Here is a 54,495-nt window from a genome sequence, read left to right as displayed (position 1 = left end):
TGACCCCGAAGCTGGCCAGCTTCTGCGGGTCGAGCACGACCTGGTACTGACGCACCATGCCGCCGATCGCCGAGACCTCGGCCACGCCCGGCAGGGTCTTCAGCTCATAGCGCAGGAACCAGTCCTGCAGGGATCGCAGTTGGCTGAGGTCGTGGCCGCCGGTTCGGTCGACCAGGGCGTACTCATAGACCCAGCCGACGCCGGTGGCGTCGGGGCCAAGGGCCGGGCGGGCGCTTTCGGGCAGGCGGGCCTGGACCTGGTTGAGATATTCCAGCACCCGCGAGCGGGCCCAGTAGAGGTCGGTTTTGTCGTCGAAGATCACGTAGACGAAGCTGTCGCCGAAGAACGAGTAGCCGCGCACGGTCTTGGCCCCCGGCACCGACAGCATCGTGGTGGCCAGGGGATAGGTCACCTGGTTCTCGACCAGTTGCGGGGCCTGGCCCGGATAGCTGGTGCGGATGATCACCTGGGTGTCGGAGAGGTCCGGCAAAGCGTCGATCGAGGTCGAGCGGACGGCCAGGCCGCCGGCCACGATCAGCGCCAGGGCGCCCAGCAGCACGAAGAAGCGGTTGGCGACCGACCAGCGGATCAGGGCGGCGATCATGCGCCACCGCCGATCTTGGCGATGCGCCGGATGATCGGGTCGGCCGGCGGCGGGTCGAAGGCGAAGCGGACCTGGTCGCCGGCCTTCACGCCCTTCAGCAGCCTCGGGTCGGCGCGGAAGGTCATGGTCATGGCCGGCCAGCCGATGGCCGGCACGGGGCCGTGCGAGAGGGTGACGCCGTCCGGGGTCACCTGCTCGACGCGGCCGGTGGTTTCGGCCAGGGCCGGCTTGGCCGGGGCCATCGGCTTGGCCATGGGCGTGTCGCCTGGGGGTGTTTGAGGGCCCAAGGCCGGAAGCGGCCGGACCTGCAGGCCCGCCAGGCTGGCCTCGGAATCGACCAGGAACTGGCCCGAGGCGATGACCTTCTGGCCGGAAGACAGGCCGGCCAGGATCTCCGTCCGGCCTCCGGCTTCGCGCCCGGTCCGGACCTCGACGGCCTGGTAGCGGCCGCCGTCGGCGGCCAGCATCACCACGTCGCGCGCCCCGGTGCGGATCACCGCCTCGGACGGGATCAGCAGGGCGGTCCGCGTCGCCGCGTCGAAGGCGATGGTGGCGAACAGGCCAGGCTTGAGGCGGCCGTCGCGGTTGGCCAGTTCGATCCGCGCCTGCAAGGTGCGGCTGTCGCCCTGGGCCTGCGGGAGCACGGCCTGGACCGTCCCGCGCAGGGTCTCGCCCGGATAGGCCGCCAGGGTGACGCCAACGCCCTGGCCCGGACGCAGCTGCCCGGCCTGCGCCTCGGGCACGGCGGCCGTGACCCAGACCCTCGAGAGGCCGTTGATCTCGGCCAGGGTCTGGCCCGCGCCCACGGTCATGCCGGCGCGCACGTCGAGCTTGGAAACGACCCCGCCGAGCGGCGCGGTGACGGTGATCGTCGTGCGCGGCCGCCCGTCTCGGTCGAGACCGGCGACCACGCCGTCGGGCATGCCCAAGAGGCGCAGGCGCTGGCGGGCGGCGGCGCTCAGGGCCGCGTCTCCGGTGCGCCGGACCGCCAGATATTCGGCCTGGGCGCCGCCCCATTCGGGAACCAACAGGTCGGCCAGCGGCGCGCCGGCGGCGATCACGTCGCCCGGCGCGCGGCCATAAACCCGCTGCACGAAACCGCCGCTGCGGGCCTGGACGACGGCGACGTCACGCTGGTTGAAGTCGACGATCCCGGTGGCGGTCAGGCCGCTGGAAAGCGCGCCTTCCTCCACGGTCGCCAGCCGGAAGCCGAGGTTCTGGGCGGCCGAGGGGTCGATCCGCACCCCCGCCGCCGGACCACTGGTTTCGGCCTCGCCGGCGTATTTGGGCGTCAGCGGCATGTCCATGAACGGCGACTTGCCCGGCTTGTCGAAGTGCTGGGCCGGGACCATCGGGTCGTACCAGTAGAGCACCTTGCGGCTGTCGGCCGAGGTCGCCGGCATCGGCGGCTTGGCGGTCAGGCGGGCCAGGCCATAGCCGCCGGCCCCGGCCAGCACGACCAGGGCGGCGCCGGCGCCGAGCAGGGCCTTCATCGAGGGGGAGGGGGTCATTGATCGTCGCTTCCGTAGGTGAGGGTCAGGCGGGCGGCGTCGATGGCGACGGCGGCCTCGCGATCTAGGGTGGTGAGCTGGGCCTCGGCCAGGCTCGAGAAGGCGATCAGCACGTCGGGCAAACCGGCCGCGCCGGAGCCATAGGCGGCGGTCTCCAGCTGGGCCCGCTGCTTGGCCAGCGGCAGCAGCGTGTCGCGGGCCCGCAGCCATTGCTCGTGATGCATGACGTGGTCGGCCAGATCGGCCTCGAGCTGGGCGCTCAGCGCTCGGCGGGCGTCCTCGCGCTGGGCGTCGGCGCGGCCGGCGCTGGCGGTGCGCGCGGCGATCATCGGATCCTGGCGGCTCTTGCCCCACAGCGGCAGGCTGATGCTGACCCCGGCCGAGACCATGTCGCCGAACATCGGGTCGCGGCGCTGGTAGGCCACTTCCCAGCTCCAGTCGGGCTGCTTGTCGGCCTTGGCCAGGGCGACGTCGGCCTGGGCTTGGCGGGCGGCGGCGTCCTTGGCCAGCACGGCGGGATGGCGGTCGATCGCGGCCCGAAGACTGGCGGGGGGGAGATCGAGGTCGGGCGCCGGACCGAGCGCCTCGGGGTCGGGATCTCCGGTCCAGCGGGTCAGGGCCGCACGGGCCCTTCCCAGGGCCGAGACCGCCTCGCTGCGGCGATCCGCCAGGGCCGCGCGCATCTGCGCGGCCTCCAGCGCCTGGGCGGGCCGCGAGCGTCCGGACGCGACGCCGGACGGGGCGGCGCTCCACAGGGGAGCCAGCTGGGCGACCACCCCGTCCAGGGCGGCGAGCTTGCGCTGGGCGTAGAGCAGTTCGATCCAGGCCAGCGCCGTGGCGACCCGGACCTGGCGGGCCTCGACCGCGCCCTCGGCCCCGGCCGCGACGATGTCGGCCTGCGCCCGGCCGATCCGCGCCTGGCGCTTGGCGGCGCTGGGCATGTCCTGGCTGAAGCCGACCTTGCCCATGGTCATCTCGTCGGTTCCGAACCGGCCGGCCGGCGGCCCCGAGACCGGGAAGTTGTCGAGGCCGACGGCGAGCTTGGGATCGGGCAGGGCGCCGGCCGCCTTGGCCGAGGCCTTGGCGGCCTCGACCTGCAGGGCCGCGGCGCGCAGCGCCGGCGCATTGGCCGCGGCCGCGTCGAGGCTCTGGGCGTAGGTCAGGGGCGCGGCGTGGGCGACGCTCGCCAAGCTCAGCCCGGCCAGAAGGGGGAGAATACGCATGGAGACGAAAATCCTGGAGGAAGCCGTGAGGGGCCAGCGCCCCGGCGAAGCGTTTGCAGCCGCTTCGCCGGGGCCGGACGGGACGGGCGAAGACAGGGGATCGGCCCCACCCGTCCCGGCCGAGCTAGCGAGCCAGGCAGGCCGGTTGGGCGGCCCGCAAATAGCCGCAGGCGCGTGGCGTGGCGGCCGAGACGGTCGTCGCGGAAGCTAGGCCGGAGACGAGCGCCAGCGCGGGAAGGCGGGGAGACATGAAGGTCATCCTTGAAGATCGAAAAGCCAGCCGGCGAAAGCGCGGGCGATCACGCGCGCCCGGCAGGACCGGGGCGTGAAACCAGCGATGGCGGGGATCGGCCCTCGGGCCGGTCCTAGGCGATCGTTCGGGGGGGCGGATCTTCGGGGATGAGGCGGTGGGTGCGGCCGCTGGTGTTGGACCAGCGGGTCTCGACGCGATAGCCGACGGCGATCGGGGTCTCCGAGCCCGGGCAGGGGGCCGCAACGGACAGGGCGCAACTGATCGCGCAGGCCTTGGCGCAATCCTTGGCCGACATGGTCTTGCCGTGATCGCAGCAGGGCTCGGCCTGGGCCACGTCGTCGCCGGCGGGGGCCATGGCGATCATGCTCATCGCGTCCATGCCGGCCATGTCGCAATCAGCCCGCGCGGCGTTGACCGCCAGCGGACTGAACGCGAGGGCCACGGCGGCCAGGAAAGCGAGCGCATGCCTTAGCATCGGGCGAGCTTAGCGCGGTCACACGGCCTCGTCATGTCCGGACAATCCCCGAATGCGATTTGCCGCGACGCGCGCGGACTGGCGACGGCTTGGAGGCGGGGCCTGAAAGCCGCCATCTGGTCCAATACGCAGCGGCCTGGACCATCCCTCGACCTTTGGCGCGGTCGCGGTGAATATTTTCAGAGGCGGAACGGGGGCGCCGTTCGCCGGTTGTGGGAGCATCGCAACCCGCTGGAAAACCTCGCCCCGGCGCGTGGTTGCGCCGGGCTCCAGGAGCGGAAAACAGTCATGGCCGAGCACCACGCGCCCAAAGACCATCAACACCACAGGCCCTACCTGCGCCTGGCCGCCATGACCGTGCTGTCGTTCCTGGCCATGTATGTCCTGATGTACGCCATGGTCGACAGGGCCGCGAACATCCATCCAAGCTTCAACCAGGCCTACATGGCCGGCCTGATGACCGCGCCGATGGTCATGCTCGAACTCGTGCTCATGGGCATGATGTATCCGCGCAAGGGCCTCAACCGCGGCTTGGTCGCGTCCAGCCTTGTCATCGGGGTCTTGTGCTTTGCGGCCATTCGCCAGCAGTGGCTGGTCGGCGACCGCGAGTTCCTGCGCTCGATGATCCCGCATCACGCTGGCGCGATCCTGATGTGCGGACGCGCGCCGGTGAAGGATCCTGAGATCCGCAGCCTTTGCGCCACGATCATCAAGGGCCAGCAGCAGGAGATCGACCAGATGAGCGCCATGCTCGCGCCCCTTCGCTGAGCATCGCCCGGTCGCCCCCGCGGCGATGGCGGGGGTCAACGCAACGGCCAGCGGGGGATGAAGGCGGGAACCCGCGCCCTGTAGTCGCGATAGGCGTCGCCGAACTGCGCCAGCGCCGCCTGCTCCTCGTGACGGGCCAGGCGGACGTACATCACCACCAGCACGGGGAACATCGCCAGCGTCAACAGCGTGGGCCACTGCAGCAGGAAGCCTAGCATCACCAGGATGAAGCCGGCGTACTGGGGATGGCGCACCCTGGCGTAGACCCCCGTGGTGGCCAGCTCCCGGTGGCGCTGACGGGCGTGCAGCGCCACCCAGCCGACCGAGATCAGCCAGAACCCGGTCCCGATCAGCACGAAGCTGGCGATATGGAACGGTCCGAAGTGGGGATTGACCCGCCAGCCGAACATCATCTCCAGCAGGTGGCCGGCGTCGTGGCTCCACCAGTCGACACTGGGAAAACGCGACTGCAGCCATCCCGAGAGCAGGAAGATGGTCAGGGGGAAGCCGTACATCTCGGCGAACAGGGCGACGATAAAGGCGCTGAACGCGCCGAAGCTGCGCCAGTCGCGGCCGGTCGCGGGCTTGAAGAAGCTGAACGCGAACAGGATGAAGACGGCGGCGTTGACCAAAGCCAGTCCCCAGAGGCCGTAGCCGTAACCGGGATGGGTCATCGCCGCTGCCTCTCGACCGGTTCGTTGGGATTGGCCGGCGCGTCCGCCGGGATGCGGCCGGGCGCGTCCTCTCGCCCGTGCTGATGGGCGCCATGGCCATGGTGCATGAACAGGTGCATCAGCGGACAGGCCAGTAGGAGCAGATAGGGCAAGACGCCGAGCACATGCGCGGCGTGCTCGGTGGTCAGGAAGAAGCCGGCGATCAGCAGGAACCCGACCAGGACGATCGTTCCGCGCCGACGCAGCTTTTGGTGTTGAACATCCATGGATCGCTCACTTCAGGCCTTGACGCCCTATCATAGGCCCGCGACCCGGGCGCCAAGTATAGGTAGAGGCCGCAGCGGCGGGTGGGGGCGGCGCCCGCGGGTCCCCGGAGGCAGGCGGCGATGTCTGCGGCCTTTGCGTATTGGCCCGCGGCGACCGAGCCTGAAAGGCTGCGCGGCGAGCATCATCACCAGAGGCAAGCCGCCCATGCACAGGAACAGGAAGAAGCAACGGCTCCACGGCAATTTCGGAACGGCCGCCCTTGAACGCGAAGCGCGCATCGACCTTGCCGAGCGGCCGGCCGGCGGCCTTGCCGTGGCCTTCCTCGGCGCGTCGGGCACGGTGACGGGCTCGCGCTACCTGCTGGACGACGGCCAGACCCGGATCGTGGTCGATTCCGGTCTGTTCCAGGGGGCCAAGGACCTGCGCCGCCTCAACTGGGCGCCGCTTGCGCCCGAGGTGGCCGACGTCGAGCAGGTGCTGCTCACCCACGCCCATCTCGACCATTCGGGCGCCCTGCCACGCATGGCCCGCCTGGGATGGGATGGGACCGTCCTCAGCACGCCGGCCACGGCGGCCCTTTGCCAACTGCTGCTCGCCGACAGCGGGCGCATCCAGGAGAAGGACGCGGAGTTCGCCAACCGCCACGGCTTCTCGCGCCACGATCCGGCGCTGCCGCTCTACACGGAGGCCGACGCGCGCCTGGCCCTGCGGCTGTTCGAGACCATCGGGTTTGGCGAATGGCGCTCGCTCGCCGACGGGATCAGGACGCGCTACCATCGCGCCGGCCACATCCTCGGCGCGGCGTCGATCGAGATCGACTGGAAGGGCCGGTCGGTTCTCTTCTCGGGCGATATCGGGCGCTATGACGACGCGGTGATCAAGGACCCCGAACCGCCGGCGCGGGCCGACTACGTCATCGTCGAATCCACCTATGGCGACCGCCGCCATGACCGCGTGGATCCGTCGCGGGCGCTGGGAGACCATATCGAACGGTGCATCCGACGCGGGGGAACCGTGGTGATCCCCGCCTTCGCGGTCGGTCGCGTCCAATCGCTGCTCTATCATCTGTCCCGTCTGCGCGCGGACGGCCGGCTGCGTGATGCGCCGATCTATCTGGACAGCCCGATGGCGATCGACGCCAGCGGGCTGATGTGTGATTTCATGGACGAACACAGGCTGAGCCGCGCGGCATGCGAAGCCGCGTGCGGCGTCGCGCACTATGTGCGCGAAGTCGAGGAATCCAAGGCGCTGACCGCGGACGCCACCCCCAAGGTGATCATCTCGGCCAGCGGCATGGCGACCGGTGGCCGCGTCGTGCACCATCTCAAGCGGTTCGCCCCGGATGAGCGCAACCTCATCCTGTTCTCCGGCTTCCAGGCGGCCGGCACGCGCGGCGCTGCGCTCGTCTCGGGGGCCCGGACGATCAAGATCCACGGCGAACACGTCCCCGTCCACGCCGAGGTGGCGAACCTGACCATGCTGTCGGCCCACGCCGACAGCGACGAGCTCATGCGGTGGCTGGGCGCCATGCAGGCGGCGCCGCGGCATGTCTATGTCACCCATGGCGAGCCGGCCGGCGCGCAGGTCCTGGCCAAGCGCATCGGCGAGGAACACGGCTGGCCTTGCACCGTCCCGACCCTCGGCAGCTGGGGGCGGCTGGCGTGAGCGTCCCAAGGCACGAGCAGGCCGACGCGAGGCCGGCGTCGGCCACGCTGCGCGCGCGTCGCATGGGGCTCACCGCGGCTGGCGGCGACATGATCGCGGTGATGCGGCACGACTGCCCGGTCTGCCGGTCCGAGGGCCTGGGGTCGCGCGCCCAGGTCGTCCTGCGCGCCGGCGGCCGCGAGGCGGTGGTGTCCTTGTTGCACAGCTCGGGCGACACGCCAGACCCCGGCGAGATCGGCCTTTCCGAGACCGCATGGGCCCGGCTCGGGGTCAAGGCGGGCGACCGCGTGGAGGTCGCCCACGCTCCGCCGTTGGCCTCGCTGCGGGCGGTGCGCCGCCGGATCTATGGAGAGCGCCTGAGCCAGGCGGCCTTTTCGGCGATCGTCGCGGATATCGCCGAGCATCGCTATAGCGACGTCCACCTCTCGGCGTTCGTCACCGCCTGTTCGGCGGCGCCGCTCGATCAGGCCGAGACGATCGGACTGACCAAGGCCATGGTCGAGGTCGGCGAGCAGTTGAGCTGGCCTGGGCCGATCGTCGTCGACAAGCACAGCGTCGGCGGCTTGCCGGGCAACCGCACCACGCCGATCATCGTCTCGATCATGGCGGCCGAAGGCCTGGTCATGCCCAAGACCTCCTCGCGCGCGATCACCTCACCGGCCGGCACCGCCGACACCATGGAGGTTCTGGCGCCCGTCGACCTCGACATCGCCGCGATCCGCCGGGTGGTGGCGCGCGAGGGGGGCTGCATCGCCTGGGGCGGGGCGGTTCGGTTGAGCCCGGCCGACGACGTGATCATTGGCGTCGAGCGGGCGCTCGACATCGACGCGGTCGGCCAGCTGGTGGCCTCGGTGCTGTCCAAGAAGATCGCCGCCGGCGCGACCCACCTGGTGATCGACGTTCCTGTGGGACCGACCGCCAAGGTGCGGAGCCTGGAGGCCGCGCGGGATCTCGAGGCGGCGCTCACCTCGGTGGCCGCCGCCTTCGGCCTGCGCACGCGGGTGATGTATGGCCCTGGGGCTGAGCCGATCGGACGCGGCATCGGGCCGGCGCTGGAGGCGCTGGACATACTGGCCGTGCTTCAAGGCGAGCCCGGCGTCGAGGATCTCGCCCATAGGGCCTGTGAACTGGCCGGGGGATTGTTCGAGCTGGCGGGCGTGGCGGCCCCTGGCGCTGGCCTCGCGCGCGCGCGGCAAAGCCTCGAGAGCGGCCGCGCCTGGGCCAAGTTCAAGCGCATCTGCCAGGCCCAAGGCGGCATGCGCTCGCCGCCGGTCGCCCGCTTCCAGCGAGACCTGACCGCGCCCTCCAGCGGCCGGATCGCCAGCATCGACAACCGCAAACTCGCGACCGTCGCCAAGCTCGCGGGCGCGCCGATGGCCAAGGCGGCCGGGGTGGCGGTCCACGCCCGGCTCGGCCAGTCGATCGTCGCGGGGTCGCCCTTGTGCACCCTTCACGCCGAGAGCCCCGGCGAACTGGACTATGCGGCCGCCTTCGCCTTGAGCGACGGGGCGATCTTCGCGATCGCGGCGCCATGACGCCGCCGATCGTCTTCGCCTTGGACGGCGGCGAGCGCCTGGCCCAAGCCCTTGGCCCAGCGCTCGGCGCGGAGGCAGGGGTCCTGCTGCAGCGCCAGTTTCCAGATGGCGAGACCTACCTTCGGATCGACAGCGACGTCACCGAGCGCGATGTCATCCTGGTCTGCGGCCTCGAGCGTCCGGACGCGAAATTGCCGCCGCTGCTCTTCGCGGCGGACACGCTGCGCGAGCTTGGCGCGCGCGGGGTGGGCCTGATCGCGCCCTATCTGGCCTACATGCGCCAGGACACCCGTTTCCATCCGGGCGAGGCGGTCACGTCGCGTATTTTCGCGGCGGTGCTCTCGCGCCACCTCGACTGGCTGGTGACCGTCGATCCCCACCTGCACCGCCATCACGCCCTGGCGGAGATCTACCGAATCCCCAGCCAGCTCGTTCACGCCGCGCCGCTCATGGCGTCGTGGATCAGGCGGAACGTCGCCCGACCGGTGATCGTCGGGCCCGATCTGGAGAGCGAGCAGTGGGTGGCGCAGGTGGCGGCCGGCGCCGACGCGCCGTTCCTGGTCTGCCAAAAGCAGCGGTCCGGGGATCGTGAGGTCGACATCTCGATCCCCAACGCCGGCGCCTTCCTGGGCCGCCAAGCCGTGCTCGTCGACGACATCGCCTCGTCGGGCCGCACGCTCGCCGTCGCGGCCCGCCAGCTCAAGGCCCTGGGTTTTGCGCCGCCGGACTGCGTCGTGGTGCATGCGCTGTTCGCCGGCGACGCCGCCCAGGTCCTGGGCGAACACGTCGCGCGCATCGTCAGCACCAACACGGTCGCCCATGCGTCGAACGCCATCGACATGACGCCGGCGATCGCCCAGGCCGTGCGCGCCCTGCTGTGAACGGCGTTCGCCAATCCTCGGCCAGCCGCCGGGAGGCGAACGGCGAAGCCTCTTGACCCTGGACCCCGGTCCAACCCGCACAAGGCGTCCGCGAAGCGGCGCCGCATTCGCCGCTGCAGCCTGGCGCCCGCTCAGTTCGCCTGAGGAGGCCCATGGGGGACAAGCGTGTCGTTCATATCGTCGACGACGAGGAGACGATCCAGCGGTCGGTCGGCTTCATGCTCCGCGCCACGGGCTTCAGCGTCGAGACCTATCCGTCGGGGACGGCGTTTGTGGCCGTCGCGACGCAGGCCAAGATCGGCTGCGTCATCCTGGACATGCAGATGCCGGGCCTGGGCGGGCTTGAGGTTCAGGTCGCCCTGGCCGATATCGGCGTCGACATGCCGGTCGTCGTGCTGACCGGCAATGGCGATGTCGCCCTGGCGGTCCGGGCGATGCGGGCCGGGGCCGTCGACTTCCTGGCCAAGCCTGTTGAAAAGGCCATGCTGCTCGAAGCGCTCCATCGCGGCTTCGCGCGCATCGACCGGGCCGATGGCCGGGCGGCCGAGGAAGCCGAGGCGCAGGGCCGCGTCGAGGCCCTGTCGCCGCGCGAGCGGGATGTCCTCGAAGGTCTCGCCCAGGGGCGCGCGAACAAGGCCATCGCCTATGATCTCGGGATCTCCTCGCGCACGGTCGAGGTCTGTCGCGCGAGCCTGGTACGCAAGCTCGGCGTCCAGACCTTGGCCCAGACCCTGCGGATCGCCTTCGCGGCGGGGATGGGACGGCCGCCGCGAGCCTAGACGCTCGCCGCGGCGGCCGCCCCGGCGATCGCTAGTCCGCGATCAGATGAAACCGCTCGACCAGCTTGGCGATCTCGGTGCCTTCCAGCGTCTTCAGCAGCAGCTTGCGCAGGATGGCGGGGCCGGGGATCTCGATGCCCTCGCCATCCCGCAGCGGCGCGACGGCGGCCAGCAGAGTGCGAATGTCATAGGTCGAGTTGAACACTTCGGGCACGCCGCGCTCGACATCGAGCAGCGTGTAGACCGCCTCCATCGGCGTGCGGACCGAATACTCCGTGGTGAAGATGCAGTCGCGCTGCTTGGACTCGGCGAACTGGCCGATGAAGGCGAAATTAACGGCCCCCGCCGGGACCACGTCCGGCCGGTCTCCGGCCTGGCGGGGCATGAAGAAGGCGGTGATATAGGGCATCATCACCGGCACGGTCCTGGCGCCGCTCGCCGCGAGATCGGCGATATCCTCGACCGGGACGCCGAGGTGATAGAGCCATTCCTGGGTGATCTCCTCGCCAGTGCAGGCCTGCATCGGCTTTTTCACATAGTCGCCGGGCCGATCGACGAACAGGGCGTAGAACCAGGCCACGAGCTGGTCCTTCGGCTGCTTCTTGAAATGGGGCTGGCGGCTGACCGTCCAACTCAGCAGCCAGCTCGAATCCTTGGCCGTGACGATGCCGGCGGTGACCACCTTGCCGCTGAACGGATCGCGCTTGGCGATCTTGCGGATGTACTGCGGAATACGCGCGTCGAGCGTGGTGATGGTCGCCGACGCCCATTTGGTCTGCGCAATATGGGCCCCGAACACGTCGGGACGTCCGAAGGCCGGGTCCTTGGCCGCGATGCGCCGCCACAGGTCCCAGGCGGGCGCCGGGCCTTGATTCAGCTTGGCCGGGGTCTGATGGTCGCCGCTGTCGGAATTTTCGGTCAGCGACCCGATGGTGATGAACACCAGATCGTCGGGGCCAAGATCGACGCCGCCCTCGGCGCCCTTCTCGATCCAGCCGATCCGCGTCGCCTGCTTGCGTTCGGCGTCGATCGCGAAATCGATGTCGGTGACCTGAACGCCGTAGCGGAACCGGACGCCCTGATCCTGCAGCCACTTGACCAGCGGCAGGACCATCGACTCGTATTGATTGTACCGGTTGAACTTGAGCGACGAGAAGTCGGCGAGCTGGCCGATGTGGTGGATGAAGCGGTGGAGATAGAGTTTCATCTCCAGGGCCGAATGCCACTCCTCGAACGCGAACATCGTACGCCAGAACAGCCAGAAATTGCTCTTCAGGAAATCGGGGCCGAACACCTCGTTGATCCGCTTGTTCTCCATCTCTTCGCGGGTCGCCAGGAAGACGGAGAGGAGCTCTCGTTGGGCCTTGTCGTTCAGCGTCAGCAGCGCCTTGTCGGGCACATCCTGCCCGCGGCTCTGCGTGACCCGCTGCAGCGAGACGTTCGGATCGTCCTTGTTGAGCCGGTAGAATTCGTCGAGGACGCTGGCGTCTTCGATCTCGAGCGAGGGGATCGAGCGGTAGAGATCCCAGAGGCACTCGAAATGCGCCTCCATCTCGCGCCCGCCGCGGATGACGAACCCCTTTTCCGCCACGTCCAGGCCATCAAGGGCGCCGCCGGGAAGCTCCAACTCCTCGAGAAGCGTGATGCGCTCGCCCGCGACGCCGCCGTCCCTGATGAGGAAGGCCGCGCCCGCCAGGCCGGCGAGGCCCGCGCCGACGAACCAGGCCGTCGCCCTGTCGGCCCGCTCCGGCTTGCGGGGACGGACGAACGCTTCATAATTTCCGCGGCTGTAATGCATTGGCGGGCTCCTAGGGGCGGCGAGCGGTTTGGGCGGCGGCTTCGGGACGAGCGCGCATGCTCATATCTTCTGCCGATTGAGCCGCAGCGCGTTGGTGACCACGCTGACCGAGGACAGCGCCATCGCCGCGGCCGCGATGATCGGCGAGAGCAGGATGCCAAACAGCGGATAGAGCACGCCGGCCGCCACGGGCACGCCCGCGACGTTGTAGATGAAGGCGAAGACCAGGTTCTGGCGGATGTTGGACATGGTCGCCTGGCTCAGCCGCCGCGCCTTGACGATGCCGTTGAGGTCGCCCTTGAGGAGGGTGACGCCCGCGCTCTCGATCGCCACATCGGTCCCCGAGCCCATGGCGATGCCGACATCGGCCGCGGCGAGGGCCGGCGCGTCGTTGACGCCGTCTCCGGCCATGGCGACCACGCGCCCCTCGCGCTTGAGACGCGCGACGACGGCGCTCTTCTGGTCGGGCAGGACCTCGGCTTCCACTTCCTCGATGCCCAGACGCCGCGCGACCGCCTCGGCCGTGGTGCGGTTGTCGCCCGTCAGCATCACCACCCGGATGCCTTCGGCCTTGAGGGCGGCCAAGGCTTCGGGCGTGGTCGCCTTGACGGGGTCGGCGATGGCGAAGGCGCCGCCGACCCGGCCGTCGACGCCGATGAAGATCGCCGTGGCCCCGTCGCGGCGAAGGGCGTCGGCCTGCTCCGCCAGGGCCTCGGTCGCGACGCCCTCGTCGGCTAGGAACCGGGCGTTGCCGAGCACGATGCGGCGGCCCTCGACGGTTCCCAGCGCGCCGCGCCCGGTCGGGGAATCGAAATCGCTGACCTCGGCGACCGCGACGCCGCGCGCCTTGGCCGCTTCGACGATGGCCAGCGCCAGCGGATGTTCGGACGCCCGTTCGACGGACGCGGCCAGCCGCAGCAGTTCGACCTCGTCAAACCCCGCCGCGGGCACGACCTGCGTGACCGCCGGGCGGCCCTCCGTCAGCGTGCCGGTCTTGTCGACGACCAGCGTGTCGACCTTCTCCATATGCTCGAGCGCTTCGGCGTTCTTGATCAGGACGCCGACGCCCGCGCCCCGGCCGACGCCGACCATGATCGACATCGGCGTGGCGAGCCCCAGCGCGCAGGGACAGGCGATGATCAGGACGGCGACGGCGGCCACGAGTCCGTAGGCGAAGCGCGGCTCGGGCCCCCAGACGCTCCAGGCGATGAAGGCCAGGACCGCCACGCCGATGACGACCGGGACGAACCAGCCGGAGACCTGGTCGGCCATGCGCTGGATCGGCGCGCGCGAACGCTGGGCCTCGGCGACCATCTGGACGATGCGGGCGAGCATGGTGTCGCGACCGACCTTGTCGGCGACGATGACCAGCGCGCCGGTCTGGTTGAGCGTGCCGCCGATCACCTTGTCGTCCTTGGCCTTCGTGACCGGCATGGACTCGCCGGTGACCATCGACTCGTCCAGCGAGGAACGGCCGTCCTCGACCACCCCGTCGACCGGGACCTTTTCGCCGGGCCGCACGCGCAGACGATCGCCGACCGTCACCAGATCGAGGCTGACCTCCGCCTCCGACCCGTCCGCCGCGATGCGGCGCGCGGTCTTGGGCGCCAGATTGAGCAGCGCCTTGATCGCGCCCGATGTGCGCTCGCGCGCCCGCAGTTCAAGCACCTGGCCCAGCAGCACCAGCACGGTGATCACCGCCGCGGCCTCGAAATAGACCGCCACCACGCCGTCGGTGTTCTGGAACGCGGGTGGGAAGACCTGGGGCGCGAGCGTGGCGACGACGCTATAGATCCAGGCCACGCCCGTCCCCATGGCGATCAGCGTGAACATGTTGAGGTTGCGGGTCTTCAGCGAGGCCCAGCCACGCTCGAAGAACGGCCAACCGGCCCATAGGACCACCGGGGTAGCCAGGGCGAACTGGACCCATATCGAAACCGGCATCGGGATGATGTGATGCAACGCGGGGAATAGATGGCCGCCCATCTCGAGGATCAGCACCGGGATGCTGAGAGCCAGACCGACCCAGAAGCGGCGGGTCATGTCGATCAGCTCATGGCTGGGACCGGCGTCGGCGGTCACCGTCGCCGGTTCGAGCGCCATGCCGCAGATGGGACAGGCTCCGGGATGGTCCTGGCGGATCTCCGGATGCATGGGGCAGGTCCAGATGACGCCTTCGGGCGCGGCCGACGCGGCCGACGCGGCCGGCGCGCCGAGATAGCGGTCGGGATCGGCGATGAATTTGGCCCGGCAGCCCGCGCTGCAGAAGTGGTGCGGCTTGCCGGCGTGCTCGGCATGGTGCGCGGTCTTGGCCGGGTCCACGCTCATGCCGCAGACCGGGTCCTTCACCTGGTCGGCCGCCGGGGCGCCATGCGCCGTGGGCTTGGTCTCGTTCATCCGCGCGTTCCTTTCGCCAGCAGCCCTTGTAGGGTCTGAGATCGTGCCGGGGTCAATACGTACTCTCCTCAGACCCGCGGCTGGAGAGGGCAACAGGCCGCGAGGCGTTCGACAAGCCGCGCGGGCGCCAAGCAACGGCGCGGCCGCACTTTGCGCTGAAATTCTGAGGGGACCGGCCGGCCCGCGCGTAAACGCGATAGGACCCCGCGGATACAAGCGAGACCGTGACCCATGGATGCACTATCGGACCCGCGCGCGTGGGGGCTGAAGGCTGGCGCGCGGCGTTGTCGGGCGGCCTGCCGGTCCGGCCCCGCGGGGTGTCGCCAAGCTCGCGCTCGCGCCGCATCGCCGCGCCTGCGCGCCGCGGATCTGGCCTGAGCCGGCGGCATGCGCGACCAGGATCAAGGCCCCGAGGCGGGCGTGGCCGCCGTCGAGCAGCTTGCGCGGCTGTTTCTGCGCCAGGCCGGCGGCTATGTCCTGACGCTGCTTGCCGCCTCGGGACGGGTCCTGAGCTACAATATCGGCGGCGAACGGATCGAATGCTGGTCAGCCGATCACGTCGTCGGCCAGCAGCACGATGTCTTCTATCCGCCCGATGAGATCCACGCCGGGCGTCCCCGGGCGGATCTCGCCGCGGCCTTGCGCGACGGCGTGCTGGAGCGCGAGGCCTGGCGGGTCTGCGAAAACGGCGCTGAATACCTCGCCCGCCTGACCGTCACGCCGCTGTTCGACGCGGGCGCGCATCGCGGCTTCGCCTGCATCGCCCGCGACATCACCGACGAGGCCGCGGTGCGCGCCTCCATCGAAACGCGCGAGCAGCATTTGCAATCGATCCTGGCGACGGTGCCGGACGCGATGATCATCATCGACGAGGCCGGCGCCATCACCTCGTTCAGCGCGGCGGCCGAGCGCCTGTTCGGCTATCGCGAGGCCGAGCTGATCGGGAGCAATGTCGCGTGCCTGATGCCGGAGCCGGACCGTGGCCGGCACGATGAATACATCGCCCACTACCTGCAGACCCGCGAGCGCCGGATCATTGGCGTCGGCCGCGTCGTGGTAGGCCTACGCCGCGACGGGTCGACTTTCCCGATGGAGCTCTCGGTCGGCGAGGCCGGCGAGGACGGCCAGCGGCTGTTCACCGGCTTCATCCGCGATCTCACCGCCAAGGAGCGGGACGAACTGAAGCTGAAGGAGCTTCAGGCCGAACTGGTCCATGTCTCCCGCCTGAGCGCCATGGGCACCATGGCCTCGACCCTGGCGCATGAACTCAACCAGCCCCTCGCGGCGGTCTCGCTCTATCTGGAGACCATCCGCGACATGCTGGAGGCCGAACCCGGCGAGCCCTTCGCCACTTTGCGCTCGGTGATGGACGAGGCCGCGCAGGAGACCCTGCGCGCCGGCCATATCGTGCGCCGGCTGCGCGACTTCGTGGCGCGCGGCGAGGTCGAGAAAAGCCTGCACGACCTGGCGCATGTGGTCGGCGACGCTAGCCAGCTGGCGCTCGTCGGCGCGCGCGAGCGGGGGGTGCGCAGCTTCTTCGACTTCGATCCGGCGGCCACGCCCGTCCTCGTCGATCGGGTGCAGATCCAACAGGTCCTGGTCAACCTGATGCGCAACGCCATCGAGGCGATGGCGGACTCGCCGATCCGCGACCTCAGGATCGCGACGAGCCTGCGTGACGACGGCCTAATCGAGGTCACCGTCGAGGATAGCGGGCCGGGCATCGCCGAGGACATCGGCGAGCAGCTCTTCACGGCGTTCGTCTCGACCAAGGCCGACGGCATGGGTCTGGGGCTCTCGATCTGCCGGACCATCATCGAAGCGCACGGCGGGCGAATCTGGTTGGAGCGGCCCGCGCTGGGCGGGGCCCGGTTTCATTTCACCTTGATCCACGCGGCGGGGGAGGAGGACTATGACGGATAAGCGGGTCATTCACCTCGTTGACGACGAAGAGGCCATCCGGCGCGCGGCCGGGTTTGCGTTGAAGGCGGTCGGCCTTGGCGTTGAGACCTACGCCTCGGGTGTCGAATTTCTGGCCCGGGCCCGGCCCACGACCCAGGGGTGCGTCATTCTCGACGTGCGCATGCCGGCGATGGACGGCCTTGAGGTGCAGACAGCCATGGCCGAGCGCGGCATCCACATGCCGGTGATCGTGCTGACGGGTCATGGCGACGTGTCGGTCGCCGTGCAGGCCATGAAGGCCGGCGCCGTCGACTTCCTGGAAAAGCCCTTCGAAAAGGCCGCGCTGTTGCGCGCGGTCGAGCGGGCGTTCGCGCGCATCGCCGACGCCGACATCCGCGCGATCGAGGCCGCCGACGCGCATGTGCGCATCGCCGCCCTCACGCCTCGGGAACGCGAAGTGCTGGAGGGTTTGGCCCAGGGCTATCCCAACAAGACCATCGCCTATGACCTTGGATGCTCGTCGCGCACCGTGGAGGTGCACCGCGCTAGCCTGATGGTCAAGCTGGACGTGCGCAACCTGTCCGAGGCGCTTAGGATCGCCTTCGCCGCCGGGATGGGCCGCAAACCCAAGTGACTGCGAGGTTTACGTAGCGACCTGGAGACGGCCGACGTGCGAGGTTTGGCGGGCTTCAACCGGGTGTTTTGATCGCGCGATGTTATCGGTCAGTCCCTCGCCGCGCGATCGCCGCTATACGGTTCTGGTCTCCGACGATGATCCGGGCGTGCGACGCGGCCTGCTGCTCTTGCTTCGAGCCCGCGGCTACGCGGTGAGCGGCTACACCACCGGCAGCGCCCTCTTGGCCGACCCACGCGCCAGGGAAGCCGATTGCGTGATCCTCGACTACCGGATGCCCGACTTCGACGGCCTGACGCTCCTGGATCATCTCCGGCGCCAGGGCTGGCGCGGCGGCGCCATCCTGATCTCCGGCTTCTACGACGAGGATCTCGAGCAACGCGCGCGCGCGGCCGGCTTCGATCAGGTGATCCCCAAGCCGGTGATCGGCCGGGCGGTGCTCGAAGCCTTGCGTCGGCAGTCGGGGATGTCGCGCGACGCGCATTGACCCGACGCCAGCCCATGGCCCTGACCGTTGGAGGTCAGTAGCGGGCGAAAACCCGCGCGCCGGCCGGCCCGAAGGCCACGACATCGTAGTGTTGCCGCGCCCCGCTCGGCGCCGCCATGCCCTCCGAGCCGATCGGCATGCCGCCGACGGCGAGCCCCTTCACGCCAGCCGGCCGGGCGGCCAGGAGACGCTTCACCTCGGCGACCGGCACATGACCTTCGATAACGAAACCGTCGATGATCGCGGTGTGGCAGGAGGAAAGCGCCGGCGGCAGGCCGGATTGGCGCTGCAGGCGCACGCGGGCGACCTGATCCCTGACGATGACCTTTCTGTCCAGTTTCGCACGGACGGCCTGGGCCCAGGCCTCGCAGCAACCACATCCAGGGTCGCGATAGAGCAGGATGTCGCCAGCCGCCAGCGCGGCGCTGGGCAAGGCGAGCAACAGCAGAACGGCGGCGAGGCGGATTTTCATGGGCGGACTCCTTGGCGTGAAGCTGGGCGCGTGGCGGACGCGGCTCTCGGACGTGGCGGCGCTGTCACGCCCTTTCCCCGGCTGGATGGACCGGTGTCGACGTCCGGCGCCATATCGCCGGCAGAAGCGCGAGCAGACCGAGCGACAGCCAGCCGATCGCTTCGACGACGGCCGCTTGCCGATGGGGTGACACGACGGCGAGCGACATGGGCGCCAGCGCCTGGCCGAGGCTCGCGGCTGTATGCTGCAGCCCAAGCATGACTCCAGAGGGCCGCATGGGGCCGCTGATCCAGAAGCTCGTGACCAGCCGAAGACTGGCTGAGCTCCAGCCGGCGACGGCGATGAGACCGGCCATTTCGACCACGGTCGTTCCAAACCGAAAGAGAAACAGCGACAGGGCTAGAAGCGCGAGCGTGAGGCAGGCCAGGCGTCGAGGCGCGGTCACCAGCCAGGTGACGCGGGTGTGGAAAAGCTGAGCCGCCAACATCGCCAGCCCGCAGAGACTGAGCATCCCGGCGATCGCCTCGCGGCTCAGCGCGCCCTCGGAGCGGGTCACGAGCAGGCTGACATGCATGGCGGCGAGTCCGCCGCCGCCGACGATGGTGACAAGCAGGAGGACAAGCGTGACGACGCGCGGCGGGGCTTGCAGGCGACGTCCCTCGGGACGGGCGGCACAGCGGGCCGGCAAGCGCACAATGCCGGTCGTCAGCGCCAGCGCCAGCACGGCGATGACGAGCGCGAGCACCAACAGCGGCGTGCGGGGAAAGAGCGACGCGGACGCTTCGGCGAGCAGGGGGCCGAACAGGTCGCCAAGAAACATGAAGGCCGTCAGCCAGGTGAAACGCCTCGCCTGCTCGTCCCGGCCACCGGGTGCGAAGTTCGTTGACAGCAGCGCCAGCGGGATGATGGCGGCCGCGGACAGCCCAGCCAGCAAGCGAAGTCCATACAGCATGGGGAGCGGGACCGCCCCGACCGGCGCGGTCGCCAGCGCGAGGACGACCAGGGCCGTGCGCAGAATGATCCGGTAGTCGATGCGGTCGGCGAGCCATCCCCAGAGCGGCGCGAAGACGAGCGCCGCCAGCGGGTGGGCCGCCGTCAAACTAGCGACATGGACATCGTGGATGCGCAGCGCCAAGTCGGCCTGGCCTCCGTCGACGAGGGTCGGGAGAAAGGCGAGGACGGCGGTCTGGCCCGCAGACGCCGCCGCGACCGCGAGAAGCAACAGGATCGACGCAGCCGTCTGGCTCCGGCCAGGGCTATCGTCCGCCGCAGAACACGTCAGGCCGTCTTCCGGTCGCCAAGGCGCCGCGCAGCGCCTCACCACCATGATCGCAAGCCGACAACCACCCGATGCTCGGCCGGGCGCTGGCGATCGGCACGTCGGAAGTCGGCGGTGTCGTCCAGCGCCCGCTCCCAGACGAAGCCGACATAGGGCGCGAATTTCCGCGAGACCTCGTAGCGCAGCCGAGCGCTCAGCTCGACGTTGCTGAAGCCGCCGCCGAGCTCACGGTCGGTCGAGCGCTTGGAATAGAGGTTGGTTTCGACCTGCGGGGTCAGGATGAGGCGATTGGTGAAGCGGACCTCGTAGGCGCCCTTGGCGCGGGCGCCGAGGCGGCCGTCGTCGCCGACGTAGCCGGTCAGCTGGACATCGAACCAGTAGGGCGCCAGGCCCTCGACGCCGGCGGCGAGCCAAGTGGTCGCCCCCTTGCCGAGATCCTGACGAACGCCCAGCAACGTGCCCCAGAACGGGCTCTTGCTGCGCCACCACAGCGCCTCGACGCTGCTCTCCGGATCGAGGCGATCCTTGGAGTTCTTGAGGCCCTGGCTGCGCAGCCAGAGCTTGCTGTCGTCCTGGCCCTGGGTGACGAGGACGGTCCAGCCGACGCCCTGCCCCTCGTTGCCGCTGGCGAACTCCAGTTCGTCAACGAGAACCTTGGGGATCGACAGCTTGTCGGCCATCTCGTAGCCCGGCAGCGTCGAATTGCGATAGCCGTCCGCATAGTCGTCGGAGTTGCGGGCGTCCGGCGGAGCCTTGCCGCCCTGCATCCGTCCCATGTCCATGGTCATGCCGCCGGCGGGCGTCCCCGCGCCGGACATATCCATGCCGGACATATCCATGCCCGCGTGATCCGCAGGCGCCGCGGGGGAGGCCGTTGGGGCCGGGCTCGGCGGCGGTGGCGCGGCGTGCTGATGGGGGGCGTCCTGGGCGATTGCGGGCGCGGCCACGGCCGAAACGCTCAGAGCCAAGGCGAGCAGAGACGCTCGCGAGAGGGCCAGACGGGTCATGCGACGACCACCTCCCGGAACATGCCGGCCGCCATGTGGTAGAGCAGATGACAGTGGAAGGCCCATCGCCCCATGGCGTCGGCGGTGACGCGAAAGCTGATCCGCTGGGCGGGCTGGACCACCACGGTATGCTTGCGGACCTGGAACGCGCCGTCCGGGCCTTCGACATCGCTCCACATGCCGTGGAGGTGCATCGGGTGGGCCATCATCGTGTCGTTGACGAGAACGATGCGCAGCCGCGCGTTCGGCTTGAAGTGGAGCGGACGGGAATCGTTCAGCTTGATCCCGTCCAGCGTCCAGATGAAGCGCTCCATGTTGCCGGTGAGGTGCAACTCGATCTCACGCTCCGGCTCGCGAGGATCCGGATCGCCGCCGGGCGTGCGAAGGTCGGCCAGGGTCAGCACCCGCCAGGACCGCTCGCGCAGGCCCGCGCCGGGATCGTCGAGATTGGTGCGCGGATAGTCGACGCGCATGTCGGTGTTGGCGCCGTACTCGGTGCGCGCGTGACGCGCCTTCGGGGGCGTGTCCGCCATGCCGTGGCCGGCGTGTTCGCCGCCCATGGCGGCCATGGCGCCCATCATGTCGACCGGATCGAGCCAGGTCCGCGCATCGAGCGCCGGCGTCGGCGCCGTCATGCCGGGCGCTGGGGCGATGACGCCGCGGGCGAAACCCGTCCGGTCGATCGATTGGGCGAAGATCGTTCGGGCGCCCTCGGGCATGACGAACTCGACATCGTAGGTTTCGCCCGGTCCGATCCGGAACTCCTCGACCGTCACCGGCTCCACCGGCTGGCCATCGGTCGAGACGACGGTCAGCGGGACCCCAGGAAGGCGCACGTCGAAGAAGGTCGCCGTCCCCGCCCCCACGAACCGGAGGCGAACTCGCTCGCCGGGGGCGGCGATCGCCGTCCAATTCCCGGCCGGCGGCGTTCCGTTCATCAGGTAGGTGTAGGTGGCGGCGGAAACGTCGCTGTAGTCGGTCGGGTTCATCCGCGACCGGTTCCACATCCGCCGCCGCGCGAGGGCCTCGCCGAACCCCAGCTTGCCCACATCCTTGAGGAAGTCTCCGGCGGTCGGCTGCGCGAAATTGTAGTAGCTGCTCAGCTTCTTGAGGTTCGTGAAGATCTGCAGCGGCGGTTCGTCCGACCAGTCGCTCAGCAGGATGGCGTAGTCCCGATCGGGCGCAGGTCCGGTCGGCGCGCGCGGCTCGACGATGATCGCGCCATAAAACCCGGTTTGCTCGGCCAAGGTGTGCGCGTGATACCAGTAGGTGCCCGCCTGACGCAGCTCGAAGCGATAGGTGAAGGTCTCGCCGGGCGCGATCCCGGGAAAGCTGATGCCTGGTACGCCGTCCATCTCGGCGGGCAGGATGACCCCGTGCCAGTGGATGCTGGACATCTCCTTGAGGCGGTTGCGGACGCGCAGGGTGACGGTGTCGCCCTCGCGCAATCGCAGCACGGGGGCGGGCACGGCGCCGTTCACCGCCGTGGCGATCCGACGCTTGCCGGTGAAGTTGACCGGCAGTTCGGCGATCTCGAGATCGAATTCGGTCCCGCGCAATTCGGCGGTCGCGGCGGCGGCGGGGCCCGCCAGCAGCGCCGGCGAAACTCCGGCCACCGCCCCGCTGACCGCCAGGCCCTGGACGAAGCGGCGCCGTGTGGCCGGCAAGGTAGGACTGTCGAACATGGTTTGCTCGCGGTTCGTCGCGGGGGGGATTAGGCGAGGTCGAGGACGATGCGGCCCTCGATGTCGCCGTGGTGCATGCGCGCGAAGACGTCGTTGATCTTCTCGAGCGGTTCGGTGTGGACAGTCGCGTGAACCTTGCCCTCGCCGGCGAAGGCCAGCGCCTCCATCAGGTCGAGCCGGGTGCCGACGATCGAGCCGCGGACGGTGACGCCGTTGAGCACGGTGTCGAAGATCGACAGCGGAAAATCGCCGGGCGGCAGGCCATTGAGGGCCACCGTGCCGCCGCGCCGGACCATGCCGAGCGCCTGCTGGAAGGCCTTGGGCGAGACGGCGGTGACGAGGACGCCCTGCGCGCCGCCGATCGCCGCCTTGATCGCGGCGGCGGGATCCTGCTCTCGGGCGTTGACGGTCACGGCCGCGCCAAGGCGTGTCGCCAGATCGAGCTTGCGGTCGTCGATGTCGACCGCCGCCACGTTGAGCCCCATCGCCTTGGCGTACTGCACGGCCATGTGACCCAGGCCGCCGATGCCGGAGACCACGACCCACTCGCCCGGCTTGGCCTCGGTCGCCTTCAGTCCCTTGTAGACGGTAACGCCCGCGCACAGGATCGGCGCGATGTCGATAAAGCCGACATTGTCCGGCAGGTGGCCGACATAGTTGGGGTCGGCGAGGACGTATTCGGCGAAGCTGCCGTTGACCGAATAGCCGGTGTTCTGCTGGCTCTCGCACAGGGTCTCCCAGCCCCCCAGGCAATGCACGCAGTGGCCGCAGGCGGTGTAGAGCCAAGGCACGCCGACCCGGTCGCCCTCTTTGACGTGGGTGACGCCCGACCCGACCGCGGCGACGTGGCCGACGCCCTCATGGCCAGGAATGAAGGGCGGGTTCGGCTTCACCGGCCAGTCGCCCTCGGCCGCGTGCAGGTCGGTGTGACAGACGCCGGTGGCGGCGATCTTCACCAGGATTTGTCCGGGACCGACCGTGGGGATCGGCGCTTCCTCGATGACCAGCGGCGCCCCGAATTTGCGCACGACGGCCGCCTTCATGGTCTTGGCCATGGCTGTTGCTCCTTTGCGAGGGATCAAAACAGACCGAGGCCATGCTCGTCGTAGGAGACGAGCAGGTTCTTGGTCTGCTGGTAGTGATCGAGCATCGCCTTGTGGGTCTCGCGCCCGAACCCCGAGGCCTTGTAGCCGCCGAAGGCGGCGTGGGCCGGATACTGGTGGTAGCAGTTGGTCCAGACCCGTCCGGCCTCGATCGCGCGGCCTAGACGGTAGGCGGTGTTGCCGCTGCGGCTCCAAACGCCTGCGCCGAGGCCATAGGGCGTGTCGTTGGCGATCGCGATCGCCTCGTCGAGGGTCTTGAAGGTCGTCACCGACAGCACCGGGCCGAAGATCTCCTCCTGGAAGATCCGCATGCTGTTGTCGCCGACGAAGACGGTCGGCTGCACGAAATAGCCCCCGTCGAGTTCGCCTCCGGGCAGCGCCCGCGCGCCGCCGATCAGGCATTGCGCGCCCTCGTTCTTGCCGATCTCGATATAGCCGAGGATCTTGCGCAGCTGGTCTTCGGACGCCTGGGCGCCCAGCTGGGTCGCGGGGTCGAGCGGGTCGCCCTGACGGATCGCCGCCACGCGGGCCACGGCCCGCTCCATGAACCGGTCGAAGATCGATTCATGGATCAGGGCGCGCGAGGGACAGGTGCAGACCTCGCCCTTGTTGAAGGCGAAGAGCGTGAACCCTTCCAGCGCCTTGTCGAAGAAGGCGTCCTCCTCATCAAGGACGTCGGCCATGAAGATGTTGGGCGACTTGCCCCCGAGCTCCATCGTCTGCGGGATCAGGTGATCGGCCGCGGCGTGCATGATCGCCTTGCCCGTGACCGTCTCGCCGGTGAACGAGACCTTGGCGATCCGCGGGTTGGCGGCGATCGCCTGGCCGACGGTTCGGCCGGGCCCGGTCAGGACGTTGAGCACGCCCGGCGGCAGGATGTCGGCGGTGAGTTCGGCGAGCATCATCAGCGTCAGGGGCGTCTGGGACGCTGGCTTGATGACCGTGCAGTTGCCGGCGGCCAGCGCGGGCGCGATCTTCCAGGCCGCCATCAGCAGGGGGAAGTTCCAGGGAATGATCTGGCCGACCACGCCAAGCGGCTCGCGGAAATGGTAGGCGATGGTGTCGGCGTCGATCGTCGAGATCGCGCCTTCCTCGGCCCGGATGCATCCAGCGAAATAGCGGAAGTGATCGACCGCGAGCGGCACGTCGGCGCCGCGCGTCTCGCGGATCGGCTTGCCGTTGTCGAGCGTCTCGGCGAGCGCCAGCAGGTCGAGGTTCTGCTCCAGGCGATCGGCGACCCGGCTCAGCAGCCGGGACCGCTCGGCCGGCGACAACCGCGCCCAGCCGGCCTTGGCGCGATGGGCGGCGTCGAGCGCCAGTTCCACGTCGGCCGGACCCGACAGGGCGAACTCGGCGATCCGGTCGCCATTGATCGGGCTGTGGTCGGCGAAGTACTCGCCCGTGGTCGGGGCCGACCAGGCGCCGCCGATGAAGTTGTCGTAGCGCGCCTTGAACAAGGGCGCGGCGCGCATCGTCTCGATGGCCTTGTGGAACATCGCTTGGCTCCCTGCTGGTGACGACGAGCCTAGTGGCGGGCGCGGCCGAGGATATCCGTAGATGTCACATCGCCTGGCGGCGCCCGGACGTGAAAGAACCTGCCGGGCGTGCTCGCCCGGCAGGTTCTTCGGCGCGTCGCGGCTTGAGCGGGCGTTACATGTCCTTCATGGGCATGGCGGGATCCTTGGCGTCCTTGGGAGCCATGGGTTTGCCTTTCGGGGCCATCGGCTTGTCCATGCAGCAGCCCTTCATGGGCTTCTTGGCGGCGGGATCCTTGGGCGGCGTGGCCGGCATGTTCGCCATCCCCTGTTGATGGTCCTTCATCATCTGGTCGTGCATCTGCTGGCCGCCATGGTCCATGCCCTGCATGTGGGCGTGGTCCGGCGGGGTCTGGGCGGAGGCGGCCGGCGCGGGCTGGGTCTGGGCCTTGGGCGCGGGGCCGTCGGCGAATGCGGCGGTCCCCATGGCCAGAAGGCCGACAGCGCCGGCCACGACTGCGATCTTGCGCATCATTTCTGATCTCCAACTTATGACGTTCGCGTCCGATGGCGTCGTCTGCATCTCGAACGGCGTGACGCTTGCAATGCCCGCAATTGGCGGCCGCGCGTATACGTAAGGTCCGAAGGCGCGGTCAGCGCGACATCTGTCGGCAGCCCGCGGCGCACACCCTGCACGTCTCGGCGCACTGGGCCATCGGGGCGTCGGCGCGGGGTTTCGAACAGGCCGCCGCGCACAGGTCGCAGGCTTCGGCGCAGGCGCGGCAGAGCACCGGGTGCAGGGCCGAGCCGCGGAGCATGGAGTTGGCGGTCGCCTGGCACAGCTCGGCGCAGTCGGTGAGCATGGCGATCAGGTCGGGGGCGGCGAGCGCGCCGCCTTGACCGAGGGCGTAGGCGGCGGTCTCAAGGCACCGGCGATGGGAAGCCAGGCAGTGATCGATGCAGTCGCTCATCGACATCGCCATGCCGGGCATGGCGTCCATGCCCTTCATGTCGTGGGCCTGGGCGGCCGCCGCGGCGGGCTGGGCGGCGCCGGCCGCCAACAGGGCGGCTCCCGTGAGCAGGTCTCGTCGTTGCAGCATGTCAATCTCCCGGCGGGTGGGCGGGTCTGGTCAGACCCGCGGTGAGGAAGGTTCGCGGCCCGTGGCCCTGGCCATGCGCGTGTCCTCCCAGGGCCAGTGGCCGTTGATCTCGACGCCGAGCGAGATGCTAAGGAAGGTGCGCACGAAGACCAGACCGGCCAGGACGATGAGATCGTCCAAGGTCGGGTTGATGACGAGCGACTTGACGATGTCGCCGGCGACCAGGAATTCGAGGCCAAGAAGGATGCTTCGGCCGAGGGCGGACCGGAACGCGCCATAGGCCTTGGCCCGGTCGCCCGATCGGGCCCGCAGGGCGAACAGGATCGTCGCCAGCGCCGCGCCGCTGAGGATGGTCAGCGTGCCCGCCAGCTCGAGGATGATCACCGCGAGCCTGAAGAAGGCGCTGAGCCAGCCGGACTCAATGGTGATCATACCAGCCTCGGCGGCGGATGTTGTTGAAGCTGTCGGTGGTGTGACAGGCGTAGCATTGTTCGACGCGCGCCTTGGAGCCGGCGGCGCGCTGGGAGACCATGCTGAAGTGCTCCATGAAATGACTGGGCGGCGCGGTGTGGCACTCCGAGCATTGCGTCGAGCTGACCGACGGATGCCGGAAGTTGGGAACCTTCCAACTGCTGGTCGCGTGGCAGCTGGCGCAGTCCTGGCCGAAGAGTCCCAGATGCGGATCGCGGACGGAATGGCAGCTTGCGCAATTGAGCGCGGCTTCGGGCGGCAAGGCGTGCGGATTGGGTGGCGAAACAGCCGGCCCTCGCCACACCGCCGGATCGAGCAACGCCTGATGGTCCATCTTCACGATGGCGCGCGCGCCTTCGTGCTCGACGTGGCAAGCCGTGCACTCCTTGGCCTGGGCATGGAACTGGGTCGACTGTTTGTTTCCGAAATCGGTGCTCGCGTGGCAGGCGACGCAGGTCTTGCTCTCCACGCCCTTGAGAGGCGTGTGGCAACTGGCGCACTGCGCGCCGAAGGCTTGGTGGGCCGGCGACAGGGGGCCTGGCGCGACAAGCTGAGCCACCGGTCCGGCGCCGGGCGGCGCGCTTGTCTGCATCATCGCCGCGACGCCCAGCAGCGCCAGGCCGGCGGCGACAAAGATCCAGTAGAGGAGGCGGTCCCGCATCATAGCCAGCGCAGCCCGAAATAGATGGCCGCGGCGATGTGCAAAAGCAGCACCAGGTAGACCAGCGCCCCCAGGACAGCGTGCAGCCACCGCCAACGCGACAACAGCCGGTTGGTCGCACCCTCCGCGCGGATGGCGAACTCGGTGTCGGCCAAGGCCGCGGCCAGGGCCTCGGCCCCATCGGGCGGCGGCGCCGGCGGTTCGCCGGCGACGAAGAACAGCCGCTTCCACCGGGAAAGCGCAACGGCCGCCGCCGTCGGCGCCGGGGGCGCCGGCAGGTGGAGATACGCCGCTTGCAGGGACGCCAGCTCGGAGCGGCGGCCGCGCAGGGCCCGCGCCGTCTGCGCCAGCAGGTAGCGGCCGACGAAGCCGCTGAGGACCGTCAGCAGCACAAGGCCGGTCAGCGTTAGGCCGACGGGGCTGCCGAACTTGTGGGCGGCATGAACCAACCCCAGGATCGGAGCCAGCACGCCCGCATACACATGCAGGGCCAGCAGCGTCGGCTTGCTGACGAACCGGCCTGTCCACCGTTCCGCCGCCTTGACGTGCTTGACCACCACATAGGGCAGGGTCAGCAGCATGAGGACGGCGGCGACGACGCCGATGACGCCGCCGACCAGGCTGCCGGGAAAGCGCGGCGCGACGTGCAGGACGTAGCCCAGCGGAAAGAGCAGCAGGAAGGCCACAAGCAGGCCGACGGCCATGTCGCCGCGCTCGCGCATCAGGCCTCCACCACGAGCGGCTGGCCCGTGCTCTTGGCCTGGCAGGCCAGGATGTAGCCCTTGGCCTTGTCGGCGGGATCCAGGCCGGTCTCCACCGCCATGGTGACCTCGCCCGAAATCAGCCGGGTGACGCAGACGCCGCATTCACCCGAGCGGCAGGCATAGGGGATTTCCACCCCCGCGCCCTCCGCGGCTTCCAGGACGGTCTGGCCGGCGGGGAGCGGGGCCGACACGCCCGCCACGGAAAAGGTGATGGTGGCCGCGGCGACCGCCGGCGTGGGGGGCGCGACGACGCTCGGGGATGACGGCGCGGGGGGCGGCGCCTTGACCTCGAGCTCGGCCGCGTCGGCGGGCAGCGACGCGGGCCCGAAGGCTTCGGTGTGAAGTTGAGCGTCCGGGACGCCCAGAGCGGCCAGCTCCCGGCGCATCGCGGCCATCATGCCCGGCGGCCCGCACATGTGAATGCGGCGGCGGGCGATGTCTGGGACCGCGTCGAGCAGCATCTGGCGGGTGAGCGGGCCTTGCGGCCCCAGCCAGACCGTGCCGGCCGAGCGTCGCATGGCCGCCATCACGTGCAGATTGGAGAACCGCCGCTCGAGCCGCTCGAGCTCCTCGCGGAAGACGAATTCGTCGGTCGAACGGGCGCCGTACAGGAAGAAGATCTCGCCCGACCAAGCCGTGTCGGTCAGGTAGCGCAGGACCGACATCATGGGGGTGATGCCGACCCCGCCGGCGATCAGCACGATGCTGTCGGCGTCGGTTCCGGTGAAGGTGAACGCGCCGAAGGGGCCCGTCGTCTTCAGCAGGTCGCCGACGGCGACCTTGTCGTGCAGAAAGCACGACACGACGCCCTGCTCCTCGCGCTTGACCGTTAGCTCGACATAGGCGCGCTGCGTCGGCGAGGAGGCGATGGTGTAGGATCGCCGCGAGGGCTTGCCATCCACCGGCTCCACCTCGACCTGGAGAAACTGGCCGGGCAGAAAATCGAAGGGCAGCCGATCGGCGGCCGGGTCGGCCAGCCGGAAGGTCTGAATCGTCGGCGTCTCCCGCACGATCTGGACCACCCGCAACGGGCCAGACCAGCTCCTGGGCTTGCGCAGCGACGCCCCGGCGGGCGGCGCGGCGTTGCTCGGCGTGAGCGTTTCAGCGCCCGGCTCAACGGCCGCCGCCTGGCGTGGCGAGGCCGTCGCGGTCGCCGGGGCGGGCGCGGGGGCCGTCGACCCGCCGGCGTCGACGATCTTGCGGACCCGCCGCAGGCGCGCGACCTGCAGGCCCAGCAGCATCGCGCTGACCATCGCCAGGACGAACATCAGCATGAAATGGGGCGGCGAGACGCCGAGCCACCGGATCGGCGCCGCGTGCGGCGGCGCGCCCAGGCTCATCTGATCCCGAAACCAGGTGATCGCCGCCGGCTGCGGGGACGCGCCGCGGTCGAGGGCGGCGAGCGCGGCCGATCCGCTCGCGAAGAGGTCGCTTGCTTCACGCAGGCGCCGCGCCGCGCTCGCCCGGGCGGCCGGATCTTCGGACCGCGCGGCGGCGGAGGCCTCGGCGGCCATGGCCAGTCCGCGCTCCACGCGCGCTTGGGCCTCGCCCATCAACCGGTTGCGCCCCTCGGCGCTGAGCGACGGGGCGGCGAGCAGTTGTGAGACGAAGGGCGTGCGCCGGGCGCCATGCTCGCCTTCGCCCTCCATCATCTCGTCCATCATTCCGCTCATGCCGGCTGCCGCGGGGCTCGGCGCGGCGCCCATGACGCCGGCGTCCGCCATCGCGCCGCCTTGCGCGCCCGGATGGTGGGCCGCGTGCTCGTCGCCTTCCTGGGCGATGGCCGCCGTCGAAAGCAGAAGGCAGGCGGCGGCCAGACCCAAGCTCCATCCCTGTCGGCTGGTCGTGCCGCGCATCGGGCTTGCCCTCGTCTTCACATGTCCTTCATCGGAGCCGATGGGCTCATCGGCGCGGCGTCGGGTTGGGGCGTCGTCCCCGTGGCCGCGCCGCCCTGGCGCATGGCGTGGTGATCCATCTCCTGACGATGATGGCGCTCCATCGTCGCCGCGTCGTGATCGGCGTCATGTTGCCCGGCGGCGTTGTTCGAAGGCGCCGTCGAGCCGCCGACGCCGGGATCCGGATCGGCGGCGCTGGGGACCGGGGCCGCGGCGGGCGACGGGGCCGGGGCCTGGACCGAGGCCGCGGGCGGCGGGGGCTCAGCGCCCTTGTCGCCGCAGGCGGTGAGGGCGAGCGCCGCGGCGCCGATCACAAGCGCCTGGATGGGCGCGCGAAGTGTGTGGCGGATGTCGATCATGGCAAGTTCCTCCCTGGAGATCATGGGCTCGACACCGATGGCCTTCGCCGCGGACGGGCGCGCCAGGGGCGAGCGGTGGAGCCGGCGAGGTCGCCGGCCAAGGATTGACGTGTCGCCGCGCGCCCGGGCGGGTCAGAGCGCCTCCCGCGGTGCGTCGCCGCGGGCGTCCGACCGCCGGACCCGTCTTTCGGCGAGGAAGGCCAGGATCGGACAGTCCGAGGCCGCCACGTCCATCGGGCAATCGTCGGCCAGCGCGCTGAGCACGTCACGGATATCCGACAGCCGCTGAATGCGGCGTTCGGCGTCGCGGATCTTCTCGCGGGTGATCTCCAGCACCGCCGACGCCTTGGCGGTGTCGGAGGCTTGAAGCGCGAGCAGGTCGGCGGTTTCGGCGAGCGTGAAGCCGAGCTCCTGCGCGGCCCGGATGAAATGGAGCCGCAGGAGGTCGGCGTCCTCATAGACACGGTAGCCGGCGCCGGTCCTGCCCGGATCGCGCAGCAGGCCGGTGCGCTCGTAGTACCGGATCGTATCGCGCCGCACGCCGGCGGCTGCGGCGAACGCGCCGATCTTGAAGGTCGTCATGATACTCGTCGCCTCGCTCGTTGGACGAAAGCCCAAGGTCAGCGGAGGGGCGCGCCCGCCGGTCGCTCCGGCGAGACGGCGTGGGCCATCCCGCCGCTGGCGAACCGATCGCCCGCTCAGTTCTTGCGCAGCTCGACGATGTCGTGCTTGGCCGGCGTACCGTCGGCGACCGTGACATGGGCGAAGTGGTCGTCGAAGACGTGGTCGATCTTCACGTGCCCGACGAGGTCGCGCCGATAGGACGGCGGGGCCTTGTTGGGCCCCGGCAGCTGCTTGACGCGGTAGACTTCCAGGGTCTGGCCGACCTCGGCGCCGTCCGCCTTGCCGATGCAGATCACGGTGCCGTTGCTGTCGTTCGCGACGATCGAGCCCTTCATGAAGAAGGTGTGGCCGATCCCTTGCGCCAGAACCGGCGTCGCACTGAGCATCGCGACGCCGGCCAAGGCGGCGATGACGGACTTTTTGATCATCTTCGACTCCTTAGATGTGTAGGTTTGGCCGCCGCTTGATGATCGACGGGAAGAAGCTGTTCTTCGAGTCTAGGACTAGGGTCCTACGTCCCAGGTCGGAATACGTAGATTCCGAAGCGTAGACCTCGCCCCACTCCTAGCTGGTTGATGACCCCGCAGCGAGAAGCTGGACTGGTGTCAGCTTAGGCATGGCCGGATAGGTCAGGCCTTCGCGCTTCAGCCACTCCTGCAACTGCAGCGTAGACTCGTGGTCTGCCCTTAGGCTGGGGTCGGGTGTTTGCGGGTCGATGATCAGAGCGCCGTAGAGACCCTGCCCCTGCTGGCGGTCGACATGGTCGTGAGAGTGATAGAGGTAGGTGCCGCTCTGCACCGCCGTAAAGGCGTAGCGATAGACTTGGCCGTTTTTGATGGGGGCCTGGGTGATCATCGCCGAGCCGTCCATCACATTGGGCAGGATCAAGCCGTGCCAATGAACAGTGGTGGTCTCGGGCAGCCGATTGATCACGTCGATGCGAACCTTGTCTCCCTGATTGAAGCGGATCGTCGGGCCGGGAACCTGGCCGTTGTAGCCATAGGCGTCGACGGTGACGCCAGGCAGGATGGTCCAGCCGAATACAGAGGTCTCCATTTGGAAGACCTTGACGCCGTTCTCCATGCGAAAGGGCAGGGGACGCGCACCTCGCACCTCAACGCCGTAGGTCACTTTGACCTGTCGTGGATCTACCGCAGCCATATCGATCATGGCTTCGGCCGGAGTGTCGCGACCCATAATCATGCCGGGCGGCGTGAGCGTCGTGCGCCTGCGCGGCATGGTCTTGGTCGACGGACATCTGGTGACCGGCGTGCCCACCGTGCGCCGTCTGCGCCTTGGCGGCCCCCTTGTTCGTCAGATCAAACTTCGTGCCTGAGGGGCGCTGGGTCATCAAGCCGTGTTTGAGCGACTTGGAGACCAGCCAGACATTGGACGGGAAAGCCAGGGCGAAGCCGGCGATCACGCCCACACTCATCACGCCCCAGAAGATCAGTTCGGTGGGGACCATGGCGCGCATGTCACGCCCTATCATCAGGAAGCTCATCACCGGCGCCATGCCCGCCATCATGAAGTTCATGCTGATCAGTTCGGGCACGAAGCTGCGGCGGACGTTCTCCCAATAGGTCCCGCCCATCATCGACTTCATGAACAGGGCCTGGAAGATAAAGAGGCCGAAGGCGAAGCCGAAAATGTATTCGACGATCAGGTCCAGCCACATCGGCAGGCTCAGGGCAGCGGTGATGACCGCCGCCAGGATGATTCCGGTCGCATCGCCCGCGATGCAGTGGATGGTGGAGCCGACACCTTGCTTCCAGAGCGGCTTGACGAAATCCTCGTGCTCGCCGGGCCTAGGCTCCTTGTCGGCCAAGACATACAGCAGGAACCCGATCGGACCGGTGTAGAGCGTCACCAGGATGAAGCCCCACTTCATCACCCCCGGTTCGGGATTGTTTCGATACCGATCGATCCGCGACATAGGCCGTGCACAGCGCGGCAACCACGAACCAGCCCACAAGGAAGTAGTCGATCGGTTGGATCAGCATCAACGCGCCCTGCCGTAATAAAGATTCCAATGATGGGAAGGGTGATGCTAGGATAAATTCATCGTTCCTTGCTCTCGACCAGACAACGGCGAATGAGCGGGCAAGGTCGCCAGCGTCTTGACTTGGAAAGCAAGGCAGGGCCGCCTATTGACCAAGGGTGTAGGCGGGGGAATCTGGATTGTCTGACGATTTGATGCGCGACCTCCTGCGGCGTTGGCGCGAAGACCCCCGAGGCGCCTATCGAACCTGGTTTCTCTGGGAGGATCGGATCAAGAACTTCCGCTCCATCCGGCGTGGCGTGCAGCAAGTCGCCGAAGAGATCGCCGATGGCCGGTTCGGCGTGGCCTATCGGGGCTCCTCCCTTGAAACCGTGGTCCATTCGATCGCCGAGCAACGCCAAGTCTTCAAAGGCGCGGATCATGCCTTCCTCTGGAAGCCCAAGCTTCGCATCCCCGATATCTACGAGCATCCCAGCAACCAGCGGGCCTTCGGGCGCCTGCTGGACGCCTGCGTCTGCTGCGACACCGCCGAGCATGTGCTGGCCGAGATTCACCGCATCGACGCCCTGCAAATAAAAGGGCTGGGACCTGCGGTCGCCAACATCCTCTACTTCCTGCACCCGACGATCGCCCCGCCGTTCAACACCGCGATCGTGCGCGGCTACAACGCTCTGTTCGGCGCGAACGTGAAGCTGGGACGTTGGGAGCAGTATCTGGCCATGCGGCAGGGCCTGATGGCCTTCAACGCCAAGCATCGCGATCTGTTGTCCAACGATCTGGGCGCGGTCGCGGCCTTCTGCTTCGATATCGGCATGGGTCTCTACGCGCCACCGCCACGCCAAGACGATGAGGCCGCCCTTGCGTCCTGGCGCCAGGACCTTGCCAAGGTCCGGCAGGCGGCCGTGCTCAAGCCTACCTCAGAGCAGGACGAGCGCACCCACACCCAAGTCCAAGGTTGGCTGCGCGATCTGGGCCTGGCGCTGGGATACAAGGTGTTCATCGCTCAGAACGACCAGGGACGTCTCTATGAGGACGGAAAGCTGGGCGAAGGATGTATGGCGCGCTTGGGCCCCAAGCTCGAATCCGCTGCTGGCGCGGACGCCGTGCGATTGATCGACGTGCTGTGGTTGTCCGACCCCGACAGCATCATCGCCGCTTTCGAGGTCGAGCATAGCACTTCGATCTATTCGGGTATCGTGCGCATGCTCGACTTGGCGCTCGGCGGCGCGGCCGACAGTCTGCACGCCCTCTATCTGGTCGCCCCCGACAAGCGCGAAGCCGACGTCCGAGCGCAGATCGCTCGTCCAGCCTTCAGCCGGATCGGTGATCTTTCGGTCCGCTATCTGCCCTACGGCGAACTGGAAAAGCACCGCGAGGCGATGGGGCGATTTGGCGCGGGCATCCGGGCGTTGGAGACGGTGTCTCACAGGCTCACGTCCGGTGAGGGGCCGTTGGCCTAACGATCGCGGAAGGCTTCAGGGTCTAACGTTGTCGCCAGGGTCTTGCGGGCGCGGTAGATTCGGGTTTCGACGGCTTTGGCTGTGACGCCCAGGATGGCGGCGGCCTCCTCATGGGACAGGCCCTCGAAAGCGGTGAGCACAAGCGGAGCCTTCAAGGCGTCGGGAAGTTTCGCAACCGCCTGCTCCAACAGGCCCATGGTTTGGCGTTGGCGCAACTGGTCGTCGGCCGCGAGGCCTGGATCGACCGCACGGGCCAGCGCATCGTCCGGCGCGACGGAGCCGAAGAAGAAGCGACGCACAGCCATCTTGCGCCCGCGGTCGCGGGCCTTGTTGATGGCGATGGTGCGCAGCCAGGGACCGAAAGCGCGCGCGGGATCGTAGCGGCCCAGCGCCGCCCAGGCCGCAACGAACGCCTCATGCACGGCCTCATACGCTTCGTCGGCATCGCCGGTGTAGCGTCGCAGCAATCGGTAGAGGGCTTCCTTGTGTCGACCAACCAGAAGCGCGAACGCGCGCTCGTCGCCCTTCGCGGCTTGACCCGCGAGCACCTCGTCGGTTGGCGTCGCCGCGGTCACTGCGCCTGTTCGGTAAGGTTCTTGACGACTGTATCGTCGAAACGCGCGGCTTGCTGCGGAGTGAGCACAGCGCGCATGGCGATCACATGCTGAATGCTTTCCTTTTGCAAAGCGCCCATCGCCATGTGGAAGCGATCAATCGCTGCCTGCACCTTGGGCGTATAGCTGTGCTGTTCCTGGATGGCCTGGGCCAGCTCGGCGTTGGCGGCCCGCATCTCCGCTTCCAGCGCCTTGCGCCTTGCCGCGTACTGACGCTCCAAGCCGTCGATGCGCTGCTCTTGGTCGGGCGTCAGATCGAGTTTCTCGTGAACCATCTGGTGCAGCGGCGTGGCGTGATGCATGCGGCGAACGACATATTGCCCACCGGCCCAAGCGCCTATCGCGGCGGCGAGGGTCGATAGCACCAGCGTAAGGACGATACTGCGGGTGATGCTCACCGGTCGCCCTCTAGCAGGGTCGATGGCGCGAGGTGAGCCGAGACATCGAAGGTGCTCAGTTGCTGTGGCGCCGACACCGTGCTGGCGGCCGCCAGGCCCCCGGCGGTGACGCCGATCGCCAGGGCCAGACCGATCGAGGCGACGCGGACGGGCGCCAAGGCGGCGCCGGTCTTCAGGTCCGCGCTCCGGCGCGCGATACCGCGCGCCACGTCCCATTCCAGACCGTCCAACGAGCGGTCGAGCGGCTGAGCCGCTAACCTGTCGATGAGATCATCGATATTCAAAGTCATGCTCGGTCCTTCGCCCCCGGAGGTGTCCCGCTGACTATACGCGGCAGAACCCCTTATCCCGCAAGTATGGACCGCGCGAAACCGACGCGCGACGCCAAGGGCGTCGTCGCCGGTCTTCGCCAAGTCGCGACGTTAGCCGCCGTGCTTGCGGACAAAGGCCTCCAGGTCGGCCTTGGCTTTGGTGTTCTCGTCGATCGTCATCTGCGCCATGCGTTTGGCGTCTGCATCGCCGCCGTGCTTGAGCAGCGATTTGGCTCATATCGATAGCTCCTTGGTGGTGCGCGATCATCTTCTTAGCCCACAGCAGGTCGAAGTCGGACGCCTTGGCCGCCATCATCGCCTTGCTCATTCGCATCTCGTCCATCTTCAGGGCGTCACGGCCCATTTGCGCGTGGCCCTTCATGCCGCCCTTGGACATGTCCATGCCCTTCATGTCGTGGCCGGCCATGGACTGAGCCGAAGCGCCTGCGACGCCGGCGGCGCTCAGGAGGCTCACCGCGTAAACTGCGATTAGAATCTTGCGCATCTCTATTGCCCTTCAGATTGTTGAGCGGCCTTGCGCGCCTAAATTGGCGCTCGCCGTCAGACTAAAACAGCGTTTGCGCGTATTCGTTGCCTCTACGATATTATAGCTCACCAACGGACGTTCCAATCATTGTAACGATGGAGGCCCGAAGCGCGCACGACTTGTCGTTTGCTGCTCCAACTCTCGATTCATCACCAACAAACCTTCCGATTAGGGGAGGGCTTGGGTCCGCACGTATTTCCTACTGACGCCGACGACAAGGCCTTGACCTTCCTATGATGGGAAGCCTCACAAAGCCGGGCATCGACAAGAGGAGAGCGCCGATGCCCGACCAAATTCTCAAGACACTCGACCTGCCCGTGCTTGGGATGACCTGCGCGTCGTGCGTGCGGCGGGTCGAACAGGCGGTCTTGGCGACGCCGGGCGTGCGCGCCGCTACGGTCAATCTCGCAGCGCAACGGCTGCATGTCGAAGGCGGCGACCCTCTCGCGATCGGCGCCGCGATCCGCCAGGCCGGCTATGATCTCACCCCTCAGACGATCGAACTTCGCATCGACGGCATGACCTGCGCGTCCTGCGTCTCGCGCGTCGAAAAGGCCTTGCTTAAGGTCTCGGGCGTCGAGCGCGCCGTCGTCAATTTGGCCACCGAACGCGCCAGCGTCGGCGGTGCGCGCGGAATGCTCGATCCCGACGCGCTGATCGGATCCGTTGCCGAGGCCGGATACGCAGCGAGCCTGGTGCAAGACACCGAAGCTGGCGCTGACGACGAGGAAGCCCAGGCGCGCGAGACCGAGATCGCCGACCTCAAGCGTGCTGTCGTGATCGCCGCCGTTGCCACCGCGCCACTTTTCCTGGTCGAGATGGCCCGGCACTTCATTCCCGGTGCTCACCATCTATTGGCCGCGACGGTTGGTGAACAGGCCTGGCGGCTGATCAGCCTAGGGCTTGCCAGCGTTGTCCTGTTCGGACCCGGGCTGCGCTTCTATCGCAAGGGTGTGCCAAATCTGCTGCGCCTGACACCCGACATGAACAGCCTGGTCGTGCTGGGCGCGAGCGCCGCTTTTGCCTATTCGCTGGTCGCCACCTTCGCGCCGGGCGCGTTGCCGGCCGGCACGGACGGCGTCTATTACGAGGCTGCGGCCGTCATCGTCACCTTGATCCTGGTCGGACGCTGGTTCGAAGCTCGGGCCAAGGGCGCGACGAGCCAAGCCATCAAGCGATTGATGACCTTGCAAGCCAAGACAGCGCGGGTCGAACGCGGCGGTCAGGCGGTCGAGATCGCGATCGGCGAGGTTGTTCCCGGCGACCTGGTCCTGATCCGTCCCGGCGAGCGGATCCCGGTCGATGGGGTCGTCGAGGAGGGCGTGTCGTTCGTCGACGAGGCGATGATCACCGGCGAGCCGATCCCGGTGGAAAAGACGGTCGGCGCAAGCGTGGTTGGCGGCACGGTCAACACCACCGGCGCCATGCGGTTCAAGGCCACCAAGGTCGGCGGCGATACCCTACTCGCCCAGATCGTACGCATGGTGCAGGCCGCGCAGTGCTCCAAGCTCCCGATCCAGGCCCTCGTCGACAAGATCACGGCTTGGTTTGTGCCCGCCGTCATCGTCGTGGCCGTCGCGACCTTCCTGGCCTGGCTGGTGTTGGGCCCGCCGCCCGCTCTGGGCCTGGCGCTGGTCCACGCGGTGGCGGTGCTAATCATCGCCTGTCCGTGCGCCATGGGCCTGGCCACGCCGACCTCGATCATGGTCGGCACCGGCAGGGCCGCCGAACTAGGCGTCCTGTTCCGCCGTGGAGAAGCCCTCCAGGCTCTGCAGGAGGCGAAGGTTGTGGCTCTGGACAAGACTGGCACCCTGACCAAGGGGCGTCCGGAATTGACCGACCTGATCGTCGCGGACGGGTTTGCCCGCGGCGAGGTCCTGAGCCTGGCTGCGGCGGTCGAGGCGCGCTCGGAGCACCCGATCGCTCAGGCCATCGTCAGCGCGGCCAAGGCCGAAGGGGCAGCGCCTGGCCCACTGCGTGACTTTGCTTCGACCCCAGGGTTTGGCGCGCAGGGGATCGTGGCAGGGAGCCGCGTTGAGGTTGGCGCGGATCGCTACATGCTGCGCCTAGCGCTGGACGTCGAGCCTTTCGCCGAGGAAGCCGCCCGTTTGGGCGACGCCGGCAAGAGTCCGCTCTATGTGGCGATCGACGGGCGTCTGGCGGCGGTTCTGGCGGTGGCCGATCCCATTCGCGAGACCACGCCCGCCGCCATCGCCGCCCTGCACGCCCAAGGCCTGAAGGTGGCGATGGTCACCGGCGACAACCGGCGCACCGCCGACGCGGTCGCCAGGATACTGGGGATCGACGAGGTCGTGGCCGAGGTGCTTCCTCAGGGCAAGACCGAGGCGATCGGGGCCTTGCGCTCCCGGTATGGCCCAACGGCCTTCGTCGGCGACGGCGTCAACGACGCGCCGGCCTTGGCCAGCGCCGATGTCGGCCTGGCCATGGGGCAGGGAACCGACATCGCCATCGAGAGCGCCGACGTCGTGCTGATGGGCGGGGATCTGCGCGGCGTCGTCAACGCCCTGGCGCTCAGTCGCGCGACCTTGCGCAACATCCGCCAGAACCTGGCCTGGGCCTTTGGCTACAACGTGATCCTGATCCCCGTGGCGGCGGGGGCGTTGGCGCCGGCCCTTGGCCTGTCGCTTTCGCCGATGGTGGCGGCCGGCGCGATGGCCTTGTCCAGCGTCAGCGTGCTGTTCAACGCCTTGCGTCTGCGCGCCTTCACCTCGCCCCTGCCTGCAGCCAAGCCAAGGACGCCCCCCAAATGAACATCGGACAGGCTGCCAAGGCGTCCGGGGTCTCGGCCAAAATGATCCGCTACTACGAGCAGATCAAACTGATCACGCCGGCCGGCCGCACCGACAGCAACTATCGCAGCTTCAGCGAGCGTGAGGTCAACGAGCTGCGGTTCATTCGTCGCGCCCGTTCGCTCGGGTTTTCGGTCGAGGAGATCGCCCACCTGTTGTCGCTGTGGCGTGACCGTGTCCGCCCAAGCCGCGAGGTCAAGGCGATTGCCGATGGTCATGTGCGGGCGCTGGAGGCCAAAATCGCCGAAATGCGGGCCATGGCTGACACTCTGCGCGACCTCTCGCGCGACTGCGCGGGCGACGAGCGGCCTGACTGTCCGATCCTGGCCGACCTTGGCTCCGGCCAACCGCCCCGGCGCGAGCCGGCCCCGGCGCGGGGCTTCCGTTGAATTGGCGGCTGGCCTTGGTGTTGGGCGCTGGCCTGATCGCGGCTCCGCTCGCCGTAGAGGCCGCCGACTACAGGTTCGAAGTCGCCTCACCGAGCTTAACCCGCGGGATCGCGACGACCGTTCTGGTAAAGGTCAGCCCCGTCGAGCCGGGCCGCATCATGCCCGCGTTCTCGGCGCGAGACGCCACTGTGAGCACGACCGGCTCGGCGGTGTTTCCAGCCTTTTTCGAGCCGTCGCTCGACTATGGATTACTACGCTTTCGGGCCGATTTTCCGACCAGCGGCGACTGGGTCCTGGCCTTCATCCTTCAGCCCGTCGGTGAGCCCGCAAAAGCCGCGAGCGTCAACCTCAAGGTCGTCGACCCCTCGCGCACCTTGCAGCCGTCGCAGGTCAACGGACCCGTTCGCCCGCCGCGTTAAAGAGCGGCCGAACGGGTTGAGGGCTACTTTGCCGACATCGCCACGACTTCGGCCGAAGCGCCCATCGGCTTAAGCTTGAAGGTCACGGCTTGGCCGACCTTGAAGGGCTTCAGAAGGGCGGGGGCGGCCTTGAACTTCATGGTCATGGCGGGCCATTTGAGCGCCGGGATCGGTTGGTGCTGCAGGGTGACCGTGCCGCCAGCCGCGTCGATGCCCTTGATCACTCCTTGGCCGTCGGCCGTCTTGGTCGCCGCCGGAGCGTCATGCTTCATGCCCGCCATATCGTCCATCTTCATGTCGCCCATCTTCATGTCGGCTTGAGCCAGGGCAGGTCCCGTGAGCGCCAAGGCCAAGGCACCGGCGGCGAGAAAGGTCTTCATCGAATTATGTCTCCTGTCGGGGCGGATGGGCCGGGGAGGGCCGACCTACGCCAGGAAGATACGCGTCAACCCAAGGCGATCCCTCAGCCACGATTTCCCATCAGCGGCTCTTGACCTTGCCATGATGGGAAGGCCCATCTGTTGCAGCGAAGTCGAACAAGGAACGCCAGATGCTTCGCTACACCATCGAAAACATGACCTGCGGCCATTGCGTCGCAACTGTCACTAAAGCCGTACAAGGCGTTGACGCCAACGCGATCGTTCGCGCCGACGTAGCCGGCCGAAGTCTCGAAATCGACACCGGCGCGACCTCGGAGATCGTCTCCGCCGCCGTCGCGGCGGCGGGCTACCGTGTGACGCCTGCCTGAGGCGAGAGGGCGGGCGTAGATCGCGCCCGCCCTCCCTCTGACCTAGATGCCGTGACGCGGGCGCCGCCGACGCTCGATCAACAGATAGGCGGCCGGCACCACAAACATCGACAGCAGCGGCGCGCTGAGCATTCCGCCGATCATCGGCGCAGCGATCCGGCTCATCACTTCGGAGCCGGCGCCGTGGCCGATCAGGATCGGGATCAGGCCCGCCAGGATCACCGCCACGGTCATGGCCTTGGGCCTGACCCGCAACAAGGCGCCCTCGCGGATCGCTTGGCTGAGGTCGGCGTCGCTCAGAACACCCTGGCGCTCCGCCAGGGCCTGCTTGAGATAGATCAGCATCACCACCCCGAACTCGGCCGAGACGCCGGCCAGGGCGATGAAGCCGACGCCAGTGGCCACCGACTGATTGAAGCCCAGTAAGTAGAGCGCCCAGAAACCGCCGGTCAGGGCGAAGGGCAGGGCGCCCATGATCAGGGCCGCCTCGTCGAACCGGCGGAAGGTCAGGTAGAGCAGCACGAAGATGATCAGCAGCGTCGCCGGCACGACAATCTTCAGCCGCTCGACCGCCCGCCGCAGATATTCGAACTGCCCCGAATAGCTGATGGTCACCCCGGCGACCGGCTTGATGTCCTTGGCCACCGCCCGCTGCAGATCGGCGACGACGGATGACAGGTCGCGCCCGCGCACATCGACATAGACGAAGGTGGTCGGCCGCCCGTTCTCGCTCTTGAGCATCGGCGGCCCCTCGCTGATCGCCACCTGGGCCACCGTGCTTAGGGTGATCTGCTGCAGCGATGGGGTGAGGATCGGCAGGACCCGCAGGGCTTCGAGATCGCCGCGCACTTCGCGAGGATACCGCACGCTGATCGGATAGCGGGCCAGGCCCTCGACGGTCTCGCCGACCGTCTGGCCGCCGATCGCACCCGAGACGATAGCCTGGACGTCGGCGATGTTGAGGCCGTGGCGGCCAGCGGCGGCTCGGTCGATGCGGACATCGATATAGCGCCCGCCGGTCAGCCGCTCGGCCAGGGCCGAACTGACCCCTGGCACGGTCTTGGCGACTTGGGCGATCTGCTGGGCGACGCGGTCGAGGTCATCAAGGTTCGCGCCCGACACCTTGACCCCGATCGGGCTCTTGATGCCGGTGGCCAGCATGTCGATGCGGTTGCGGATCGGCGGCACCCAGACGTTGGAGAGGCCCGGAACCGCCACCGTGCGGTCCGATTCCTCGACCAGCTTTTCCGGGGTCATGCCGGGGCGCCACTGGTCGCGCGGCTTGAAGCGGATGGTGGTCTCGAACATCTCCAGCGGGGCCGGATCGGTCGCTGACTCCGCGCGGCCGGCCTTACCGAACACGCTGTCGACCTCGGGGACGGTCTTGATCAGCCGATCGGTCTGCTGAAGAAGCGCGCCGGCTTTGGCCGCCGACAAGCCTGGAAGGGCCGATGGCATGTAGAGCAGATCGCCTTCGTTCAGGGTCGGCATGAACTCGCCGCCTAGCCGAGACAGCGGGATCAGGGTGGTGGTGAAGACCAGGGCGCCGATGACCAGCGTGGTGCGCGGACGCCTGAGCACCCAGTCCAGGGCCGGCGCATAGATCGCGCTCAGCAGCCGGTTGATGGGGTTGGCGGTCTCGGCCGGAATCCGGCCACGGATCAGATAGCCCATCAGCACCGGGATCAACGTAATCGACAGAAGGGCCGCGGCGGCCATGGCGTAGGTCTTGGTGAAGGCCAGGGGCGCGAAGAGCCGACCTTCTTGGCCCTGAAGGGTGAAGACCGGGATGAACGAGAAGGTGATGATCAGCAGGCTCAGGAAAAGGGCCGGTCCGACCTCGACGGCGGCGGCGGCGATCTCGTCCCAGCGTTCCTTGTCGCCGATCGTCTGGCCGGGGTGATCGTGCGTCCAGCGCTCGAGATGCTTGTGCGCGTTCTCGATCATCACGACCGCCGCATCGACCATGGCCCCGATGGCGATGGCGATGCCGCCCAGCGACATGATGTTGGCGTTGACCCCCTGGGCGCGCATGACGATAAAGGCGGCCAGCACGCCCAGCGGCAGGGCGATGATCGCCACCAGGGCCGAGCGCAAATGCCAGAGGAAGAGCGCGCAGACCAGGGCGACGACGATGAACTCCTCGAAGAGCTTGGACTTCAGATTGTCGATGGCGCGGTCGATCAGGCCCGAGCGGTCATAGGTGGTGACGATCTCCACGCCTGCCGGCAGGGTGGTCTTGAGGATCTTCAACTTGTCCTGCACGGCCTTGAGGGTGGCGCGGGCGTCCTCGCCCGAGCGCAACACCACCACCCCGCCGGCGACCTCGCCCTGGCCGTTGAGCTCGGCGATCCCCCGGCGCATCTCCGGTCCAATCTGGATCGTGGCGACCTGGCCCAGGGTGATGGGCACGCCGCCGGCCGCGGTCTTGATGGGCACGGCGGCGAAGTCGGCCAGACTGCTCAGATAGCCGCTGGCCCGGACCATGTATTCGGCTTCGGCCATTTCGACGACCGAGCCGCCGGCTTCCTGGTTGGCGCCGTTCAGCGCCTCGACCACGGCTTGGTGGGTGAAGCCGTAGGCCGCCAACTTCTGCGGGTCGAGCACAACCTGGTACTGGCGCACCATGCCGCCGATGCTGGCCACCTCGGCCACCCCCGGCAGGGTCTTCAGCTCATAGCGCACGAACCAGTCCTGCAAGGACCGAAGCTGGCTCAGGTCATGGCGGCCGGTTCGGTCGACCAGAGCATATTCGAAGATCCAGCCCACACCGGTGGCGTCGGGACCCAGCGCCGGGCGGGCCCCGGCCGGAAGCCGGCTTTGGACTTGGCTCAACGACTCCAGGACCCGCGAGCGGGCCCAATAGGGATCGGTTCCGTCGGCGAACAGCACATAGACGAAGCTGTCGCCGAAGAACGAGTAGCCGCGCACGGTCTTGGCGCCCGGCACCGACAACATGGTGGTGGCCAGGGGGTAGGTGATCTGGTCCTCGACCAGGCGCGGAGCCTGGCCCTGGGCCGGCGTGCGGATCACCACCTGCACGTCGGAGAGATCGGGTAGGGCGTCCAGTGGCGTCTCGCGCAGCGCCACAAGCCCGCCGGCCAGCAGGACCAGGGCCCCGAGCAGCACGAAGAACCGGTTGGCCAGCGACCAGCGGATGACGGCGGCGATCAACGGCTTGCCTCCACGCGGTGCAGGCTGCGCACGGCGGGGCCGTCAGGACGTTGTTCGAAGCCGAAAGCCGCCTGATCGCCCGCCTTCAATCCCCGAGCCAGGCTTGGCGGGTCGAGCTTGAAGGTCATCGTCATGGCCGGCCAGCCGATCGCGGGCACGGGGCCGTGGCTCAGGGTGATCGTGTCGGCGGTGATCTCTTCGACCCGTCCCTTCGCCTGCAAGAGCGGCTTGGCGGCGGTGGGGGCGAGCTTCATCATCGACGCGGCCGCTCCCATGGCCGGAGCGGTGGCCGCTTGGTTCGTCAGCGGCCGGGGTTCCAAGCCGGCGAGGCTGGCTTCGGAATCCAGCAGGAACTGGCCGGAGGCCACGACCTGATCACCGGCGCTGAGGCCGGCGAGGATCTCGGTGCGATCGCCGGCCTGGCGACCGACTCTCACCTCGGCGGGCTGATAGCGGCCTCCGGCCTGGGCCAGCATCACTAGGTCGCGCCGCCCGGTGCGGATCACCGCCTCGGTGGGGACGGCGAGGACAGGCGCGGCCTCGCCCCCGACACTGGCGGTGGCAAACATGCCCGGGCGCAGCCTGCCGCCGCGATTGGCCAGCTCGACCCGGACCTGCAGGGTACGGCTGTCGGCCTGGGTGGCTGGGAGGATGGCGCTGACACGGCCGCTAAAGGTCTCACCAGGAAACGCGGGCAGCTGGGCCGAGACCGACTGGCCGATCCTGATCTGCCCGGCCTGGGTCTCAGGCGCCGACAGGGTCAGCCAAACGGTCGCAAGACCGCTGATCTGCGCCAAGCTCTGGCCCGCGGCCAGGCTCATGCCGGCCCGGACATCGAGGGTCTGGATCACCCCGCCGATCGGCGCGCGAACCGTGGACGTCGTCTGGGCCTTGCCGCCGTGTTCGACCGCGGCGATTAGGGATTGGCTCATGCCAAGCAAAGTCAGGCGCGACCGGGCGGCGGCCGTCAGGCGCGGGTCGCCGATGCGGCGCACGGCCAGATATTCGGTCTGCGCGCTCGCCCAATCAGGATTGAACAGGTCAGCGATCGGCGCGCCAGCCGCAACGATGTCGCCGGGGGCATGGCCATAGACGCGCTGGACGAAGCCGGCGGTGCGGGTTTGGACGATAGCCAGGTCACGCTGGTTGAACTCGATCGATCCTGGAATCGTCAAGCCGGAGGCGAGCGACGTCATCTCTGCGCGGGCCAATCGCATGCCCAGAGTCTGAGCGCCGCGCGGATCGACGGCGACGCCGGGCGCGCTAGTCCCAGCGCCCTCGTCCGCGTAGCGGGGGACCAATTACATGTCCATGAACGGCGACTTGCCCGGCTTGTCGAAGCGCTGGGCAGGGACCATCGGATCATACCAGTAGAGGATCTTACGGTCAGGCGCTTCGCCTGCGGCCGGGGCGGGCGCCTTGCGCCACTGGCCCAAACCATAGCCCCCCGGCCGTGGCCAGAAGGGCGATGGCGGCGACGCCCGCGATCAGGGATCGGGTCGAGAGGGTCGTGACGCGGCTCATGACGCGGTTCCGTAGGTCAGGTTGATCTTGGCGCTGTCGCGCGCGACGAGGGCTTGGCGGTCGAGGATCGAAAGCTTGGTCTCGGCCAGGTCGAGCAAGGCGCCGAGCACATCGCTCAAGCTGGCGCGCCCAGCGGCGTAGCTGGCGGTCTCCAGGTCGGCGCGTTGCTGGGCCAGTGGGGCCAAGGTCTCTTGGGCGCGGGCCAACTGTTCGTGGTGCATCTGGTGGTCGGCGAGGTCGGTCTCCAGCGCGGCGAGCAATTGGCGCTCGCCCGCAGCCTTTTGACTTTCGGCCCCCCGGACCCTGGCGCTCTGGGCCGCGATCAGCGGCTCGCGCCGGGCCTGGCCAAACAGCGGCAAGCCGAAGGTCACCCCGACCGACACCATGTCGCCATAGGCGCCGTCGCGCTTCTGGTAGGCGAGATCCCAGCTGGTGTCGGAGTGGGCTTCGGCGCGCGCTTGGGCCAACTGGGCGCCGGCGGTTTGGCGCGCCGCGTCCAGGGCGAGAAGACCAGGATGGTCTGGCAGGCCGGCGCGCAGGGCCTCGGCGTTGATGACAAAGTCCGGAGCCGGCCCGATGGGCTGAGGTCCAGGCTCGCCCGTCCAACGGGTCAGTTCGGCGGCGGCGCGGGCCCTATCGGCTAGCAGTTCGCTTCGTCGATCGGCCAGTGCGGCCAGCTTCTGTTGCGCTTCCAGGGCTTGGCCAGGACGGGCGTCTCCGGCCGTGACGGCGGCGGGCGCGGTGTCGCGCAGCGGTGTGATCGCCCGTTCGACCGCGGCCAGGGCGGCCAGCTTCTGGTCGGTGTAGAACAGGTCGATCCAGGCCAGGGCCGCAGCCACTTGCGTCTCGCGCGCCGTCAAGGCCTGGCGGGCGCCGGCGGTCGTGACTTCCGCCCGGGCCGCCTGACGCGCGGCCTCGCGCTTGGCGGCGCTGGGCCGGTCCTGCATCAGGCCGACGCTGACCATGGTCATGCTGTCGCCGCCAAAGGTCCCGGCCGGTGGACCGGAGATCGGGAAATTGTCCAGGCCGACGCGCAGCTTGGGGTCGGGCAACCTGCCTGCCGCCTTGCCCTGGGACTGGGCCGCCTCGAGGTCGGCCGCCGTCGCGGCCAGGGCGGGCGATTGCAGGGCCAGCTCTTTTGCGGCGTTGAAGGTCAGTGGGCCTGCCTGGGCGGCGTTGGCCAGCCCTAGGCCCGCGAGAAGCAGGATAAGGCGCATGAAGGAGTCCTGTCGGATCGTGCGAACGACGTCGGCGAAAAGGCCAGACGGGATGCCTCGGCGGGGCGTTTGCAGCCGCCCGCCGAGGCCGGCCGTCCAGGCGGCGGGAGGGGATCGCCCGCCACCTGGTTCAGCCGATCCCTAGCCTTGGGGCGAGGCGGCGGCGGGCTGGGCCGCGCCGGGCTTGCGGGGCATCATTCCGCAGTCGGCCGGCATGTCGCAGACGCGGACCGCGGTGCGAAAGACATCCTTGGGGTTGGACGGCGGGGCCCCCGTGCGCGGATGGCTGCAAGCGGGGAAGGTGGCGGCGAGGGCGGCCGAGGCGCCGAAGGTCAGGCCGGCGGCCAGGGCGCCCAGGAGGGCGTGACGCAGAGTCATGGGATCGTTCCTTGAGATCGTGATCTGAAAGCCCGCGAAGGGGCAAGCGACCGCGCCGTTCGGCCGCGTGCGAAGACGCACGACGGCGGGCACGGGAGCGTCAGACCGGCGGTTGGCCGGTCGTCAGATCAGCAATCTGGGAGGCGGGTCTTCCTGGCCCGGATCATGGGTCCGGCCGCTGGTGTTCGACCAGTGCGTCTCGATCCGGTAGGCGATCGGCGAATAGTCGATCGCGCCCTCACCCGGCGCGGCGACAGCCAAGGCGCAACTGGTCGCGCAGGCCCGGGCGCAGTCCTTGGCCGACATCGCCTTGCCATGGTCGCAGCAAGGGTCCTGGGCGGTGTCCGAAGCCGTGGCGGCCGCGGGCATGGCCATGCTCATAGCGCCCATGTCCATGCCCGCCATGTCGCAATCGGCCTGGGCGGCGTTGACCGCCAGCGGGCTAAAAGCGAGGGCCAGGGCGGCCAGGAAAGCGAGCGCATGTCTCAGCATGGCGTCACCATAGCGCCGCCGCCCGCTGGCGTCATCAGGCGTTGACGATGGAAGGAGCGGCGGCCCGCCATGGTCAGAGCGAGGCCGGCGGGGCCAGCGTCCCCAACCAACTGACCAAGATCAGAACCGAGAGGCCGGCGGCCGACTCCACCAGCAGGCTTCGCCGCAGGGCCGCCAGCGCTGAGGCGGGGTCGAAGCTGGCGAGCGCTCGCTGTAGTCGCGGCGTCAGCACGAAGCGATTGAGCGCGGCCAGGCTCAGCATCAGCGCGAAGACGCAGAGCTTGGCCAGGAGCACGGCGCCCCAGGTGGTCGTAGCCGCCGCGAGGATGTGGGCGGGTCCGACCAGGAACCAGCTGTTGATGAGGCCGGTCAGCACCAGCGCGGCCACGACCAGGGAGCCGACGCCGGAAAACCCTTCCAGCGCCCCGTGGAGCGTCCGTACGGCGGCGGCCTCGGCCCGACGCACGCCCAAGACCAGGAGGAGCAGGGCGGCCAAAGCGCCGAGCCAGACCCCGGCGGCCAGGAGGTGGAGGACGTCGGCGGCAAGTTTGAAGAGGCCGGCCGCCCCTTCGCCGTCAGCGCCGTGTCCGCTCCAGGCGAAGCTGGCCAGGGCCACCGCGCCCAGCCCGGCGCTGGCGCGCCAGAGACGGGTCGATGGACGTAAGGTCGCGGCGACTGCCAGGGCCGCCAAGCCCGCGACCGCGCGGGTCACGACCGAGGCGCCGAACTGGGTGCCGGTCGCCACCATGACCAGGGCCTGTGGGTCTAGGGCGTCGGCAAGCGCGCCGGTCATCATCGCCGTCTGAGCCAGTAGCGCCAGGCCAGAGCCGATCGCCGTCAGCAGGCCGGCGATTACGATCAACCCCCTTGTCCCGGCGCTGGTTCGCGCCGCGCCGGGGCCGTCGGCGGGCAGGCCGTAGAGGTAGAAGAGCGGCGCACCAAACAGCATCGCCGTTCCGGCATATTGGACAAGGCGCGCCAGAACGACGAGTGACTCGATCATCGCCTTAGCGGACCGTGAAGCTGTAAGCGCCGTTGATGCGATGGGCGTCGGCGGTGACCGCGCGCCAGCTGACCTTGTACGCGCCCGGCGCAAGCGGCGCGGCCAGGGCGCCGTCGATGACCATCCCGCCCTTGGCGACCTTGATCTTGACCGGCACGGCACCGCCCGAGGCCTTGGCGATTTCGAAGCTGGAGAACTTGGCTTCGAGTTTCTCGCTAAATTTCAGGCTGATCGCCTTGGGGGCGGCGACTGTGGCGTCGGGCGCGGGATTGGCGCTGACCAGCTTGGCGTGGGCTGCGGCCTGGGAAGCGGCGAGCATCAGGCCGCCTGCGGCGATCATCGCCAGGACGGTGGAGGTGGTCTTGGTAGTCATCGGATGTCTCCAAGGTGCGACGCCCCGGTCGCCCACAGATCATACGCACGGCCCGGGCCCTGTCCCTCGCGGCGAAGCGCAAAAATCGGTGTCAGGCGCCGATCAGCCATGGCGGGCGAAAACCCGGGTCGCGCCCTTGGCGTCAAGCAGCAGCAGGGTCGCGTAGGGCTCGGCGACGGCTCCGGGCATTTCCATGCCGGGCGATCCGATCGGCATTCCAGGGACCGCCAGGCCCAACGCTTTGGGGCGTTCTTGCAACAGCCGAAGAATGTCGGACGGCGGTACGTGACCCTCGATGGTGTAGCCGCCGATCCGTGCGGTGTGGCACGAAGACAGGGTGTCGTCGACGCCGTAGGTGGCCCGCACCGGCGTCAGATCGTCCAGCTCGTTGATAGACGGCTTGAGGCCGGCTGCCCTCAAGGCCTCGACCCACTTGGTGCAGCATCCGCAGAACGGGGTCTTGTAGACTTGGATAGCCAGGGGTTCGGCGCCTTGCGCGCAGGCCGCCAGTAGAGTGGCGGCGCCGGCCCCCAGCAGCAGTGCGCGGCGCGCGAGGAGGGGGCGACGGATCAAGCGGGTCACGGGTGGGCTCCGGCAGGGCAGGGGCGATCGACTATTTCGGCTTGGCGGCCCGGGAAGACCAATGGATATGGACAATCTTCCAACCCGCCGGCTCGTGGCGAAGGACCATAGTCTCGGCCGACAGGCGGTCCACCGGCTTGCCGCCGTAGACACCCGTCGTGCGGCTTTCGCTGACGATATAGGCTAGGTCGCCTTGGGCCAGGCCCGACCGTGACAGCGGCGTGCTGGGCACAGCGCGGGTAAAGGCCGCGTCGGCGGCCAAGTGATGGCTGGCATATTCGGCCCGCGATCGCTCCGCGCCGCCCTCCTCAACCACCAGAACGTCGGGCGCCAACAAAGCCAGGGCTTTTTCGGTGTCGCCCGCCGCCAGCGCCGCATGGAAGCCGTCTACGGCCAGGGCTGCGGACTTGGCCGCCGGGGCCAGGCTGTTCGAGGATGCGGTGGCAGGCTTGGCTGGTTCGTGAGCCAGCGCTGTGCCGGTGATCAGCAACAGGCCGGCGCCAAGCGTCGAAAGTAGGTGTTTCATTCTCAGGGTCTCCTGCCGCACGCGGCATATTGGGTCAGAACCAGGCCCGAAGGCCAAACACCAGGCGAGTATCCTCGACATCCTCGCCGGCGGCGCGGCTGTAGTCGGCTGTCTTCCCGAATTTTCGGTCGTAGGTGACGCCGATATAGGGGGCGAACTCCCGGCGGATCTCGTAGCGAAGCCGCAAGCCTAGCTCCGCGCTCGACAGGCCAGAACCTATCCCGGTCGCCGCGTCATTCGAGGCGGCGAGGTTGAACTCCGCGCGCGGCTGCAGGATCAGGCGCTGGGTGATGCGCTGATCGTAGGAGCCTTCCAGCCGCCCAGAGAGATCGCCTCTGTCGGATAGGAAGGCCGCGCCGCTCACCTCGAACCAATAGGGCGCCAGGCCCTCGAATCCGACAGTCGCGTAGGTGCGGGTGGGATTGGGCTCGAAATCATGCCGCACCCCTACCTGCAGATTGAAGTAGGGACCGATCGCGCGGGAATAGAGCGCTTGCAGTTCGGCTTGCTCAAGGCCGTCGCCGACGACGCCTTCGCCTTCGCCTTCGGTCTTGATCACAAGGCGATGGATGTCGCCGCCAAACCATGCCTCGCCTTCCCAGCGATAGCCGTCCTTGCCTGACCCGGGCGCCCACTCGGCGATGTTGGCTATGACCATGGAGCTGCTTATGCCGCCATGCTCACGCCGAAGTTGGCCGCGCGCGGTGGCCATGGCGGCCGGCGAGAACACGCGGTCGGCGGCGTAGTCGATTGGCGCCGCCGGCGGCGGCCCCGTTGGGACCTCCAGATCACCCATTGTTGTGCTGGTCTCTGTTGGCGCCCCCATGTCCATGCCCGGCATGGCGGAATGGTCCATCGTTCCCGCCGACATGTCATGTCCGGCGTGCGGATCGGCTTCGCCGGCTGCGGGCGTCGCTGGCTTCGCGGTCGCTGCAGCGGGGGCCACCTGATGCTGATGAGCCGCCGCTTCTGGCTTGGCAGGTTTGGCGGCCGGCTTGGCCGGCGCGGCGGGCATGGTCATGCCCGGCATCGAGGAATGATCCATGGTCTGGGCCATGGCTGGCCCGGCCAAGGCGAGCGGCAACAGGCTGACTACGACGAGCCGGTTCATGCCGCGCCTCCTTCGAGAGGCCGCACGCTGAACACCTGAAACATGCCCGCGTGCATGTGGTAGAGCATGTGGCAGTGGAAAGCCCAGTCGCCGGGATCGGCAGTGAAGTCCCAAGACACCTTGCCTCCAGGCAGCACGATGACTGTGTGCTTGCGAGGTCCAAATCCGACCGGCGCGTGGGTCAGCTCGAAGAAGTGGCCATGCAGGTGGATCGGGTGGGCCATCATGGTGTCATTGACCAGCGTGACCCGCACCCTTTCGCCCTTGTCGAAGGCGTAGGGCTTGGTCGCGTCGCTGAACTTCTGGCCGTCGAACCCCCACATGAAGCGTTCCATGTTGCCGGTCAGCCGGATCTCCAGGGCCCGGGTCGGGGTCCGGGTGTCGGGATTGGGCGTCAGGGCCAGCAGATCCTTGTAGACCAGGACTCGGTGACCGACGCTTTCCAAGCCCTGGCCAGGCTCACCGGTCCGGTCGATCGGCATCGGTGTAATGGTCTGCACGCCAGGGCCTAGCTTGATCTGAGGCGCGTTCAGCGGGTCGCGCATCGACATCTTCATGCCGCCCATGTCGCCCATGACATCGGAGCCGCGCGGCTTGGGCGCGGCCATGCCAGGAGCGGCAGCCATGGCCGCCATGTCGTGCCCCATGGCGGCATGGTCTATGCCGCCCATGGCGCCTGAGCCGCTCATGTCCATGCTGCTCATGTCCATGCCCATGTCCTTCATGGTGGCCAACGGACGTTCGCGCAGCGGCGGAACTGGGGCGGTCATCCCGGCGCGCGGGGCCAACGTCGCTCTACCCATGCCGGAGCGGTCAACCGCCTCGGCCACCAGGGTGAAGGCCTTGTCCTGCGTCGGTTGGACGATGACGTCGTAGGTCTCGGCATTGCCGATCTGGAACTCATCGACTTCGACCGGCTTCACGGTCTGACCGTCAGCGGCGACCACAGTCAGCTTCAGCCCGGGAATCCGCACGTTGAACATCATCTGGGCGGCCGCGTTGATGAACCGCAGGCGGACCCGCTCGCCGGGCGTAAACAGGCCCGTCCAGTTGTCGGTGGGGCCGTGGCCGTTGACCAGGAACGACATGACCGCGCCAGTGACGTCGGAGATATCGGTGGGGTCCATCCGCCACTTGCCCCACTCCATCCGCTCCTGGAGCGTCTGGTCCTTGCCGGCCATCAGGCTGGAGAGGGTCTGCTTTTGGTAATTGAACACCCCGGCCTGCTGCTTCATGCGCTTGAAGATCAGGTGGGGGTGCATGAAGCTGAAATCGGAGAGCACGATCACATGCTCCCGATCATAGGCGATCGGGTCAGGCTCGGCCGGCTCAATGACGAGGGGGCCGTAGTGACCCTCGGCCTCCTGAAGGCCCGAGTGGCTATGATACCAGTAGGTGCCCGACTGCTTGACCGGGAATTCGTAGACGAAGGTTTCGCCGGGCGGAATGCCGGGAAAGCTGACGCCCGGCACGCCGTCCATTTGGAAGGGAACGAGCAGCCCATGCCAGTGGATCGAGGTCTCCTCATCTAGAGCGTTGGTGACCGAGAGCCGGACGGTCTGACCTTCCTTCAAGCGGATCAGAGGGCCAGGAACGGTGCCGTTGATTGCCACGGCGTGTCCACGCTTACCGTCGATCGTCACCGGCGCATGGCCGATGGTCAGCTTGATGTCCTGACCCGACAGCGTTGGCAGGGTCGAGAGGAGGCCCGGCGTCGCGCTCTGTGCCCAACTGGGAAGAAGAGCGACTGTTGCGAGGCTGGAGCCCAACGCGGCTGCTCCGCGCAACAACTGCCGGCGGTCAAATTGAGTCATCGTCTAAGGTCCTGCGACTGGTCACTAAGATGCAGCTAGGGCGATCTCGTCCCTGTCACTACGTTTCGGTGCGATCTTAGCCCTCGCCGATCCTGATGATTTTTGGCGCGCTCCATTTGCGTCCGTCACTGGCGTGCCGACGACTGGTGGAATTGCGGTTCAATAAGACGATGAGGGTTGACCTGCTCCCCGCGCGTATACGCAGCAGGGCGGGGGCTAGAATGCAAATCGTTGATCAGATTGGGCGTGAAACAACGTCCTTCCCCAACAGTCTACCCGCGCTGACCTCGGTCCGCTTTGTGCTGGCTCTGGGAGTCGTGCTCTTCCACTACCAATTGCAATGGCCCTGGAACGCCATGGCCTCGACGGGCATCTTCAATCGAGCCGGGCTCGGCGTCGACGCCTTCTTCATCTTGTCTGGCTTCGTCCTCACCCATGCCTATCGTCAGGCGCTAGAAGACGGGCAGTTGAACTATCGCCGCTTCTTGGCGGCGCGCTATGCACGTGTTTACCCGGCCCATATCGCCGTTTTGGGGTTCGTGCTGGTGATGGTCGGCGCGGGAACCCTAGTCGGCGCAGAGTTCGATCGACGCCTCTACAATCCCCTCGGCCTGCTCACGACAGTCCTACTGGTGCATGCTTGGCTGCCGGAAACGGTCGTGGCGGCATGGAACGGTCCCTCATGGTCGCTTTCCGCCGAATGGTTCGCCTATCTCGCCTTTCCCGCCTTCGCCTGGATCGGCCTCGTCCTGGCCCGTCGACCCTGGATCCTGCTCGCCCTGTCGGCACTGGTCTTCGTGGCGCTGGATCTGGCCTATCAAGCGGTGTTTGGTGACTTGGTCGTCCACGCGCAACTGAACATGGGCGTGCTGCGGATCATACCCGAGTTTCTCTATGGGATAGGTCTCTACCGGCTGGGACAGCGGGTGCACCTGCCTCGGCCGCACGCGATCGGCGCGGCCTGGCTGTCGGCAATCATTCTGTTGCTGCTGATGCACTTCAAAGCGGACGAGCGGGTAGTGGTGGCCGCAGCCGGACCCTTGGTCCTCAGCCTAGCCCTTCTGTCCAAATCGGGCGCCGATCGCGCGGTCGCCCTGCCGTCGATGTTGGCCGCAGGTGAAGCCTCTTACGCCTTGTACTTGGTGCACATGCCCATCCTGATTGGATGGAAGGGCGTCAACTCCGCTCTGACCCAACGCTCGAGCGCCTACGTGCTGGCGTGGTGGGAGGTGGCCTGCCTGCTCATGCTCACGCTCGTTGCCGCGTTCGCCGTGCATTTCTTTGTCGAGAGACCCGCGCGAACATGGATCCGGCGCTGCGCAGACCGTTTGTGGCCCGCGTCTGGCACAAAGGTAGTCGTAGTCCGCAGTTCTTCGGCGTCTGAAAACTAAGAATCGAGACGGCTTGAAGGTCACCGAACTGACGAGACTGAGCGATCAATCCTTATTTCCGATAATCTTTGTTAGACGATAGACAATTGTAATTCACCGATAGAGATGTCACCCGCCTCACCGTTAGAGATGACACAGTCGCTTCTTTCGGCCTTGGCGTTGAAGGTGGCGGCGGATGACGGTGATCACGATGAGCCGCACAGAGCTCAGCCGGCTGCGTGTCATGATCGATCTGGCGGACGGTCGGACGCGCGTTGAAGACGCCGCAGCGCTAATGGGGTTGCAGCGCCGCCAGGTGTACCGCCTGCTCGACGCCTTCCGCGCCCACGGCCCAGATGCTCTGATTTCTAAGCGCCGTGGCAAGCCGAGCAATCGTGCTCACGGCGCGACCTTTCGCCAGACCTGTTTGGCCATCGTCCGCGAGCGCTACGAGGATTTCGGACCGACTCTAGCGGCCGAGAAGC

At 68.2% G+C, this 54,495-nt stretch carries 58 protein-coding genes (1 of these 58 only partly in view); 15 read left to right on the top strand and 43 right to left on the bottom strand.

Going from position 1 to position 54,495, the window contains the following annotated elements; all coding sequences use genetic code 11:
• From J2X45_RS19290 to J2X45_RS19270, 5 genes are all read right to left on the bottom strand, one after another.
• A protein-coding gene (locus tag J2X45_RS19290; protein ID WP_304279889.1) for an efflux RND transporter permease subunit crosses the window boundary here: on the bottom strand, positions 1-604 show its beginning. Its footprint begins 2,543 nt before the window's first position; the window shows 604 of its 3,147 coding nt (coding positions 1-604); it begins with the start codon at positions 602-604; its stop codon lies beyond the left edge, outside the window.
• The gene (locus tag J2X45_RS19285) at positions 601-2,115 is read right to left on the bottom strand and encodes an efflux RND transporter periplasmic adaptor subunit (protein ID WP_310218137.1); all 1,515 of its coding nucleotides are present in this window, start codon (positions 2,113-2,115) and stop codon (positions 601-603) included. The genes J2X45_RS19290 and J2X45_RS19285 overlap by 4 nt, the downstream gene beginning before the upstream one ends.
• Positions 2,112-3,338, bottom strand: coding sequence for a TolC family protein (locus J2X45_RS19280; protein ID WP_066681845.1), 1,227 nt, complete (start codon positions 3,336-3,338; stop codon positions 2,112-2,114). The genes J2X45_RS19285 and J2X45_RS19280 overlap by 4 nt, the downstream gene beginning before the upstream one ends.
• A 124-nt stretch (positions 3,339-3,462) precedes the next feature.
• Complete coding sequence (locus J2X45_RS19275) at positions 3,463-3,588, bottom strand: hypothetical protein (RefSeq protein ID WP_255357039.1); 126 nt, start codon at positions 3,586-3,588, stop codon at positions 3,463-3,465.
• A 115-nt stretch (positions 3,589-3,703) separates the two neighbouring features.
• Positions 3,704-4,066, bottom strand: a complete 363-nt coding sequence (locus tag J2X45_RS19270) for a hypothetical protein (RefSeq protein ID WP_062099714.1) — start codon at positions 4,064-4,066, stop codon at positions 3,704-3,706.
• Between the two features lie 288 nt (positions 4,067-4,354).
• On the opposite strand from J2X45_RS19270, the gene J2X45_RS19265 reads away from it, so the two are divergent.
• Positions 4,355-4,834, top strand: a complete 480-nt coding sequence (locus J2X45_RS19265; protein ID WP_062099713.1) for a DUF305 domain-containing protein — start codon at positions 4,355-4,357, stop codon at positions 4,832-4,834.
• 35 nt (positions 4,835-4,869) lie between these two features.
• Here the strand turns inward: J2X45_RS19265 and J2X45_RS19260 are convergent, their stop codons facing one another.
• A complete protein-coding gene (locus tag J2X45_RS19260; RefSeq protein ID WP_062099712.1) occupies positions 4,870-5,508 on the bottom strand; it encodes an isoprenylcysteine carboxylmethyltransferase family protein in 639 nt (212 codons plus the stop codon).
• Entirely contained in the window at positions 5,505-5,774 is a 270-nt protein-coding gene (locus tag J2X45_RS19255) for a DUF2933 domain-containing protein (protein WP_062099711.1), read from the bottom strand. Before J2X45_RS19255 ends, J2X45_RS19260 begins: the two co-directional genes overlap by 4 nt.
• Before the next feature lie 205 nt (positions 5,775-5,979).
• Here J2X45_RS19255 and J2X45_RS19250 point away from each other — a divergent pair, with 205 nt between their 5' ends.
• The 4 genes from J2X45_RS19250 (at position 5,980) to J2X45_RS19235 (ending at position 10,635) form a co-directional block, all read left to right on the top strand.
• Positions 5,980-7,440, top strand: coding sequence for an MBL fold metallo-hydrolase RNA specificity domain-containing protein (locus J2X45_RS19250; RefSeq protein ID WP_062099710.1), 1,461 nt, complete (start codon positions 5,980-5,982; stop codon positions 7,438-7,440).
• The gene (locus J2X45_RS19245; protein ID WP_062099727.1) at positions 7,437-8,975 is read left to right on the top strand and encodes a thymidine phosphorylase family protein; all 1,539 of its coding nucleotides are present in this window, start codon (positions 7,437-7,439) and stop codon (positions 8,973-8,975) included. The genes J2X45_RS19250 and J2X45_RS19245 overlap by 4 nt, the downstream gene beginning before the upstream one ends.
• Positions 8,972-9,856 carry a ribose-phosphate pyrophosphokinase gene (locus tag J2X45_RS19240; protein ID WP_062099709.1) on the top strand — a complete coding sequence of 295 codons (885 nt, stop codon included), beginning with the start codon at positions 8,972-8,974 and terminating at the stop codon, positions 9,854-9,856. The genes J2X45_RS19245 and J2X45_RS19240 overlap by 4 nt, the downstream gene beginning before the upstream one ends.
• Before the next feature lie 152 nt (positions 9,857-10,008).
• A complete protein-coding gene (locus J2X45_RS19235; RefSeq protein WP_310218127.1) occupies positions 10,009-10,635 on the top strand; it encodes a response regulator in 627 nt (208 codons plus the stop codon).
• A gap of 31 nt (positions 10,636-10,666) precedes the next feature.
• Here the strand turns inward: J2X45_RS19235 and J2X45_RS19230 are convergent, their stop codons facing one another.
• Entirely contained in the window at positions 10,667-12,433 is a 1,767-nt protein-coding gene (locus J2X45_RS19230) for an oleate hydratase (RefSeq protein WP_062099707.1), read from the bottom strand.
• Between the two features lie 60 nt (positions 12,434-12,493).
• Positions 12,494-14,830 (bottom strand): heavy metal translocating P-type ATPase, encoded by a 2,337-nt coding sequence (locus tag J2X45_RS19225; protein ID WP_062099706.1) that lies wholly within the window; start codon positions 14,828-14,830, stop codon positions 12,494-12,496.
• A gap of 387 nt (positions 14,831-15,217) precedes the next feature.
• On the opposite strand from J2X45_RS19225, the gene J2X45_RS19220 reads away from it, so the two are divergent.
• From J2X45_RS19220 to J2X45_RS19210, 3 genes are all read left to right on the top strand, one after another.
• Complete coding sequence (locus J2X45_RS19220; RefSeq protein WP_184717250.1) at positions 15,218-16,753, top strand: PAS domain S-box protein; 1,536 nt, start codon at positions 15,218-15,220, stop codon at positions 16,751-16,753.
• Positions 16,743-17,366 (top strand): response regulator transcription factor, encoded by a 624-nt coding sequence (locus J2X45_RS19215; RefSeq protein WP_099504373.1) that lies wholly within the window; start codon positions 16,743-16,745, stop codon positions 17,364-17,366. The genes J2X45_RS19220 and J2X45_RS19215 overlap by 11 nt, the downstream gene beginning before the upstream one ends.
• Positions 17,367-17,445: 79 nt before the next feature.
• The gene (locus tag J2X45_RS19210) at positions 17,446-17,853 is read left to right on the top strand and encodes a response regulator (RefSeq protein ID WP_099504371.1); all 408 of its coding nucleotides are present in this window, start codon (positions 17,446-17,448) and stop codon (positions 17,851-17,853) included.
• 34 nt (positions 17,854-17,887) lie between these two features.
• Here the strand turns inward: J2X45_RS19210 and J2X45_RS19205 are convergent, their stop codons facing one another.
• From J2X45_RS19205 to J2X45_RS19125, 17 genes are all read right to left on the bottom strand, one after another.
• Complete coding sequence (locus J2X45_RS19205; protein WP_062099702.1) at positions 17,888-18,325, bottom strand: DUF411 domain-containing protein; 438 nt, start codon at positions 18,323-18,325, stop codon at positions 17,888-17,890.
• Between the two features lie 64 nt (positions 18,326-18,389).
• The gene (locus J2X45_RS19200; RefSeq protein ID WP_310218118.1) at positions 18,390-19,652 is read right to left on the bottom strand and encodes an MFS transporter; all 1,263 of its coding nucleotides are present in this window, start codon (positions 19,650-19,652) and stop codon (positions 18,390-18,392) included.
• Entirely contained in the window at positions 19,643-20,611 is a 969-nt protein-coding gene (locus J2X45_RS19195; protein ID WP_171012819.1) for a copper resistance protein B, read from the bottom strand. The genes J2X45_RS19200 and J2X45_RS19195 overlap by 10 nt, the downstream gene beginning before the upstream one ends.
• The gene (locus J2X45_RS19190) at positions 20,608-22,296 is read right to left on the bottom strand and encodes a copper resistance system multicopper oxidase (protein WP_310218115.1); all 1,689 of its coding nucleotides are present in this window, start codon (positions 22,294-22,296) and stop codon (positions 20,608-20,610) included. Before J2X45_RS19190 ends, J2X45_RS19195 begins: the two co-directional genes overlap by 4 nt.
• A gap of 29 nt (positions 22,297-22,325) precedes the next feature.
• Positions 22,326-23,351, bottom strand: a complete 1,026-nt coding sequence (gene adhP, locus J2X45_RS19185; RefSeq protein ID WP_099504365.1) for an alcohol dehydrogenase AdhP — start codon at positions 23,349-23,351, stop codon at positions 22,326-22,328.
• 23 nt (positions 23,352-23,374) lie between these two features.
• Positions 23,375-24,895: an aldehyde dehydrogenase family protein gene (locus J2X45_RS19180; protein WP_310218112.1), complete on the bottom strand. Its 1,521-nt coding sequence runs from the start codon at positions 24,893-24,895 to the stop codon at positions 23,375-23,377.
• Positions 24,896-25,049: 154 nt separating this feature from the next.
• Positions 25,050-25,409 (bottom strand): hypothetical protein, encoded by a 360-nt coding sequence (locus J2X45_RS19175; protein ID WP_062100022.1) that lies wholly within the window; start codon positions 25,407-25,409, stop codon positions 25,050-25,052.
• 118 nt (positions 25,410-25,527) lie between these two features.
• A complete protein-coding gene (locus J2X45_RS19170; RefSeq protein ID WP_062100023.1) occupies positions 25,528-25,974 on the bottom strand; it encodes a four-helix bundle copper-binding protein in 447 nt (148 codons plus the stop codon).
• 30 nt (positions 25,975-26,004) lie between these two features.
• Positions 26,005-26,406 (bottom strand): DUF1622 domain-containing protein, encoded by a 402-nt coding sequence (locus tag J2X45_RS19165; RefSeq protein WP_062100024.1) that lies wholly within the window; start codon positions 26,404-26,406, stop codon positions 26,005-26,007.
• A complete protein-coding gene (locus tag J2X45_RS19160; protein ID WP_231732075.1) occupies positions 26,393-27,106 on the bottom strand; it encodes a cytochrome C in 714 nt (237 codons plus the stop codon). The genes J2X45_RS19165 and J2X45_RS19160 overlap by 14 nt, the downstream gene beginning before the upstream one ends.
• Complete coding sequence (locus J2X45_RS19155; protein WP_062100026.1) at positions 27,106-27,828, bottom strand: hypothetical protein; 723 nt, start codon at positions 27,826-27,828, stop codon at positions 27,106-27,108. The genes J2X45_RS19160 and J2X45_RS19155 overlap by 1 nt, the downstream gene beginning before the upstream one ends.
• Positions 27,828-29,726, bottom strand: coding sequence for a 2Fe-2S iron-sulfur cluster-binding protein (locus tag J2X45_RS19150; protein WP_066681832.1), 1,899 nt, complete (start codon positions 29,724-29,726; stop codon positions 27,828-27,830). Before J2X45_RS19150 ends, J2X45_RS19155 begins: the two co-directional genes overlap by 1 nt.
• Positions 29,727-29,743: 17 nt before the next feature.
• On the bottom strand, positions 29,744-30,124 hold the full coding sequence (locus J2X45_RS19145; RefSeq protein WP_066730188.1) for a hypothetical protein: 381 nt from the start codon (positions 30,122-30,124) through the stop codon (positions 29,744-29,746).
• Between the two features lie 132 nt (positions 30,125-30,256).
• Positions 30,257-30,706 (bottom strand): heavy metal-responsive transcriptional regulator, encoded by a 450-nt coding sequence (locus J2X45_RS19140; protein WP_062098120.1) that lies wholly within the window; start codon positions 30,704-30,706, stop codon positions 30,257-30,259.
• 116 nt (positions 30,707-30,822) lie between these two features.
• The gene (locus tag J2X45_RS19135; protein WP_210408482.1) at positions 30,823-31,176 is read right to left on the bottom strand and encodes a hypothetical protein; all 354 of its coding nucleotides are present in this window, start codon (positions 31,174-31,176) and stop codon (positions 30,823-30,825) included.
• Between the two features lie 136 nt (positions 31,177-31,312).
• Complete coding sequence (locus J2X45_RS19130; protein WP_310218101.1) at positions 31,313-31,879, bottom strand: multicopper oxidase domain-containing protein; 567 nt, start codon at positions 31,877-31,879, stop codon at positions 31,313-31,315.
• A complete protein-coding gene (locus tag J2X45_RS19125; RefSeq protein ID WP_310218098.1) occupies positions 31,863-32,684 on the bottom strand; it encodes a DUF4396 domain-containing protein in 822 nt (273 codons plus the stop codon). The genes J2X45_RS19130 and J2X45_RS19125 overlap by 17 nt, the downstream gene beginning before the upstream one ends.
• A 245-nt stretch (positions 32,685-32,929) precedes the next feature.
• On the opposite strand from J2X45_RS19125, the gene J2X45_RS19120 reads away from it, so the two are divergent.
• Positions 32,930-34,210: a type II restriction endonuclease gene (locus J2X45_RS19120; RefSeq protein ID WP_310218097.1), complete on the top strand. Its 1,281-nt coding sequence runs from the start codon at positions 32,930-32,932 to the stop codon at positions 34,208-34,210.
• Here J2X45_RS19120 and J2X45_RS19115 read toward each other — a convergent pair.
• The 4 genes from J2X45_RS19115 to J2X45_RS19100 are packed head-to-tail and all read right to left on the bottom strand — an operon-like array spanning position 34,207 to position 36,038.
• Entirely contained in the window at positions 34,207-34,785 is a 579-nt protein-coding gene (locus tag J2X45_RS19115) for an RNA polymerase sigma factor (protein ID WP_099504357.1), read from the bottom strand. The genes J2X45_RS19120 and J2X45_RS19115 overlap by 4 nt on opposite strands.
• The gene (locus tag J2X45_RS19110; RefSeq protein WP_099504355.1) at positions 34,782-35,222 is read right to left on the bottom strand and encodes a Spy/CpxP family protein refolding chaperone; all 441 of its coding nucleotides are present in this window, start codon (positions 35,220-35,222) and stop codon (positions 34,782-34,784) included. The genes J2X45_RS19115 and J2X45_RS19110 overlap by 4 nt, the downstream gene beginning before the upstream one ends.
• Entirely contained in the window at positions 35,219-35,512 is a 294-nt protein-coding gene (locus J2X45_RS19105) for a hypothetical protein (RefSeq protein WP_099504353.1), read from the bottom strand. The genes J2X45_RS19110 and J2X45_RS19105 overlap by 4 nt, the downstream gene beginning before the upstream one ends.
• Before the next feature lie 34 nt (positions 35,513-35,546).
• Positions 35,547-36,038, bottom strand: a complete 492-nt coding sequence (locus J2X45_RS19100) for a DUF305 domain-containing protein (protein ID WP_310218093.1) — start codon at positions 36,036-36,038, stop codon at positions 35,547-35,549.
• A 323-nt stretch (positions 36,039-36,361) separates the two neighbouring features.
• Between J2X45_RS19100 and J2X45_RS19095 the strand changes: the two genes are divergently transcribed.
• The 3 genes from J2X45_RS19095 to J2X45_RS19085 are packed head-to-tail and all read left to right on the top strand — an operon-like array spanning position 36,362 to position 39,698.
• Positions 36,362-38,851 (top strand): heavy metal translocating P-type ATPase, encoded by a 2,490-nt coding sequence (locus J2X45_RS19095; protein WP_310218091.1) that lies wholly within the window; start codon positions 36,362-36,364, stop codon positions 38,849-38,851.
• Positions 38,848-39,279, top strand: coding sequence for a Cu(I)-responsive transcriptional regulator (gene cueR, locus J2X45_RS19090; protein WP_099504347.1), 432 nt, complete (start codon positions 38,848-38,850; stop codon positions 39,277-39,279). Before J2X45_RS19095 ends, cueR begins: the two co-directional genes overlap by 4 nt.
• Positions 39,276-39,698 (top strand): hypothetical protein, encoded by a 423-nt coding sequence (locus J2X45_RS19085; protein ID WP_099504345.1) that lies wholly within the window; start codon positions 39,276-39,278, stop codon positions 39,696-39,698. Before cueR ends, J2X45_RS19085 begins: the two co-directional genes overlap by 4 nt.
• Positions 39,699-39,721: 23 nt before the next feature.
• On the opposite strand, the gene J2X45_RS19080 is transcribed toward J2X45_RS19085, so the two are convergent.
• Positions 39,722-40,078 carry a copper-binding protein gene (locus J2X45_RS19080; protein WP_099504343.1) on the bottom strand — a complete coding sequence of 119 codons (357 nt, stop codon included), beginning with the start codon at positions 40,076-40,078 and terminating at the stop codon, positions 39,722-39,724.
• A 170-nt stretch (positions 40,079-40,248) separates the two neighbouring features.
• Here J2X45_RS19080 and J2X45_RS19075 point away from each other — a divergent pair, with 170 nt between their 5' ends.
• The gene (locus J2X45_RS19075; RefSeq protein WP_099504341.1) at positions 40,249-40,446 is read left to right on the top strand and encodes a heavy-metal-associated domain-containing protein; all 198 of its coding nucleotides are present in this window, start codon (positions 40,249-40,251) and stop codon (positions 40,444-40,446) included.
• Positions 40,447-40,488: 42 nt separating this feature from the next.
• Here J2X45_RS19075 and J2X45_RS19070 read toward each other — a convergent pair whose 3' ends face one another.
• The 12 genes from J2X45_RS19070 to J2X45_RS19015 form a co-directional block, all read right to left on the bottom strand.
• Entirely contained in the window at positions 40,489-43,620 is a 3,132-nt protein-coding gene (locus tag J2X45_RS19070; protein WP_310218086.1) for an efflux RND transporter permease subunit, read from the bottom strand.
• Positions 43,617-44,921, bottom strand: coding sequence for an efflux RND transporter periplasmic adaptor subunit (locus J2X45_RS19065; protein WP_310218083.1), 1,305 nt, complete (start codon positions 44,919-44,921; stop codon positions 43,617-43,619). The genes J2X45_RS19070 and J2X45_RS19065 overlap by 4 nt, the downstream gene beginning before the upstream one ends.
• A complete protein-coding gene (locus J2X45_RS19060) occupies positions 44,922-45,056 on the bottom strand; it encodes a heavy metal-binding domain-containing protein (protein WP_310218082.1) in 135 nt (44 codons plus the stop codon).
• A gap of 84 nt (positions 45,057-45,140) precedes the next feature.
• Positions 45,141-46,361, bottom strand: a complete 1,221-nt coding sequence (locus tag J2X45_RS19055; RefSeq protein ID WP_310218079.1) for a TolC family protein — start codon at positions 46,359-46,361, stop codon at positions 45,141-45,143.
• A gap of 141 nt (positions 46,362-46,502) precedes the next feature.
• A complete protein-coding gene (locus J2X45_RS19050; RefSeq protein WP_099504444.1) occupies positions 46,503-46,739 on the bottom strand; it encodes a hypothetical protein in 237 nt (78 codons plus the stop codon).
• Positions 46,740-46,862: 123 nt separating this feature from the next.
• A complete protein-coding gene (locus J2X45_RS19045; RefSeq protein ID WP_099504332.1) occupies positions 46,863-47,231 on the bottom strand; it encodes a hypothetical protein in 369 nt (122 codons plus the stop codon).
• Positions 47,232-47,304: 73 nt separating this feature from the next.
• The gene (copD, locus tag J2X45_RS19040; RefSeq protein ID WP_099504330.1) at positions 47,305-48,234 is read right to left on the bottom strand and encodes a copper homeostasis membrane protein CopD; all 930 of its coding nucleotides are present in this window, start codon (positions 48,232-48,234) and stop codon (positions 47,305-47,307) included.
• Positions 48,235-48,238: 4 nt separating this feature from the next.
• Positions 48,239-48,607, bottom strand: a complete 369-nt coding sequence (gene copC / locus J2X45_RS19035; RefSeq protein WP_099504328.1) for a copper homeostasis periplasmic binding protein CopC — start codon at positions 48,605-48,607, stop codon at positions 48,239-48,241.
• A 102-nt stretch (positions 48,608-48,709) separates the two neighbouring features.
• Positions 48,710-49,189: a DUF411 domain-containing protein gene (locus tag J2X45_RS19030; protein ID WP_246841999.1), complete on the bottom strand. Its 480-nt coding sequence runs from the start codon at positions 49,187-49,189 to the stop codon at positions 48,710-48,712.
• A gap of 31 nt (positions 49,190-49,220) precedes the next feature.
• Positions 49,221-49,715: a nuclear transport factor 2 family protein gene (locus tag J2X45_RS19025; RefSeq protein WP_310218070.1), complete on the bottom strand. Its 495-nt coding sequence runs from the start codon at positions 49,713-49,715 to the stop codon at positions 49,221-49,223.
• 34 nt (positions 49,716-49,749) lie between these two features.
• Complete coding sequence (locus J2X45_RS19020) at positions 49,750-50,826, bottom strand: copper resistance protein B (RefSeq protein ID WP_310218067.1); 1,077 nt, start codon at positions 50,824-50,826, stop codon at positions 49,750-49,752.
• Positions 50,823-52,640 carry a copper resistance system multicopper oxidase gene (locus J2X45_RS19015; RefSeq protein ID WP_099504322.1) on the bottom strand — a complete coding sequence of 606 codons (1,818 nt, stop codon included), beginning with the start codon at positions 52,638-52,640 and terminating at the stop codon, positions 50,823-50,825. Before J2X45_RS19015 ends, J2X45_RS19020 begins: the two co-directional genes overlap by 4 nt.
• Before the next feature lie 221 nt (positions 52,641-52,861).
• On the opposite strand from J2X45_RS19015, the gene J2X45_RS19010 reads away from it, so the two are divergent.
• On the top strand, positions 52,862-54,031 hold the full coding sequence (locus J2X45_RS19010; RefSeq protein ID WP_310218061.1) for an acyltransferase: 1,170 nt from the start codon (positions 52,862-52,864) through the stop codon (positions 54,029-54,031).
• 175 nt (positions 54,032-54,206) lie between these two features.
• A partial coding sequence (locus J2X45_RS19005; RefSeq protein WP_310218058.1) for a helix-turn-helix domain-containing protein occupies positions 54,207-54,495 on the top strand: 289 nt, incomplete at its 3' end.

The organism is Caulobacter sp. BE264 (genome assembly GCF_031457805.1).
Taxonomy (GTDB): Bacteria; Pseudomonadota; Alphaproteobacteria; order Caulobacterales; family Caulobacteraceae; genus Caulobacter.
The sequence above is the reverse complement of the archived record's forward strand: the minus strand, read 5'-3'. Positions and strand labels throughout refer to the sequence as shown.

What these genes read in the sequence shown, in the direction of transcription:
- J2X45_RS19285 (WP_310218137.1), bottom strand. Translation starts at nt 2,115, where the DNA reads ATGACCCCCTCCCCCTCGATGAAGGCCCTGCTCGGCGCCGGCGCCGCC.
- J2X45_RS19280 (WP_066681845.1), bottom strand. Translation starts at nt 3,338, where the DNA reads ATGCGTATTCTCCCCCTTCTGGCCGGGCTGAGCTTGGCGAGCGTCGCC.
- J2X45_RS19275 (WP_255357039.1), bottom strand. Translation starts at nt 3,588, where the DNA reads ATGTCTCCCCGCCTTCCCGCGCTGGCGCTCGTCTCCGGCCTAGCTTCC.
- J2X45_RS19270 (WP_062099714.1), bottom strand. Translation starts at nt 4,066, where the DNA reads ATGCTAAGGCATGCGCTCGCTTTCCTGGCCGCCGTGGCCCTCGCGTTC.
- J2X45_RS19265 (WP_062099713.1), top strand. Translation starts at nt 4,355, where the DNA reads ATGGCCGAGCACCACGCGCCCAAAGACCATCAACACCACAGGCCCTAC.
- J2X45_RS19260 (WP_062099712.1), bottom strand. Translation starts at nt 5,508, where the DNA reads ATGACCCATCCCGGTTACGGCTACGGCCTCTGGGGACTGGCTTTGGTC.
- J2X45_RS19255 (WP_062099711.1), bottom strand. Translation starts at nt 5,774, where the DNA reads ATGGATGTTCAACACCAAAAGCTGCGTCGGCGCGGAACGATCGTCCTG.
- J2X45_RS19250 (WP_062099710.1), top strand. Translation starts at nt 5,980, where the DNA reads ATGCACAGGAACAGGAAGAAGCAACGGCTCCACGGCAATTTCGGAACG.
- J2X45_RS19240 (WP_062099709.1), top strand. Translation starts at nt 8,972, where the DNA reads ATGACGCCGCCGATCGTCTTCGCCTTGGACGGCGGCGAGCGCCTGGCC.
- J2X45_RS19235 (WP_310218127.1), top strand. Translation starts at nt 10,009, where the DNA reads ATGGGGGACAAGCGTGTCGTTCATATCGTCGACGACGAGGAGACGATC.
- J2X45_RS19230 (WP_062099707.1), bottom strand. Translation starts at nt 12,433, where the DNA reads ATGCATTACAGCCGCGGAAATTATGAAGCGTTCGTCCGTCCCCGCAAG.
- J2X45_RS19225 (WP_062099706.1), bottom strand. Translation starts at nt 14,830, where the DNA reads ATGAACGAGACCAAGCCCACGGCGCATGGCGCCCCGGCGGCCGACCAG.
- J2X45_RS19220 (WP_184717250.1), top strand. Translation starts at nt 15,218, where the DNA reads ATGCGCGACCAGGATCAAGGCCCCGAGGCGGGCGTGGCCGCCGTCGAG.
- J2X45_RS19215 (WP_099504373.1), top strand. Translation starts at nt 16,743, where the DNA reads ATGACGGATAAGCGGGTCATTCACCTCGTTGACGACGAAGAGGCCATC.
- J2X45_RS19210 (WP_099504371.1), top strand. Translation starts at nt 17,446, where the DNA reads ATGTTATCGGTCAGTCCCTCGCCGCGCGATCGCCGCTATACGGTTCTG.
- J2X45_RS19205 (WP_062099702.1), bottom strand. Translation starts at nt 18,325, where the DNA reads ATGAAAATCCGCCTCGCCGCCGTTCTGCTGTTGCTCGCCTTGCCCAGC.
- J2X45_RS19200 (WP_310218118.1), bottom strand. Translation starts at nt 19,652, where the DNA reads ATGGTGGTGAGGCGCTGCGCGGCGCCTTGGCGACCGGAAGACGGCCTG.
- J2X45_RS19195 (WP_171012819.1), bottom strand. Translation starts at nt 20,611, where the DNA reads ATGACCCGTCTGGCCCTCTCGCGAGCGTCTCTGCTCGCCTTGGCTCTG.
- J2X45_RS19190 (WP_310218115.1), bottom strand. Translation starts at nt 22,296, where the DNA reads ATGTTCGACAGTCCTACCTTGCCGGCCACACGGCGCCGCTTCGTCCAG.
- adhP (WP_099504365.1), bottom strand. Translation starts at nt 23,351, where the DNA reads ATGGCCAAGACCATGAAGGCGGCCGTCGTGCGCAAATTCGGGGCGCCG.
- J2X45_RS19180 (WP_310218112.1), bottom strand. Translation starts at nt 24,895, where the DNA reads ATGTTCCACAAGGCCATCGAGACGATGCGCGCCGCGCCCTTGTTCAAG.
- J2X45_RS19175 (WP_062100022.1), bottom strand. Translation starts at nt 25,409, where the DNA reads ATGATGCGCAAGATCGCAGTCGTGGCCGGCGCTGTCGGCCTTCTGGCC.
- J2X45_RS19170 (WP_062100023.1), bottom strand. Translation starts at nt 25,974, where the DNA reads ATGCTGCAACGACGAGACCTGCTCACGGGAGCCGCCCTGTTGGCGGCC.
- J2X45_RS19165 (WP_062100024.1), bottom strand. Translation starts at nt 26,406, where the DNA reads ATGATCACCATTGAGTCCGGCTGGCTCAGCGCCTTCTTCAGGCTCGCG.
- J2X45_RS19160 (WP_231732075.1), bottom strand. Translation starts at nt 27,106, where the DNA reads ATGCGGGACCGCCTCCTCTACTGGATCTTTGTCGCCGCCGGCCTGGCG.
- J2X45_RS19155 (WP_062100026.1), bottom strand. Translation starts at nt 27,828, where the DNA reads ATGCGCGAGCGCGGCGACATGGCCGTCGGCCTGCTTGTGGCCTTCCTG.
- J2X45_RS19150 (WP_066681832.1), bottom strand. Translation starts at nt 29,726, where the DNA reads ATGCGCGGCACGACCAGCCGACAGGGATGGAGCTTGGGTCTGGCCGCC.
- J2X45_RS19145 (WP_066730188.1), bottom strand. Translation starts at nt 30,124, where the DNA reads ATGATCGACATCCGCCACACACTTCGCGCGCCCATCCAGGCGCTTGTG.
- J2X45_RS19140 (WP_062098120.1), bottom strand. Translation starts at nt 30,706, where the DNA reads ATGACGACCTTCAAGATCGGCGCGTTCGCCGCAGCCGCCGGCGTGCGG.
- J2X45_RS19135 (WP_210408482.1), bottom strand. Translation starts at nt 31,176, where the DNA reads ATGATCAAAAAGTCCGTCATCGCCGCCTTGGCCGGCGTCGCGATGCTC.
- J2X45_RS19125 (WP_310218098.1), bottom strand. Translation starts at nt 32,684, where the DNA reads ATGTCGCGGATCGATCGGTATCGAAACAATCCCGAACCGGGGGTGATG.
- J2X45_RS19105 (WP_099504353.1), bottom strand. Translation starts at nt 35,512, where the DNA reads ATGACTTTGAATATCGATGATCTCATCGACAGGTTAGCGGCTCAGCCG.
- J2X45_RS19100 (WP_310218093.1), bottom strand. Translation starts at nt 36,038, where the DNA reads ATGCGCAAGATTCTAATCGCAGTTTACGCGGTGAGCCTCCTGAGCGCC.
- J2X45_RS19095 (WP_310218091.1), top strand. Translation starts at nt 36,362, where the DNA reads ATGCCCGACCAAATTCTCAAGACACTCGACCTGCCCGTGCTTGGGATG.
- cueR (WP_099504347.1), top strand. Translation starts at nt 38,848, where the DNA reads ATGAACATCGGACAGGCTGCCAAGGCGTCCGGGGTCTCGGCCAAAATG.
- J2X45_RS19080 (WP_099504343.1), bottom strand. Translation starts at nt 40,078, where the DNA reads ATGAAGACCTTTCTCGCCGCCGGTGCCTTGGCCTTGGCGCTCACGGGA.
- J2X45_RS19075 (WP_099504341.1), top strand. Translation starts at nt 40,249, where the DNA reads ATGCTTCGCTACACCATCGAAAACATGACCTGCGGCCATTGCGTCGCA.
- J2X45_RS19055 (WP_310218079.1), bottom strand. Translation starts at nt 46,361, where the DNA reads ATGCGCCTTATCCTGCTTCTCGCGGGCCTAGGGCTGGCCAACGCCGCC.
- J2X45_RS19050 (WP_099504444.1), bottom strand. Translation starts at nt 46,739, where the DNA reads ATGACTCTGCGTCACGCCCTCCTGGGCGCCCTGGCCGCCGGCCTGACC.
- J2X45_RS19045 (WP_099504332.1), bottom strand. Translation starts at nt 47,231, where the DNA reads ATGCTGAGACATGCGCTCGCTTTCCTGGCCGCCCTGGCCCTCGCTTTT.
- copD (WP_099504330.1), bottom strand. Translation starts at nt 48,234, where the DNA reads ATGATCGAGTCACTCGTCGTTCTGGCGCGCCTTGTCCAATATGCCGGA.
- copC (WP_099504328.1), bottom strand. Translation starts at nt 48,607, where the DNA reads ATGACTACCAAGACCACCTCCACCGTCCTGGCGATGATCGCCGCAGGC.
- J2X45_RS19025 (WP_310218070.1), bottom strand. Translation starts at nt 49,715, where the DNA reads ATGAAACACCTACTTTCGACGCTTGGCGCCGGCCTGTTGCTGATCACC.
- J2X45_RS19020 (WP_310218067.1), bottom strand. Translation starts at nt 50,826, where the DNA reads ATGAACCGGCTCGTCGTAGTCAGCCTGTTGCCGCTCGCCTTGGCCGGG.
- J2X45_RS19015 (WP_099504322.1), bottom strand. Translation starts at nt 52,640, where the DNA reads ATGACTCAATTTGACCGCCGGCAGTTGTTGCGCGGAGCAGCCGCGTTG.
- J2X45_RS19010 (WP_310218061.1), top strand. Translation starts at nt 52,862, where the DNA reads ATGCAAATCGTTGATCAGATTGGGCGTGAAACAACGTCCTTCCCCAAC.